We start from the raw sequence: 57,671 nt of genomic DNA, 5'->3' as shown, positions 1-57,671 counted from the left end.
AATACCGCCTTCTCCAGGTAGGCCGGATCGGCGGCCGGCTTGCCGTACCAATGCTCATATACATCCGGCTGAGGCAGGCGGAAGTCGCCCGACAGGTCGATGACCTTCAGTCCTTCCTCCAGCAGCTGGGGCGCCATCCGGCTCGCCACTCCGGCCGGAGCGGCCAGGAAGACGACATCCGCCTTGCTCTTGATCTCTTTGGGGTCTACGCCATCCAGAACCCCCGGGAAAATATCCGACAGATGCGGGTACCCGTCCGCAATCGGCGTTCCGGCGCTGGAAGAGGAAATGACCGAACTGACCTCCGCATACGGATGCGCCTGAAGCAGCCGGATCAGCTCAACGCCTCCGTAGCCGGTTGAGCCTACAATGGCAGCTCTTGTTTTTGTCCCCATCATCCAGCACTTCCCTTCCTCGCCCTGATTCCTGAGAGAGGCCGCCGCAGGCCTCTTATACCTGAATCATTATACGTTTATATTAATAATAATACAACCGGAAATATGACACTCCTTTCCTTCTAGAACCGGCTTCCGCCTTCCTTCAAGAGAGCAGAAAAAGACGCGGATAGATTCCGCGTCTTCTCGGCTTGAAGGTTCAGCTCCTTACGGACGGCAGCGGCGACAGCAGCAGGCAGAACGGAAGATTGCTTCCGGCGGCTGGAGAGATCCGGATCTCTACGGATTCCTCGCCTGCTCCCGTCCGGTAGAGAACGCTGTTCTGATCGGTTGCAGAGGCCGCTCCCAGATGGGAGAACGTGACGACCGAGCCGTTGACCAGCGCCGAGCCGCGGAACAGGCCTCCGCGCGGATTGAAGGTCAGCAGCGTATGGGGAGCCACGCGCTCCAGAACGATCTTGTACAGCACTCCGTAATTGCCGGAGTTCGTCGCCGGCGTCCCTTTGATGCCGTCATAGCCGGTCTGGAAGGGATCGGCATTATTGTCGGTCAGATAGATCCTGGCAGGGGTCGTCCCCACGACAGGCGCATAATCGAATATCCGGGTGGAATCTGCAAAGGTCCCTCTGACGATCGACTGGTTCGGATCCAGAAACGGCAGGCTGGGTAGAGCGGTCAGAGGATCCCGATCCGCTTTGACGACCAGAGAGGTGTACTTGACGGCGCTGTCGCTGGCCACTTCTCCCTGGAACGTGACGATATCGCCCTGGCTGAGGGCGTTCTGGCCTATCTCCTGGAACAGGAGGCGCGTTTCGCCCGGAGCCAGCACCAGCTCCCGCGCGGCAGAGCCGGATGCGATCGAAGCGAAGTAGCGCTGCAGCGACATCTGGCCCGCTATTTCGCCGTAAGGAGTCGGACCTGCCATTCCGGAGCTTTCGATGAAGAGCGTTGCCGGCCGAGGGTTCGGATTGCTTGCGAGCATGTAGATTTTCAGCTTGGGTCCCATTGTGTTTTTGTGGTGAAGCAGAATCCTTGCGGGGCCGTCGATGACGTCCTGGTACAGTACCCCTTCCTCCCGGATGGATTCCGGACCGGTAGAGCGGAAGAGCGTATAGGGCTCGGTATCGTATGTAAAAGGCAGCAGCTCCATGTTCTTCACGGACGTTCCGTCGATGGGAAAATTGGAGCCGACGGGCGTGAACAAGCGGTTGAACTCATCCTCGGCATACAGCGTTTCGTCCGTAATCAGGATTTCCTGCGAAAATGCGGCGGCAGCTCCATGCTTGTCGGTCACCGTCAGCGACACTGTCACTGGGCCGGGCCGGAAGTAAGCCGCCTGCTTCCCCGTCCACTGGCGGTCCGTGATGGCATTTTCTTCATCGGTGCTTTCGTCGGCAATGACGACCGGCTCTCCCATGCGGTACTCCTTCTTGTCGGTGCTGAACATCGCCACAGGAGGAATGTTGGGGCTTGTTACGGTTATGGAAAGGGTATAGGGCTTGCTCCATCTCCCCGCGGCATCCTGAACCTGATAGGTGACGGGATAAATGCCCGGCTCTGCGAACACCTCCTGGCGTCCTTCCCATTTTTCCTGCACGATCTGGAGATTGGACGGGGAAGAGGCTCGCGCCTTGTATTGAACCCGGGTTTCGCCGGCGATAATGTCGCCAGCTTGAACGGTAAACGATGCCGCCGGTTCGGCAGCCTGCTTGAGTGTGATCGTATGCGAGCGCTGATCGATTGTGTAAGGAATTTGCAGCGCGGCCGTAATCGAGGTGAGCGGCACCATGAAGACGCCTTTGTCCGTATAGGCCGCCCCTTTCATCAGCGTCCGGATGCCGTTGGCCGTATAATACTTGCTCTTGTTCGTGAAACGGGCCTCCAGCCCCGCCTTGCGGACGACGGTCTCCTTCTTGGCGGGGACGTACGCGACGCTGAAGCCGAGACGTTCCGCCAGCGAGCGCAGGCTTCCATAGGAGACTCCGGCTTTGACGGCGAGCGGCCTGGATGCCGTGTAGGCCTTGCTTCCCTGCTCCATGCGGGCGCTGTTCATGTACAGCAGCAGATCGCCGGACGGCGGGACGGGCATGCTTGGCGAGGCGTTGCTCGACGAGGCGTTGCTCGTTGGAGACTCGCTTGGCGGGGAAGCATCCGAGGATGGGCTCGGCAATGCCGCTCCCGGCGATAACTCGGCGGCAGCGGCCGGATCCGGCGCCGCGCTTGCCGCCGCTCCTTCGCTTGAAGGAGCGGTCGGCGGCGCTGCCTCCGACGTCCTCGATCCGTCGGCCGTTAAGCCGAGCTCGGACGCAGCTCCTGATGCTGCTGCATATGCTGCGGATGCCGCAGGCGTCTCGGCCGGAACCGGTACGGACGCGGCCAGCGCAAAGGCCAAGAACATCATTTTCCCTTTCAAATCCACAACTCCTTTGGTTTACTTGACGCCGATCACCAGGACGCCGGCCACGATAATGCCGCATCCGATCCATCTGTTCGGCGGAACGGCCTCCCCGAACAGCCGCCATGCCAGCAGGAGGCCGAGCACATAGGCCAGACTTTGCAGCGGATAAGCTGCGCTGAGGGGAAGCCTCGACAGCACGGCCAGCCACAGAACCGTGGCGATGCCGTAGAGGGCGATGCCCGCGAGGATAAGCGGAGACAACAGAACCTGAAGGAGATTGCCCGTTCCCAGCCCTCCGGCCCGATCCAGTCCGAGCTTCCAGATCGTCTGTCCCGCAACCAGACACAGGATGTTGAAGAGAAGCAGCAGGTAGGCCATCACGTCATCTCCTTTTGTGAAGGATGCTGCATAGCCCCTTCCAGCTCCTCCACCCGCCGCTCCAGCCGCCTGACCTGCTCCTGCCGGAGCGCGGCCGATTGGGTCAAGGTGATCGTTTTCTGGGTCAGGGCTGAGAGGGCCATCGTCATATGCAGAAGCAGGAACAGAACCCCCATGAGTCCGATGAAGTACAGCAAGGAAGGAGCGTACACGACATGAATCCGTTCCGCGAGGCCGTCGAGCAGTCCGGGAAACAGGGAGAGCGCCGTCATCCCCGTCCCCAGCAGCAGCCACAGCATGGCATACTGCTCCCGCAGCTTGCGCCTGCGGATGAGCAGCAGGATGGTGCATACAAAGCCTAGACTGACTGCAAAGCTGATCCAATAAAATTCAGTTCCCATATCCGATGCTCCAGTCGCGCTTCTTTTTCGTCTTGGTCATGAGCACGGCCAGGATGACCTTGGCCATGTAATAGGCCGACTTCATCGCCGATATGCTGGAGACGCCTCCCTGACGCTCCGACATGACGACCGGCACCTCGATGAAGGAGCCGCGGTGATTGTCCAGAAGCACAAGAGCCTCCACCTCCGGGTAGTCCACCGGATATTCCCGGGCGAATAAAGCAATGGCTCTGCGCCCGCAAAGACGGTACCCCGAGGTCGGATCGGTGATTCGCTGTCCCGTCAGAGCCGATGCCAGGCGGGCAAGCAGGGTGATGCCGAGCTTGCGGGCGAAGGTGGATTGGAAGCCTCTTCTCTCGATGAAACGGGAACCGACGACCATATCGGCTCCCCGCTCCTTCATCGCTTGCAGCAGAGCGGCCAGGTCGGCGGGGTTGTGCTGGCCATCGCCGTCGATTTGCGCCGCATAGGCATAACCGTTCTCCTCCGCGTAACGGTATCCCGACTGCACCGCCCCGCCGATGCCGAGGTTGCAGCCGAGATTCAGCACCGGCACGCCCTCCATCTCGGCTTGGCAGCCGGTGTCGTCCGCGGAGCCGTCGTTGACGACGACGATGTCGGCATAAGGGGCCAGCCGCCGGATGGACTCGATCGTGCCCCTGATCCCGGCAGCCTCGTTGTAGGCCGGGACGATGACCAGCACGTCCGCTTTCTTTTTGGACTCATGCGCCTGCCGTCTTTCCATCGTCAATCCCTCCTTTGCCATGCGGCTTGTTCATCCGATTGTCCTGCCAGCGGCGCAGGGCTTGGACGGCCATGACAGCCGCTGCGCTGTCGAACACGATAAAAAACGGCATCGCCGTAAAGTTGTACCGGTACTCCGGGACAAACAGCAGCCGGAGCGCCGACATCGCGGCGAGCAGGAGGGCAGGCAGCGCCGCGGGATGCCTCCAGCTGCGGCCGATCACCATCGCGGCGCCGGCCAGCACCCCGGCCCAGAGGATCGCCAGATGATAGACATACCGCATCGCAGCCGGCATGACGGGGTACAACGGAGTATGTCCGCTTCCATAGAACATCCGGCCGTAGGTGTACTTGAGCTTGCCGACGGTATACCACTTCACATAGGTCCATGCATGCTCCGTGAATCCGATGCGAAGCCGTTCCTTTGCTACCTCCATCTGCGTTTTGCCATGCCTGTCCACGAGTCCGTCCTCGTAGTTCTTGTCCGGATAGGTTCCGGCCGCGAACGGATTTACCTGGGTGGAGGCGACAACGAGCTCATGCAGCGCGACAGCATTGCGTACGACCCATGGAGCAAGCACGAGCGCCAGCCCGGCACCGCAGACGACGAATTGAAGCAGCGTCTGCTTCCACTTTCGGCTCCACAGCAGGAAGAGCAGGTGGACAAGGACGAACAGCGGCAAAAACTCCGGCCGAGTCAATACGGCGAGTCCAAGCGAAGCCCCGGCCAGCAGCATCGGCAGCTTCCGCTGTGTCCGGTAAGCGAGAAGCTGGACATAGACGTAAAGCACCAACAGAAAAGCGGCCAGCGTCTCCGTCAGGATGCCTCCCGTCGTCCAAATGAAGGCGGGGTACACGGCGCCCAGGAAGGCGGCCAGCAAGCCGGCCCATCTTCCTGCCAGCATCAAGCCGAGCCGGTACATAAGCACGAGCATCGCCGTGCTCAGCAGCGCTTGAATGCAGCGGATCCACGGATAAGGATCGTGAACGCGGTAGTCCACCGCCTTGTATACAGCCGCCATGAAGAGCGGATATCCCGGAGTAACCTGAGCATTGGACTCCCCGCTCTTGTAGGCGTAGATTCCCTTTTCCAGCAGCTGCCTGACCATGATGTCATAGTTGACCGTGTCGTGGCTGACCTTGTGGCTGACCGACAGCACGAAGTCCATTCGCAGGAAAGCCCCCAGGCCGACGACGGCCAGAAGCAGAAGGAGAACGATCTTTGGGCTGCTCTTCTTTTGATCCCGTTCAAAGGCGACGACTTTCATTTGATTCTGCTTCCCCTTTCCCTGGCTCGGCACTTGACCGAGCGACACTCTCGCGGTCGTTTCACCCATTATCGCTGGAAAGGCTTAATAATCTGTTGACCAGGTTTTTAACATTTTCTTAGAAATTTCGACGAGTTCCCTTAATGGAATCCGGGAAATAAAAAAACACTTTCCCTAGCGGGCGGAGAATCCGGTCGGATCCAGCCGCTGCTCGAAAAAGTGCTCGATATTGATTTCCTTCCCTTATCTGTGCCCGATTATTCCGAAATCTGTGCCCGATTACTCCGGATTGCTCCAGGTTGCTCTGGATTACTCCAGCTTGAACCCGCGTCCCAGCACCTCCGCCGTATGGCTGATGATGACAAAGGCTTCGGGATCGACCGTCTGCACGAGCCGCTTCAGCTCGGAAACCTCGTTCTGGCTGACGACGACCATCAGCACCGTGCGCGCATCCCCCGTGTAGCCACCATGCGCGTCCAGGCGCGTCAGCCCGCGGTCGAGATCATGCAGCACGGCGTCCGCCAGCTCTTCCGCGCGGGAACTGATGATGAACGCGACCTTGGATAGGGCGAGTCCCGTCTGCACGATGTCGATCGTCTTCGTCGTCACGAACAAGCCGATCAGCGCGTACAGCGCATTCTCCGGCGAGAGGAACAATCCCGCTGCAGCGATGACAAGGCCGTCCAGGCAAGCGACGGACAAGCCGAGCGTCAGCCCCGAGTACCGGTGCAGGATTTGAGCCGCGAGATCCGTGCCGCCCGTAGAGCCGCGTCCTTTGAACACCAGTCCGAGTCCAAGTCCGACGCCGATTCCTCCATAGATCGATCCCAGCAGCGGATTGTTCGTCGGAGCGCCCCAGTGCGCCGTCAGCAGAACGAATAGAGGCATGATTGCCGAGCCGAACAAAGTCTGCAGGGCGAAGCGGCGGCCCAGCAGCAGCAGTCCCGCGAAAAACAGCGGTATATTGAGCGCCCACTGCGTATATGCGGGCGTGATGCCGTATAAATGCTGGATAATGACCGATATCCCGGATACGCCTCCGGAAGCGACCCCGTTGGGGAGCAGGAAGCAGTTGAAGCTGATGGCGATGATAAACGCTCCTGCGAGCAGCAGCAGCGTATTTGTGACGGGATGATTGATGAGCGGTTTCGTCATGCGGCGGGTCTTGCGGCTCTTGCCGCGTTCCGCGCTTATCTGCTTTTCCCTCGATGACCCTTCGTTCCTGTTGCTCACGAGTTTTCCCCTCTCTAACTCCGCTGGCCGCGTGGAGAGTCCGGCTTCCCAGAAGCCGATTTCCCCTGCTCTGCCGCGGTAACGCAGAGCATGATTTCATTCCGCGCGAAAAAGAGTTCCACACTGTATCCAGTGTTGGAACTCTTCCGTGCTTCTATTCGCTGCGTGCCGAAGCGCCGTGCCTCGCTTGCCCTCAGGCTTCCGGCTGATGCCTGATCTGGTGGCGCAAATAGCCGTTGATGAAAGCATCGAGATCGCCGTCCATGACGGCGCCGACGTTGCCCGTCTCCACCGAGGTGCGATGGTCCTTGACCATGCTGTACGGATGGAAGACATAAGAGCGGATCTGGCTGCCCCAGGCGATATCCGACTGCTCCCCGCGAATCTCGGCCAAATGCTTCTGCTGCTCCTCGATCTTGCGCTCGTAGAGCTTGGAGCGGAGCATCTTCATCGCCTGCTCGCGGTTCTGGATCTGGGAGCGCTGCGTCTGGCAAGCCACGACGATCCCGCTCGGAAGGTGGGTGATCCGGATCGCGGATTCCGTCTTGTTGACGTGCTGGCCGCCGGCGCCGCTGGAGCGGTACGTGTCGACCTTGAGGTCTTCCGGACGGATCTCGATCTCGATATCATCCTCGATCTCCGGCATGACGTCGCAGGAGACGAAGGAGGTATGACGGCGGCCAGATGCGTCGAACGGGGAAATCCGCACGAGCCGGTGCACGCCTTTCTCCGCCTTCAGGTATCCGTACGCATTGTGGCCCTTGATGGAAATCGTGACGCTCTTGATGCCGGCTTCGTCGCCGGGCAAGTAATCCAGCAGCTCCACCTTGTAGCCGTGCTTCTCGGCCCAGCGCGTGTACATGCGGTACAGCATCTGGCCCCAGTCCTGGGACTCCGTGCCGCCGGCCCCCGGATGCAGCTCCAGAATCGCATCGAGCCTGTCATACGGCTGGTTGAGCAGCAGCTGCAGCTCGAAGTCGGCGATCTTGCCCATCAGGTCGGCCACGCCATCCGTCAGCTCGGCATCGAGAGATTCATCCTCTTCCTCGCCGGCCAGCTCCAGCAGCGTTTCCAGATCCTCCTGCTGGGAAGCGAGCCTGTCGTACAGCTCTACGACGGACTTGACCGCATTCATTTCGGCGATGACCTTCTGCGCCTTTTCGTTGTCGTCCCAGAAATCGGGAGCGGTCATCTTCTCTTCATAGTTGGCTATGATCTCTTGTTTGAGATCTAAGTCAAAGAGACCCCCTGAGAGCTTGGAGCCGCTTTGCCGCCTCGCGCAGGTCTTGCTTAACCGTTACGTCGATCATGACAATGCTTCACCTCAAATTTTCGTCTATTCATGACAGGAGCCGGGAGCGGGCGCGTACGACGCGTCTCTCCCGGCCTCTCATGCTGTTGGACTGCTGCCCGCCAGGCACAGTCATCCTGCCTTGCGGTTCACAGCCATCATGCGTTCCAGTCAGCCTGGACGCGCTGCCGACTCGGCTGTTTGCCGAGGCAGAGCCTGAACAGCTGCGGAGTTCCTTGCTTGCCGTGGCAGCGCCTGAGCAGCTGCACGCAGAGCCTGGGCAGTTGCGGAGTTCCTTACTTGCCGTGGCAGAGCTTGTATTTCTTGCCGCTGCCGCATGGGCAAGGATCGTTGCGGCCGATGCGCTCCTCGCGCTTGGCCGGACGCTGCTCGCGGCCTTCGCTGCTGCCGCCCATTTCCACGACCTGGCCCTTGACGACTTCCTGGCGCTCCAGGTTCTGCTCGACCTGGGCCTTCATGATGTATTTCGTAACTTCTTCCTGGATGGTGTCGATCATTTCCTTGAACATCTCGAAGCCTTCGAACTGGTACTCGCGAAGCGGGTCCGTGCCGCCGTAAGCGCGAAGATGGATGCCCTGGCGCAGCTGGTCCATGGCGTCGATATGATCCATCCACTTGCTGTCCACGGCGCGCAGCACGATGACCTTCTCGAATTCGCGCATCGTCTCGCTGCCCATGGCTTCCTCGCGCTCGTCGTAGAGCGCCGTCAGCTTGCCGAACAGGAATTCGGAAATCTCCTCCGGCTCCTTGCCCCACAGATCTTCCTTCGTGACGGCTCCCTCGTTGAGGAAGGTCGCTTCGGCATAATCCACGATGGCTTGAAGATCCCAGTTCTCCGGAACCTCTTCCTTCGGACAGTGGGCTTCGACGATGCGGTCGATGACCGGCTTGACCATATCCATGACGATATCGCGGATGTTGTCCGAGAACAGCACCTCGCGGCGCTGCTTGTAGATGATTTCGCGCTGCTGGTTCATGACGTCGTCATACTGCAGGACGACTTTGCGTGTGTCGAAGTTGTTGCCCTCGACGCGCTTCTGGGCGGATTCGATCGCCTTCGTGATGAGGCGGCTTTCGATCGGCTGGTCTTCCTCGAAGCCGAGACGCTCCATCATGCCCATGATATTCTCCGAGCCGAAGCGGCGCATCAGATCGTCTTCGAGCGACAGATAGAAGCTCGAGGAGCCCGGATCGCCTTGACGTCCCGCGCGTCCGCGCAGCTGATTGTCGATGCGGCGGCTCTCATGGCGCTCCGTGCCGATGATATGAAGGCCGCCGATGTCATGCACCGTATCGCCGAGCAGGATGTCCGTGCCGCGGCCGGCCATGTTCGTCGCGATCGTGACGGAGCCTGCTTGTCCGGCGCGGGAGATGATCTCCGCTTCCTCGGCGTGGTACTTGGCGTTGAGGACCTTATGCGTGATGCCGCGCTTCTTGAGCATTTCCGACAGCTTCTCGGAGTTCTCGATCGATACCGTGCCGACGAGCACCGGCTGGTTCTTGCCGTGCCGCTCCACGATCTCCTCTACGACCGCCTTGAACTTGCCCATCTCGGTCTTGTAGACCACGTCCGGGCTGTCTTGACGGATCATCGTACGGTTCGTCGGTACCTGCAGCACCTCGAGGCCGTAGATCTTCTTGAACTCCTCCTCCTCCGTCTTGGCCGTACCGGTCATGCCGGCCAGCTTGCGGTACATCCGGAAGTAGTTCTGGAACGTGATCGTCGCGAGCGTCATGCTCTCGTTCTGGACCTTGAGGTTTTCCTTCGCCTCGATGGCCTGGTGGAGTCCGTCGCTGTAGCGGCGTCCGGACATGATCCGGCCCGTGAACTCGTCGACGATGAGCACTTCTTCCTCTTGCACGACATAGTCTACGTCGCGCTTCATAATCGCATGAGCCTTGAGCGCCTGCTGGATATGATGGTTGAGCGTAACGTTCGCATGGTCGAACAGGTTCTCGACGCCGAACGCCTTCTCCGCCTTCTCCACGCCGGCTTCCGTCAGCATGACGGAACGCAGCTTGATGTCGACGGTGTAGTCTTCTTCATGCTTCAGGCGGCTGACGAACTTGTCCGCCGAATGGTACAGCTCCGTCGACTTGGCCGCTTGTCCCGAAATGATGAGCGGCGTACGGGCCTCATCGATGAGAATGGAGTCCACTTCGTCGATGATGGCGAAGTAGAGCGGCTTCTGAACCATTTGTTCTTTATAAAGGACCATGTTGTCGCGGAGATAGTCGAAGCCGAATTCGTTGTTCGTTCCGTATGTGATGTCGCAGGCATAGGCTTCCTGCTTCTCCTCATGGGAAAGGGAATGCAGGTTGCAGCCGACCGTCATGCCGAGAAACTCGTACAGCGGACGCATGATCTCGCTGTCGCGGGAGGCCAGATAATCATTGACGGTGACGACATGCACGCCTTTGCCGAGAAGGGCGTTCAAATAAACAGGCAATGTTCCGACCAGCGTTTTGCCCTCGCCTGTTTTCATCTCCGCGATCTTGCCTTCATGCAGCGCCATGCCGCCGATCAGCTGCACATCGAAATGCCGCATGCCGAGAACGCGCTTGCCCGCTTCGCGGACCGTCGCGTAAGCTTCCGGCAGCAGGTCGTCGAGCTCCTCGCCGTTCTCGAGGCGGTCGCGGAATTCCTGAGTCTTGGCCCGCAGCTGCTCGTCCGTCAATGCCGCAAACTCCGGCTCGATTCCATTTATCGCTTCGACCGTTCGCAAGAGCCGTTTTACTTCCCGCTCATTCGCGTCGCCGAAAATCTTCTTCACCAGTCCGAGCATGGTTTTCCCCTTTCGTAAACCCACTTTGCCTTAATTTTAACAGTTAGCCGACCCTGTAGCAATGAGAGGCAAATCATTTCCAATAAGTAATAGGGCTTCTTCTTCAATTAAGCGATAAAAAGCTTGTGTACTAAAACAACTGACATCGTTGCTGCGCAAAATAATCCGCAACCTATATACGCGCTTACCCGTCCTACAGTTGCCAGGCAACGGCTGGAATGGACGCAGAAAGCCCTCTCCGGCAAAGGAAAGGGCGTGGTTTGAATCGTTATTGGATGCTTCAACGGCCGGCTTCGAGCTGTCGGGTCAGCCCTGCTCGATCAGACCGTACTTGCCGTCATTGCGGCGGTAGACCACGTTCACTTCCTTGGTCTCGATGTTGGAGAAGACATAAAAGCTGTGTCCGACCATATCCATCTGGAGTATGGCTTCCTCCACATCCATCGGCTTCAGTTGGAATTTCTTCATTCGTACAACTTCAAGGTCGTCTTCAGGATCATGCAGCTGAACAGAGCTCACATCGTCCTCGCGGAACAGCGTCTTGATGCTTTCATTCTGCCGGAATTTGCGGTTGACCTTCGTTTTGTATTTCCGGATCTGGCGCTCCAGCTTGTCGACGACCGTATCCACCGAGGCGTACATGTCGGGGCTTTTCTCTTCGGCCCGGAGAATGACTCCCGTCATCGGAATCGTCACCTCGACGCCGTGGCGTCCCTTGTGGACAGCCATCGTCACATTGGAGTCTGTGTTGAGGGGGGCATCAAAATACTTTTCCAGTCGGTTCAACTTCTTCTCGACGTAATCGCGCATGGCGTCCGTCACCTGAATGTTTTGACCTCGAATGTTGTAGTTCATTGAGCACTCCTCCTTTTGCATGGTCCCATTATAACATGGGTTGCGCTTTCAAATCAAAAGACTTATTGACCAATTGTGAATATTCTGAATACTATATTTTTTATTGTTTTTCCGCGATTCTGATTCAAGGAATCATGGTTATTGCGATTAAATACCGATGAAAAAAATCTCCATCAGCCTTTCGTCCCTCCCTCTTTGAATTCGGCTATAGTGTCTTACTAACCGCTTTTATACGAAAAAAAATCATGAATCGCCGAAAAAGAAAGCACAAAAAAAAGAGGCCCTGCAATTGCAGAGCCCCGTACAGGCACTTGTCATTCTCGTCAATCATCTATGCATGGCCGATCGGCCGGATGATTACAGTTTGACTACGTTGGCAGCTTGTGGACCGCGAGCGCCTTCTACGATGTCGAACTCGACGGATTGGCCTTCTTCCAGGGTTTTGAAGCCCTCGGATTGGATTGCGGAGAAATGAACAAATACGTCGCCGCCTTGCTCAGTCTCGATGAATCCGTAGCCTTTTTCTGCATTGAACCATTTCACTTTACCTTGCATTCAGAACATTCCCTTCATCTTCAAATGCTGTGAGACGCCTTGTATGCATGGCCCACATTTTGACTATAGCACCGGATTAAAACAGTTGTCAATATGGGATGGAAGCGGATTCACGGGGGCTGCAGCAGGCTTTTCCGTCCGGCAGGGACGAATACTACCGAATCGGCTTTTATTCTGTCGAACTTTGCTGAAATGCAGGGAAAGATATTTACAAATTCACCGATTGCCGAGCAATTGCCTTTATTTTTTTCGGCATACTGCTATGTTGTACATGGCTTGCCCATCCTTGATCTCTCCATAGGATGCGATCTGTCCCGGACGCCATGCCTTATAGCTGACGGGCTTGCGATTCGGATCCAATTCTCTGGCTTGCCTCATCACCTTGGAGTAGTTGCCATCGTAATCATGGATAATCGTCTGCCCAAAGAGCTCGACCAGATCGAATTGCTTCAGCAGCTCCCCGAAAAACTCGCCGGAGCTGTACTCGTACTCATGGTAATGATTAAGCGGCTTCTCGTCGAAATAGCTGCCCGGGTTCGTAACCGATCGGTTCGGAGTCGAGACGATGAACAGTCCTTGATCCTTCAAGACCCGTGCCGCCTCCTTGATCCACACCGATCCGTGTCGGATATGCTCAATTGTTTCAAAGGAAACAACGACATCAAACTGTTCGTCTTCAACATCCAGATTGTTCACATCCCCTGCTCGGAAGGCGATATTCTCCCTCCCGTAGTCATGGGCAGCTTTTTGCACACTTACCTCGGATATGTCCATCCCGACCACCGCCGAAGCTCCCGCTTGCTGAAGCATCAAGGATCCATACCCTGCCCCGCACGCCGCATCCAATACCACTTTGCCTTCTGCGTAACGGCATGCCAGTTCATAACGCGCTACATGCTCCTGCAGCACATCGCTGAACTGCTCCTTGACGGCCTTGTTGATGACGAGGCGCTCACCCGTAAACTGGACATCATTCTGTTCTTGGGAGAGGATGCTAGGCTTCTGCCGGTTAATGCGGCTTTCCAAACGTACAATGGTTTCGTTGATCTCATCTGTTTTTTCCTGAAGATCCGATAGAAAAGACAGCGCTACCTCGTATTCTCCAACCTGTTCCAAAACCAGGGAGCTATTCATGAGGAGGTTTATGTCCCCAGGATAAAGCTTGATTCCTTCAGTCAGCAAGGAGAGAGTAAGTTCCAGGTCATTTGCTTCATAACATTGGACCACGGCTGCATTCAAATAATCCTGTCCGGATTCATTCCTTTTGAGGGCTTTTATGAATTCATTCAAACTTACTCGTCCCGATCGCAACGCTTCGATATCCGCTAGAATGAGTTCCATGCCAGCGGCACTTTCTTTATCAAAGTCCCCCATAGAAGTGTTCCTGGTGGCCAAATCACTTTGAAGGGCTTCAATCCAGCCTTGAATCTTCTCACTCGGCTCCGGAATCATTTCCAGATAATCCAAAGCCAACTCAGGCTGGTTCAGGAGATAAAATACAAGCCCCAGATTATTAAGTGTGGTCGGATGGGCCGGATCCAGTTCATAGGCACGGCTGAGAAGAGGGACAGCAGCCTGCTCATATCCATTTTCGATAAATGATAGTCCAATCATATTGAGTACCATTACGCATTCATCACTGTTTTCTTCCACGAATTCAACCAAAGATGCGGGATCGTGTTCTGCAGCAATCATGGCGTAATGGGAGGAGTCTTCGGAACCTTGGAGGATTTGTCTGATGCTGATCCGCCTTAAATCTTCTTTCCAGGCAGAAAGCAAAAATCTGCTGACTTGAAAGTCAGTAGGATGATTGCCTGTTAGAGCAGATAACACCTGAATGAACTGGTCATCATTCGATGGGATTGGAACGGCCATTTTGCTCAAGCGAATCGACTTCAGTCCCGCTTCTTCAAACAGCTTTACAGCTTCAGCAAACTTGAATGTAGAGGCTTTGACCCCTTCATTGGGGTCAAGCAAACCCCGAATAGTTTGGTAATGAAGTGCATTGGCGAATCGGCCGATGATTTGTCCGCTTGTATTCAAAACCCGCAAAGCCTGCTTCAGCACTTCCGGTGCTTCCTGCTGATGGAGATCATGGTGAAGAATGACGACATCGAAATAATCATCCGGGTATTGTGCCAAGGCTGTCACTGGATCTTCCATAAGTACTCTATCGAATCGGGACAAATTCTGTTCCGCAGACGGATCCGCTTCGATTCCGTGCAACTCTGCGTGTTTATAGATGTTTTTCAGTTGAAGGAGCGTTCCCCCGGCTTTGCAATTTATATCAAGGACACGCAATCGCTCCTTTTTAGAAAACCTAATTTCATTAACGGCCTCAAAATCGATGCCATAGGAGGTGTCGACATCATGGCCCCACTTTTTCTGAAATGCCTTGCGATTTCGATTCATCAGCTCGATATAAGCGGGACTATTTTCTTTCCAAGATACACTTCCATAATGATGAACAAAAGTATCCCTGCAGAGCATAAGTCGATAACCGGCTAGCCGAATTCGGTAGGAATAATCATTATCCTCGTAATTTCCAGGTGTAAAGATTTCATCCAGGAATCCGACTTCATCCAGGATCTCTCTCTTGAACAGATAGCAATATCCGATCAGCATCAGCCTTTCGTCCCACATCTCCGGATTGCTGACATTCATACGCTGAGCGAATAGCTGCATTTGCTCTATCGTTTCGTACTCAACCGGGATGGATTGATAATAGGAGCAGTTGTTTGTCACACAGCCGACAGCACCAATGGAATTATCGCTGTACAGGCATGTCAGCATATTAGAGAGCCAATTCGTGGTGACGACAACATCGTTGTTCAGCAGAAGAATCTGCTCCCCTGCAGACATTGAAATCCCTTGATTGCAGCCTTTAGGGAATCCGACGTTCTCTTCATTGAGCAGCAGTCGAATGTCTTCCTGTTCCGCCAACCATTCTCTGCTCCCATCCGTGGAGCCATTGTCCACAATGATTAATTCATAAGTATTTGGTTCGGTATAGCTACGAATGCTTTCAATGCATTGTTTTGTGTATTCCAATTGATTAAATGTCAACATGACTATACTAGTTTTCCCAACCATTTGAAATCCCCCTATTAACCACAACATTGATAGTTATATATCGACGGGGGTTGCTTCCGTCTCCTCCCTTTCTGCCGAAGCCGCCTCGCTTTCAGGGGAATAGCGCCTACAATCCGCGTATATCTCATTTTTTGCAGCCTGTCGATGGCATCCGGAGAAGCCTTCAATCGAACAAGAGTGGAAGGCAGCCCTTCAAGGAAGCGGCTCACTGAAGTCCGCCACCACGCCGCCAGGCTGAATGAGGCAGGACGCTCAAAGGGCTCTCCCGTCAAGCGGATATCCGACAGCTTGGACGTCCGAAAGCTTTTAACGGCATCTCCCTCGCTGGCCGCCAAATACCAGGCGCTCCCCTTCATGACGAGACCGAGCGGCATCAGGCAGCGCGGGGAGGCAGCCTGAGGGGCGTTCCGCGATTCATAATAAGCTTCGATCCGCTGTTCGGTCAGGACGGCTTCGAACAAGAGGGCGAGCTTCGGCTGCGGCTCCCGGCATTCATGCCAGCCTTCCGCATCGACATGAAGCTTGGAGGACAGGCTCGCGGCGACGGCAGGCTTGCCCGGCATCCCCGCCGCCCGCAGCTTGAGAAGCGCCGAGTCGAGCGCATCCGCCAGACCGAGGTCGCGGGCCGCCCGGCTGCCCGCCGACAGGAGGAGAGCTTTCCATTCCTCTCCGGTCATGCCGGTGGCATCCGTTCGGTACCCCTCCATCAGCCTCCAGCCGCCGGCGCTTCCCCGTTCGGATACGACTGGAATCCCCGCCGAGCCCAAGGCATCCATATCCCTTTGAATCGTTCTTTCGGACACCTCCAGCCTTCGGGCAAGCTCCCGCTGCGACAGCTTTCCTTCGGCCTGGAGCGTCAGCAGGATGGCAAGCAGCCGGTCTCCGCGCATGGAACAGACCTCCTACAATGGATGGTTCATCCTACAAGACAGAGGATGTCGTGTATGGCACTATATGATTATACCTGAACTTAGTGCCGCTGAGCGGCCCCTATTGAAAAGGAGAGATGGTTCATGACGCAGAACAAGCCGTTGAAGGACAAGATTGCCCTCGTAGCCGGAGGAACGAGGGGAGCCGGCCGCGGAATCGCGATGGCGCTCGGAGAAGCCGGTGCGACGGTATACGTGACAGGGCGGACGACGCGAATGTCCTCTTCCCCCATCGGACGCAAGGAGACGATCGAGGAAACCGCTGAAAGGGTTGAAAGCCGCGGCGGTATCGGGATTGCTGTCCGAGTCGACCATTCGGTGCCGGAGGAAGTGGAGGCGCTGATGAAGCGGATCGAAATGGCCCATGGACGTCTGGATATCCTCGTGAACGATATTTGGGGAGGAGAAAGGCTGACTCATTGGGGCAAGCCTTTCTGGGCGTCACCGCTGAAGGATGGGCTGGCGATGCAGCACGGAGTGCTCGACACCCATTACATGACGGCACATTACGCGATGCCTCTGCTCATCCGCAGCGAGTCCGGCCTCCTTGCGGAAATAACCGACGGCGTCGACTACAAGTATCGGGGCAATCTGCCCTATAGCTTGTCCAAGATATGGGGAATCCATATGGCTGCAGGGCTGTCCGAGGAGCTGAAGCCATATGGAATTTGCGCGGTTTCGTTGACCCCGGGATTTTTGCGCTCGGAGGAGATGCTGGCCCATTTCGGCGTGACGGAAGCGAACTGGAGAGACGCCGGCGAGAAGGATCCTAATTTTCTTCAATCGGAGACCCCGCTTTATGTAGGCAGGGCGCTGGCCTGTCTGGCGGCCGACCCCGGGAAGGGAAGCTTGTCCGGAAGGCATCTTAGCTCATGGGAGCTGTCGGAACGTTACGGATTTGTGGATGAGGACGGAACGCAGCCTCATTGGGGCCGGCACGAGCAAAAGCTGCTGAGTCAGCCGTAAAGGCAAAAAAAAAAGGAGCCGCGAAGGCTCTTTTTTTGCGCTATTGCCGGAAGGGGGAGCGATTTAACCCCGGGAAGGAGTTCAGCGTGAAGGATGAACGGACGGAATTGGTTTGGCCAGCGATTTCAAATCCGCCAGCTTGTAGCCCATGTACACGGCGAAGGTCGCCAGGCAGAGGCCTCCGAGCATATCGGTCAGCCAGTGGATGCCCATATAGAAGATGGTGAAAATAATGATTGCCGCCGTCACGCCGGTCAGCCAGGCCCAGCGCTTGATGCCGGAACGGGCTCCCAGCAAGGCAAGCGTCACGGAGATGGAAGTATGAAGGCTCGGGAAACAGTTGTCCAGGCCGGACAAGCCGCGGTATACCGTTTCAAAAGCCGGAAAAGCCTCCAGCATATAAAAATGAACGTTTGGATTATAGGCCCAAACTTCCTTGACGGGCATGAACAAATAAAAAGGAATCGCAATCAGGTAGTTGAGCATGATGGCGTAGCAGGTCGCGGAGAATTGCCGTCCGGTCTTGTCGCGGTACATGTAGACAGCGAGCGATGCGACCAGCAGCGACTGGAAGACGACAACGTAGAAAAAGGCCAGCACCGGCGTCAGCCATGCGGCATGGAACAGCTGCTGGAATCCTTCCACGAAGCCGCCTTCGAGCCGCTGGACAAATGGGGTGAAGTCGGTCTGATGCTTCATCTTGCTTTCGATGATCAGCTCGAGCTTGTTCATGAAGAGGATGGCGAGCAGCGAGCCGAACAGCAGCAAGTATCTGGGATTGACGGCTAGATTGCGGGCAAAGACGCCTGCGGCGCGCAGCGGATTGCGGCCGGTTCCGAAACTGATCAATACGGCGGACGTCAGCACCGTGTACAGCGTAATTTGATTCATGGATGTCAAGATTGCCACTATGGTTCCCCCTAAGCTTGCCCCTGATACACCGGAAGATGACAGTTCCAGATGTTTACCAGTTCGATTACCGAGAACAAGTATAGCATACCCGAGACAAGTTTACACAGGGGGTCATTTCCGCAGATTGACGCCGATCATGCCCCCGAATGCGCCTGCGAGAGCGACGATGAGGAAAAGGATGCCGGTTTTGGACGACATGCCTGCATCGGCTGCCAGAAAGCCGATCACGAGCACCAGAAGGCCGTAAACGAGACCGAGCAGGCCGCCATGGTACCAGCCTTTGGCTCCGCTGCGCTTGCCGGACGTGAAGCCTCCGCACAGGGAAGCGGTGCCGTGAATGCCAAGCGCCCAGGCCGGAAGCGAATCCTCGCTGAGATTTCCCGCGTACAGCATGAGCGACAGAAGCAGGGCTCCCAGAGCGAGCCATAAGCCGGAGTAAGCCAGCCCTCCTAGCATGGGGGAGCCGATACGCACTTTTTGCACATTTTTAATGGGGTTCATGCGGGAATCACCCTCCAGTGATGGTATGGTATTTAGTTCACCATATGGTCAAGCCGCCGGAATTAGTACAGCCCTGCCGATGGGAAGGACAAATCCTCGTTTCGCCTTTATTGCCAACATTTCATTGCGTCATGCTGTGCATGGCTGCGGACAGGGGGGGCGACAATACCATCTGACGCTTGATGATTGGGCCAAGGGGGGCGAAAGCATGGAATATGGGTCGCTGCTGCTGCGGACCGTCCTGATTTATTTTGTCGTGTTCCTGATCATGAGATTGATGGGAAAGCGGGAAATCGGCAAAATGAGCGTGTTCGACCTCGTCATCTCGTTCATGATTGCCGAAATTGCGGTTCTTGTCATCGAGGATACGAAACGGCCGGTTATCGAGGGCATCGTTCCGATGGCCGTGCTGATGATCATTCAGGTGCTGATCGCTTATATCGGCCTGAAAAACCGCAAGCTCCGGCTGCTGTTCGACGGCAAGCCCAGCGTCATTATCGCGGACGGCAAGCTCAATCAGAAGGAAATGAAGAAACAGCGCTACAACCTGGACGATCTCATGCTTCAGCTGAGGGAAAACCAGGTTGCGAGGGTGGCGGACGTGGAATTCGCGATTCTCGAGACGAGCGGCAAGCTGTCCGTCATCCCGAAGGAAAGCCAGTCCCCGTCTTCCGGCCAGAGCCAGCAAGGACAACAAGGCCAGCAGAACCAGCAAAGCGGGCAGCAGCAAAGCGGGCAGCAGCAAAGTCAACAGGGAAGCTCTTCCGGCGGAGAACAAAAACAGGGAAAGCATGGAAAGCAAGACAAGCAAGACAAGCAAGACAAGCAAGACAAGAACAATGAGCAGCAGGATTCATCGTCAAGCGACATAACGTTTCCTTCGGCTTATCGATTCGAAACGCTGCCGGTTCCGCTCATCATGGATGGCAGAGTCATGGATCATAATCTGGAGAAGCTGGAAAAAAACCGTCTCTGGCTGAAGCAGCAGCTTCGCAAAAGAGGGCTTACGGAGTGGAATCAGGTGTTCTTCTGCACGATCGACCACAAAGGCGAGCTGTTCGTCGATGAGAACCGCCGAAAAAAATAAAAAGCGGGCAGCTGCGATGCAGCTGCCTTTTCGCTTTGTCTCCATACATGCCGGCTTCACCCGAACCAGCGCCCGATGCCCGGTATTCGGGACAAGTCATGTCTGTCGACAATTCCCATGGCTCCCATCAAAAATAAATAAACCGCGGCGCCGGCTGCGCAAGAAACGATCAGATTGAGCCATTCGGCTGGCAGCGGCCCTCTGCTCATCAGCCACCTGCAGCAGGCTCCCATGATGATCATGGCGCTTCCGACCTTGATGAAGTCGGGCAGCTTCATGCGGTACCCGGCGCAGCGCATGACGCTGATGCCGTGGAGGGCAGTGACGAGGATGATGTTGACGACGATCGCGATGACAGCGCCATAGATTCCGAGCTCGGGACGAGATGCGAGCTCGACGATCAGATACAGCTTCACGCAAGCGCCTACGGTCGTATTGAACAGAGCCGTTCCGGGTTTGTCTAGCGCCTGCAGGGCTGCCTGGAGCGGTCCTTGCAAGTAGATGAAGATGCCGGCGGGAGCGAGCAGGGCAAGCAGCGGGGCGATTTCCCCGTGGTTGTACATCAGCCGGCACAGCGGCTCCGCGAGCAGTCCCATGACGACGACAAAGGGGGCGCCGCTGACGAGAGCGAGGCGGAGGGACTGATGGAGACGCTTGTGGATCGAGGCCATGTCTCCTCTGGCCGCTGCGGCCGACAGGGATGGAATCAGAGACACGGACAGGGAGTAGGTCAGAGCCGTCGGCAGCAGCAGCAGCGGAATGATCATCCCTTGAAGGGCGCCGTATTGCGCGGTGGCGGCACCGGTCGCGATGCCTGCGGCGGCGAGGCTGCGGGCGGTCAGAATCGATTCCAGCAGATAGGACAGGGAGCCGACCAGCCGGCTGCCGGTAACCGGGATGGAAAGGCGCAGCAGCTTTTTCAGCACGGGAACGCGGTCTTCGTTCTTGAAGTCTTGAGAAAAAGGTGGAGCGCCGGCAGGGGGGGCGGGAACTGCCGCAGCGGACTTTCCCTTGTCTCTGGCTGCATGCCAGAACAAGATCAGCAAGCCGGCGATCTCCCCGATGACGGTTCCCATCATCGCGCCTGCGGCTGCCCACTCGAGTCCGTACGGGAGCAGAAGGAAAGCCAGCAGCAATTGCCCGGCGATCCGCAGCACCGTCTCCACGACCTGGGACTGGGCGGTCGGGATCATGTTCTGCTTGCCTTGGAAATAGCCTCTGTATACGGACGATACCCCGATGATGAGAAGCATCGGCGCCATCATGACGAACGGCCGGTACACGCGGCTGTCGGTCAGGACGCGGGTCGTGATCCATTCGGCGCCGAGCAGCATCAGAGCCGTCATCGCGAGGGCAAGGACGATCGTCAGCAGCATGGCGGTGCGGAAAATCTGCTTGACGCGGTGGCCCTCCCCCTTGGAGTCGGCTTCCGCGATCCATTTGGCGACGGCCAGCGGGATGCCGCCTGTAATGAGAGTCAGCAGCACGCCGAGGAACGGGTAGCTGAGCTGGTAGATGCCGACCCCTTCGGCTCCGATGACGCGGGGAAGGGCGATGCGGGGGACGAAACCGAGAATCCGGTTGATGACGCCCGCCGCAAGCAGGATCATGGCTCCCTTGATAAAGGTTTGCTTGGTTGGTTTGTTCGGCTTCGTCATAGATTCCTTCCTCTTCCCTAACGGTGTTCATTGTGCCGGCCCGGCAGCGGGCGGGCACGTCCGTACAGCATGTTTATGCGGCATCCGGCACCCGGCATGTCTATGTTTTTTGGGAAGAAGCCGGATCGAGGCAGGAAAGCGGGCCTCTGCGTCGAATGAAATCAGTTCGACGGCTTGAGGCGGATAGTCAACAGGGGAGGCGAGTGGCCGCATGACGGAAAAGGAAATGAGCGAGGAGATCTTCGCCCTGTGCGAGAGCAAGGCGGAGGAGTTCCGCTGGATCGGTTACGAGCAGGTGACGGGGACCGATGTATGGGAATGCGTTCAAGCCCGGTATATCAAGTCGGGAGAGCCGCTGCTGCACAAGCTCGTAAATGACATCTTGTCCCTTAAGGCGACCCAGCTCATGAACCATCTGACGATGAGCGCGTGGAAAGAACCCTGATTTTGACAAGGGTTTCTTTTTTTTGACTCAAATTTCCGTCATCGTTATAATAGAAACGATTGTGAACTTAAGGAGGAACATCAGGAATTATGAAACGGATGCTAGCATTCCTGATCATTGTCGTCGTCAGTTTCGGCGTCATTGGTTGGACAAGCCCCGCCCTCTTGGATAAGACCCGGTTAGGTCTAGACCTCAAAGGCGGATTCGAAATCCTCTACCAGGCCAAGCCTTTGAACGAAGGCAGCAAAGTGACGCGCGAATCGTTGACGGAGACGGCAAAAAGCCTCGAGAAGCGCGTCAACAAAGACGGCGTGTCCGAGCCTGAAGTCACGACGGAAGGCACGGACCGCATCCGCATCCGCATCGCGGGCATGGACGAAGCCAAGGAAGCCAAGCTGCGCGAGGATCTCGTCAAGCCGGCGAACCTGACCTTCCGCAGCGCCATCGGCTGCGCCAAGGAGGCCGGCTACTGCAAGGTCGAATTGACCGGCAGCGACTTCAAGGAAGGCGGCGCATCGGTCCAGCGCGATGACTTCGGACGCTATCAGATCAACATCAAGCTCAAGGATGCCGCCCAGTTCGCCAAGGTGACGGCCGAGGTGGCCAAGCTGGCCGTGACCGGAAACAACCAGCTCGCCATTTATCTCGACGAGAACGAGCTTTCGGCTCCGGCCGTGTCCTCGACGATCAACAGCAGCGACGCCCAGATCACCGGGGGCTACACGCAAGAAGAAGCGATGAATATCCGCGACACGATCAACCTCGGCGCCCTGCCGCTGAAGCTCGAAGTGAAATACACGCAATCCGTAGGCGCCTCGCTCGGCAAGCAGTCGCTCGACGACACGATTTTCGCCGGTCTCGTCGGCACGATCTTCATCGTGCTCTTCATGCTCGTGTTCTATCGGGTGCCGGGCATCGCGGCCAGCGTATCCCTGATCATCTATACGTGGCTGCTGCTTGCGGCGCATATCGCGCTCAACGCGACGCTTACGCTTCCCGGCATCGCGGCCTTCATTCTCGGCATCGGCATCGCCGTCGACGCCAATATCCTGACGGCGGAGCGGATCAAGGAAGAGATGCGTTCCGGCAAGAGCCTGCTGAGCGCTTTCCGCGCCGGCTCCAAAACTTCCCTGCGCACGATCATCGACTCCCATGTCACGACGATCATCGCCGCCGGCGTTCTGTTCTTCATCGGTGTCGGATCCGTCAAAGGATTCGCCATCACGCTGCTTCTGAGCATCATCATCAGCCTGATCTCCAACGTAGTCGTTTCCCGCTACCTGCTCTGGCTGATGATCAAGAGCGGCAAATTCAACAAGCCGGGCTATTACGGCGTGAAGGAGAGTGAAATCCGTGCGCTCTAAGGAATCCCGGATCGATTTTGTCCATTACAGCAAGTATTTCTACATCTTCTCGATCGTCATCACGATCGCCGGCATCGTGGCGCTCGCGGCTCTGGGACTCAACTACGGCGTCGATTTCAAGTCGGGCTCCAGCGTGGACGTCAAGTCGACCAAGGACTTGTCCGCCCAGCGCCAGGAGATCGAATCCTATCTCCAGGCCGGAGAATTCGGCAAGCACAACGCGCCGACCTTCGGCGACAACCGGATGACGATCCGATTCGACGAAGTGCTCAGCCAGAGCAAGGAGGAGCAGCTCAAAACGGATCTTAAAGCGAAGTTCGATCCCGGCTCTTCGGTCGAGGTCAACACGGTCGATGTCGAGATCGCCCGCGAGCTGCAGTGGAACGCGCTGAAGGCGATGCTGCTGGCTTGCATCGGCATCATCATCTATATCGCCATCCGCTTTGAATGGCGCTTCGGCCTTGCGGCCGTCGTGGCTCTCGTCCACGATGCCTTCATCGTCATCAGCGTCTTCTCGATATTCCGCCTGGAAGTCAATCTGCCGTTCATCGTCGCGATTCTGACGATCATCGGCTACTCCATCAACGATACGATCGTCATCTTCGACCGGATCCGCGAAAACCTGCGATTCGCGAAGATCAAGACATTCAAGGACTATATCAAGGTCGTAAACGACAGCGTATGGCAGACGATGACGCGCTCCATCAACACGGCGCTTACGGTGCTGTTCGCCGCTTTGGCGCTGTTCATTTTCGGCAGCGAATCGATCCGCCTGTTCTCGCTGGCCATGCTGGTCGGTCTGTTCAGCGGAGCGTATTCCTCCATCTTCATCGCAAGCCCGCTGTGGCTGCTCATGAAGAAGAATTCCAAGTCGAAGCCGGCTTCCGCCGGCAATCCGGCAGCTTCATAACGGGAGGCTGAAGCCATGGCCGACAAGCTACCGCAATCCGGCCAAGCTGCGGCCGGCCGGCGGAGGGAGACCGGAGTCCATATCGGGCTCGCCGTCATCAAGGGAACGGCCGGTTCCCTCTTCGGCAGTTCCGTTCTGCTGTCCGATGCTTTCCGTTCCGCTTCGGACGCATGCTCCTCCTATGCGGCGCAAGCATCCGGCAAGGAGCACAGCCGCCGCAGCGGGGACAACGTGCAGCGTATGGGCAGGGAGCATACATTCGCTTATGTGTTCTCCATTTTTCTCATCGTCATCGGCCTGCAGATGGCCGTACTCGCTCTCAACCGCATGATGGAGCCGCTTGACGGCTATCCGCAGCTGCCGGCTGCCTTCGTCATTCCGATCTGCCTTGCCTTGCGGCTTCTGTTCGTAAGAGGCCCCATTCCCGGATGGGAATGGGCGGTCTCGCTGACGGCGGCCGCCGGAGCCGCCGGCGCTTGGGCCGGAGGCGAGAGCGGATGGACCTGGATGACTTATCTGGATCCTGCCGCATCGGTCCTCATCGGGGCTTTCATCGTCTACAAGGGCTATCTTCTTTTTCTTGGAACCGGCAAAAAGAAGGAACCGGCACCCGCAGACCATTCCGGTCTCGCCGAGGACATGACGGAGATCATCCAAAGAGTCGACGGCGTCGTGACGGTTGAAGCGGTCCAGCCGCATATGAGCGGAGGCAGGATATCCGCCGAAATCGTCATCAGCGTCAATCCGCGGATTTCCGTTCTCGAAGGGGCGGACATCGGGCGGCGGGTCAAGCAGCTGGTCCTCAAGCGGTTCATGCATATCCATGACGTCAAAATCTGCGTAGAGCCTTATAATCCCGGCTATCCGTACAAATCCAATCATGATCCCAATCAGGAGCATATGCCGACGCTGCTTCAGTAAGAGCCGGCTGGTCCGTCCTGGGCATAACGCTGCCGCCGCCTGCTGCGGGCTGATCCGGTCTTCCGGAACGGCCCGCAGCCGCAGAGGGCAGCGTTTCTCTGCTTGGATTTCGTTTTGAGAACCAGCCTGTGGCGGCAAGCGGCAGATATAAGCAGCAAGCTACACACCGAATGGCAAGGATGGAGGCGGGTACAACGTGATCGGGTCCAAAACCCGCTGGAACATAAGAAAGCTGAATGAAGAGGAAAACCAGGCCGCGCAATCGATTCAGGCTGCCCTTGGCCTGAATCCGCTGGCGGCGAGGCTGCTCGTCCAAAGAGGGTGCATGACGCCGGAAACGGCCCATGACTTCATGGGAGCGGGAATCGAGTCGATGCATGATCCCTATCTGCTCAAGGGAATGGAGGAAGCGGCCGCCCGCATCCGGAAGGCCGCGGCAGACGGGGAGAAAGTGCTGGTGTACGGAGATTACGATGCGGACGGGGTTTCCTCCACCGCCTTGATGATCCTTCTGATGCGCGAGCTGGGCATTCGCCATGACTATTATATTCCGCATCGTACCCGGGAAGGATATGGCATGAACATCCCGGCCGTGGACAAGGCTGCGAGAGAGGGATTCACGCTTATCGTCACGGTCGACAACGGAATCAGCGCCGTCGAGCCGATCGCGCATGCCCGCAAGCTGGGCTTGTCGGTCGTCGTTACGGATCATCACGAGCCTCCCGACGTTCTTCCCGATGCCGATGCCATCGTGAACCCCAAGCAGCCTGGCTGCGCTTATCCGTTCAAGGGACTGTGCGGCGCGGGAGTCGCATTCAAGCTCGCCCAGTGCCTGCTGGGCCGCATTCCCCTGGAATGGAGCGATATCGCCGCTCTGGGAACGATTGCGGACTTGATGCCATTGGCCGACGAGAACCGCATTATCGTTCGCTCCGGCCTGCATGTCATTCGAACTTCGCCTCGCCCCGGCTTCGCGGCTTTGGCCGAAGCGGGCGGCATCAAGACGGAGGCGGTCACGGCTTCCGATATCGGCTTCCAGATGGGGCCGAGAGTCAACGCCGCCGGCCGGCTCGATCATGCCGCTCCGGCCGTAGTCCTTCTTGTCACCGATAATCGGGAGGAAGCCGAGGAAATCGCCTCGAGCCTGGACGAGCTCAATATCGAGCGCCGCGAGGTTGTCGCCGATATCGCCAAGGAAGCCGAAGCCATGTGGCAGGAACGCTGCCGCCGGGCCGACGAGCAAGGCGCTCCCCGCCCCGGAGTGATCGTGCTCGCCGGTGCGGGCTGGAATCCCGGCGTTGTCGGCATCGTAGCTTCCAAGCTGCTGGAGAAGCATTACCGTCCGACCGTGCTGCTCGGACTTGACGAGCAATCGGGAATGTGCAAAGGATCGGCAAGGACGATTCCGGGTTATGATCTGTTCGAAGCTCTGAGTTCCTGCAAGGAACTGATGGAGCATTACGGAGGCCACGCGGCCGCAGCGGGCATGACGCTGCACCGCACCCGTCTGGACGAGCTGGAAGAAGCCCTTTGCGCGCAAGCGGAGCTTCAGCTGCGTTCGGAGGACTACATTCCGGTCTGCGACATCGATTTGGTCTGTCCCATCGAGGAGGCGTCGATCGAGACTGCCGGCGAGCTGGCGCTGCTTGAGCCTTACGGCAGCGGCAATCCGGTGCCGAAGCTGCTGATCAGCGTAGCGGGCATCGGCGATGTCCGCCTGCTCGGCAAGGAAAAGACGCATCTCAAGCTCGCTCTGAGCAGCGGCATCACCCCGGCGAAGCTGGACGCGATCGGATTCGGCATGGGCGAATTCGCCGATCCGCTCGCCGCTTCCTTGAGGGCGGACATCGTAGGGGAGCTGACGGTGAACGAATGGAACGGGAAGCGGAAGCCGCAGCTGATGATCCGCGATTTGAGGGTCAGAGAGCCGAGGGTGTACGACTTCCGAGGGACAAGGGATCCGGTCGGCCGCCTCGCCTCGATCATCGAGAGGCTCCGGCAGGAAAAGAGAACGGCCGTCATCGTGACGAGGGAAAGGCTTCATTTGTCCAGCGCTCTCGAGATCGCAGCAGGAAGCGAAGGAAGCGGCAATCCCGGATGGACTCATTGCCTTCCCGAAGAGGTTCCGGCAGGAGGCTTCTCCTGCCAGGAAATCATCCTTTATGGAAGTCCGTCATCCTGCATCAGGCTGGAGAAAGCTCTTCGGCTCAGCCATGGGCTGGAGGCGCTGCATCTGCTCTATCCGGCCGATCAGAAAGGCTCCGCGGATTGGCTGGAGCGGGCGGGCATGGGCAGGCTGTACGCCTGGATCCGCAAGCTGTCTCCGCTGCCTGCCGGGCAGGCGGGACGGAGGCTGGCCGAGGCTGCGGGCTGCCCGCCGGAGCGAGCCTCTCTGGCATTGGAAGTGTTTCATCAGCTGGGCTTCATCGAGCGGCGCGACGAGGGCTGGACAGCCGCCGAAGCCCCGGCCCGCAGGGACCTCTCGGAATCCGCGCTTTACTTGGAGGCGCTGGAAGAAGAGAAGATCATGTCCAGGCTCTTTTCCGCAACCGAAGACATCAAATCTTGGATAGCCGGCTTGCCGGCATCAAGCCATCATACCGAACTACCCGCATAGGGAATAAAAGGAGCTCGACAATCATGAACTTCAAAGAATATATCCGCGTTATCGAAGATTTTCCTCAGCCAGGCATCCGCTTCAAGGACATTACGACGCTGCTGAACAACGGCGAAGTATACCGTGCGGCGATCGATGAGCTCAAAAAAGCGGCCCACGGCAAAGAGATCGACCTGATCGCCGGTCCGGAGGCGCGCGGCTTCGTCGTCGGAGCTCCGCTTGCGATCGCTCTCGGAGTCGGCTTCGTGCCGATCCGCAAAAGCGGCAAGCTTCCGGGAGAGACCGTCGAGGCCGGTTATGATCTCGAATACGGCAAAGACACGCTCGCCGTCCACAAGGATGCCATCAAGCCGGGACAGCGCGTGCTTATCGCCGACGATCTGCTCGCCACCGGCGGTACGATCGCGACGACGATCAACCTCATCGAACAGCTCGGCGGCGAGGTGGTAGGAGCTTCGTTCCTGATCGAGCTCGGCTATTTGGACGGACGCGCCAAGCTTGGCGGATTGGACATCTTCTCCCTGATGAAATACTAAATGCTTCATGGGTAATTATTTCTCAGGAAATAATGACGGCCGGTCATCGGCCGTCTTTTTTTTGTCGATCTAGAGACATTTCCGCCAAATGAATAACAGAATAAGGAATTTGAACCATTGTTTATGGTGGACCTGTGTGCCGCGTTCGGAGGGAGGACCGTATCGCTTCAAGTTCAGTTGACGCAGCCCGTATTGTAGGGGCATAATAGGAGTTAAACTTATTTCATAGGTACTGGGACACGGTAGAAGTCGAACGATGACATTTGGATGGAAAGGGACGTTTCATGGGCATAGAGCAATTACTCGCTAAGGCGTCGACTTATATGAGGGACCAGGATCTGAACAGGATCCGGGAAGCCTATGAATTTGCCGACCAGGCCCATCACGGGCAGGTGCGCAAATCGGGAGAGCCCTATATTCTCCATCCGGTGGCCGTGGCGGAAATCCTGGTCAATATGGAGATGGACGTGACTTCCATCATAGCGGCGCTGCTGCATGACGTTGTGGAGGATACGACTGTCGAGGTGGAACAGGTCCGAGCGAGGTTCGGAGATACCTGCGCCATGCTGGTCGACGGCCTCACCAAGCTGGAAAAGATCAAATTCCGGTCCAAGGAAGAACAGCAGAACGAGAACTACCGCAAGATGTTCGTGGCGATGGCTCAGGACATCCGCGTCATTCTCATCAAGCTTGCGGACCGGCTTCATAATATGCGCACGCTGAAGTTCCAATCGGAGGAGGCGCAGCGCCGCATCGCCTACGAGACCCTGGAGATTTTCTGTCCGATCGCCCACAGGCTCGGCATCTCCGCGATCAAGTGGGAGATGGAGGATATCGCCCTGCGCTATCTCAATCCGCAGCAGTATTACCGGATCGCCAATTTGATGAAGAAAAAGCGTGCGGAGCGGGAGCAGTACATCGCTGTCGTCATCGGCCGGATCACGGAAAAGCTGGAGGAAATGGGCATCGACGGCGATATTTCGGGGCGCCCCAAGCATATTTACAGCATTTACCGCAAGATGACGATGCGCAACAAGCAGTTCAATGAAATCTATGATCTGATGGCGATCCGCATCATCGTGGACAACATCAAGGACTGCTACGCGACGCTCGGCATCATCCATACGCTGTGGAAGCCGATGCCGGGCCGCTTCAAGGACTATGTCGCGATGCCGAAGGCCAACATGTACCAATCGCTGCATACGACCGTCGTGGGACCGAACGGCGAGCCGACCGAGGTCCAGATCCGCACCTGGGAGATGCACCGCACGAGCGAGTACGGCGTCGCGGCCCACTGGGCCTATAAGGAAGGATCGGCGGGACCGAGCGGCAATATCGAGGACAAGATGGGCTGGTTCCGCGAAATTCTGGAGCTGCAGAACGAGGCCGAGGACGCCTCCGAGTTCATGGAGTCGCTCAAGATGGACTTCTTCTCGGATCTGGTGTTCGTGTTCACCCCCAAAGGCGAAGTGATCGAGCTGCCGGCCGGTTCCGTTCCGCTTGATTTTGCGTACCGGATCCATACGGAGGTCGGCAACCGGACGATCGGGGCCAAGGTGAACGGCCGGATCGTGCCGCTCGACCATAAGCTCAAGACCGGCGACATCGTGGAGATTCTGACCTCGAAGCATTCCTACGGCCCGAGCCAGGACTGGATCAAGATCACGAAATCCTCGCATGCCCGGACCAAGATCAAAGCCTGGTTCAAAAAAGAGCGGCGCGAGGAAAACGTCATCAAGGGCCGCGACATGCTGGAGCGCGAGCTGAAGCGGCTCGGCCTAGAGCCGTCCGCCTGGTTGGCCGAGGACAAGCTCATGGAGGCCGCGTCCAAGTTCAGCTTCCACGATGTCGAGGACATGATGTCCGCGATCGGCTTCGGCGGCATCACCGCCGCGCAGATCTGCACCAAGCTGACCGAGAAGATGCGGCGGGAAGCCGAAGCCGCGCAGCTGATCGAGCTTACGAACGAGCCGACCGAGGTGAAGTCTCCGGGGACCCGCAAGAAGGCGGCGACCGGCGGCGTGACCGTCAAAGGAATCGACAACCTGCTCGTCCGCTTCGCCCGCTGCTGCAATCCGGTTCCCGGCGATGAAATCGTAGGTTATATTACGCGCGGACGCGGAGTGTCCGTTCACCGGCAGGATTGCCCGAATCTTCCTGTCGAAGGCAAGGAGGACGACGCGGAGCGCGTCATCGAGGTCGAATGGGAAGAGTCGACGGAGTCGAACTACAGCGTCGATATCGAGATTACCGGCTACGACCATCGCGGCCTGCTCAACGAGGTTCTGCAGGCAGTCGCGGAGAGCAAGACGAATATTTCCGCCGTCACGGGACGCACGGGCAAGAACAAGATGGTCATCATCCATATGACCATCCTGATCCGCAACATCGAGCATTTGCAGTCTGTCGTGGACAAGATCAAGCGCGTCAAGGACATCTACTCGGTTCAGCGCATCATGCAATAGATAGAGGACGGTGGCCCATCGTGAAAGTCGTCGTTCAGCGCTGCTCCAGCGCATCGGTCTCTGTCGGGGGCGCAGTCGTCGGCAGCATCGGCCAGGGACTGATGCTGCTTGTCGGACTTACCCATGAGGACACCGAAGTCGATATCACCTGGATGGCGGACAAGGTCGCGAACCTGCGCATCTTCGAGGACGGGGACGGGAAAATGAACCTGAGCGTGCTCGACGCGGGCGGCGCCGTGCTTTCGGTGTCCCAGTTCACCCTGTACGGCGATTGCCGCAAGGGAAGGCGTCCCAACTTCATGTCCGCAGCCCGGCCGGAGCATGCCGAGCCGCTCTACGAAGCGTTCAACGGAGCGCTGCGCGCGCTGGGGCTGCAGGTGGAGACGGGCCGTTTCGGGGCCATGATGGATGTATCCCTCGTCAACGACGGTCCGGTTACGCTGATCGTGGACAGCCGCGATTAATCCCTGCTTCCCGGACTAACGAAGACGTTATGCGGCAACACTACTTACCGGAACCTCGACAGACGCTTCATAAGCGATTTGACGGCGAGAAAGGAAGTGGCCGCCATGCGGCAGGGACGCAAAATGCAGATGCTGAGCCGCGCTTCCAGCCGGATTCTCCAGGCGGACAGACGGGAAGCGCTGCTGCTGGACGATCTGGAGGACGATCTGGAGTTCGCGGAAGACTGGACTGGGGGCGGACCCGCTCCCAAAAAGGAAGATCGGGAAGATAGCTGACCTTTCATGCCGGCAGAAGCGATTTTGTCATCCAATTGTAATCTGGGCAACATCATCGCTTAACACAGCCGGGCTATACTGATCTCCGACCCCCTTTTTAATATGGCAAGACTTCAGAGCCCGCTTGCCGGGCTCTTTTTTTTTGTTCCTGCGAGGAGAGCGGCTTGACTTGATCCCTTTACAGCGGTAGAATGAATCTCAATTGAAACCAACCTTTGATGATGGGAAGAAGTACTCTGCGCGCACGTATCCAGAGAGGGACGCCGTTACGGCTGCAAGCGTCCTTATGGTGGCGGGAGGAATGACATCCCGGAGAACATCCGGCGAAGAAGGCTTTTGCGCGCATGACGGCGCAGCCTTTGCGTAGACGGCATGCGTGTGACGGGCGTTAACCGTTCTTTGAAGCGGATGGACCGGCCTTAGGCCTTTTGTCCGGAATCAGGGTGGCACCACGGGAGATCGAGCTCTCGTCCCTGACGACCTTACGGGGTCGTCAGCGGACGAGAGCTTTTTTTGTCGATGAACATAGGTTGGAATGCGATGATAGCGAGCAAAAGCAAGGAGGGGCGGTTATGGGATTTCAAAAAATGCCGGGAACGCAGGATCTGCTGCCCGGACAAGTCGAGAGATGGCAGTTCGTCGAAAGCAAGGCGAGGGAAATATGCCGCAGATTCAACTTTCGCGAAATTCGTACGCCGATGTTCGAGTCGACGGACTTGTTCCGGCGCGGCGTCGGGGAGACGACGGATATCGTCGAGAAGGAAATGTACACGTTCGAGGACCGCGGCGGGCGCAGCCTGACGCTGCGTCCGGAAGGAACGGCCGGCGTCGTGCGCGCTTATGTCGAGAACAAGATGTACGGCGAACCCGATCTGACGAAGCTGTATTACATCGGGCCGATGTTCCGCTATGAGCGCCAGCAGGCCGGACGTTACCGCCAGTTCCACCAATTCGGCGTGGAAGCGCTCGGGTCGGTCGATCCGGCGCTCGATGCGGAGGTCATCGCGCTTGGATATACCTTCTACACGGAGGTCGGCCTGAGAGACGTGCGCGTGGAGATCAACTCCGTCGGGACGCCCGAGGTGCGCGCGGCGTTCCGCGGCAAGCTGCTTGAGTTCCTGGAGCCCAAGCGCAGCGTTCTATGCAAGGACTGCCAGTCCCGCATGGACCGCAATCCGCTGCGGGTACTGGACTGCAAGCACGACCAGCATCACTTCGAAGGCGCTCCGTCGATTCTCGATAGCCTGGACGAAGCCAGCAGCCGGCATTTCGAAAAGGTGAAGCAGCATCTGAGCGATATGGACATCCCGTATGACATCAACTCCCGGCTCGTGCGCGGACTTGATTATTACACGAATACCGCCTTCGAGTTCAAGGCGGAGGGCATCGGCGCCATCGACACGATCGGCGGCGGAGGCCGCTACAACGGCCTCGTCGGCGAAATCGGCGGGCCGGACCAGCCCGGCGTCGGATTCGGCCTCGGAATCGAGCGCACCGTCATGATTCTGGAGCACCAGCAGGGCGGCGAGGCGGCCAAGCCGCGCATCGACGTGTATCTGGTCGCTCTCGGCGAAGCGGCGGAGCGTGAGACGGCCAAGCAGCTTCAGCTGCTTCGCCAAGCCGGCTTGTCCGCAGAACGCGACTATCAGGGACGCAAGATGAAGGCGCAGATGAAATCGGCCGACCGTTACGCCGCGCGTTATACGGCGATTCTGGGCGACGACGAGCTGGCGGCCGGCCAGATTTCCCTTAAGGAGATGGATACCGGCGAGCAGCGCATGGTTCCTCTCGCAAGCTTGGCTTCCGAAATCAAAGGCTGATCCGCATTCGGAATCCAACTGTCGACCGCATCCTTGAAAGTTCGGCCTTAGCCGCGGAATCGGAATTTCCAGCGATTTCAAGGCTACTCAAATAGAGCATGGGAACTCGTGCCAATCATCCGAAGGAGTGACAGAAATGAGCGAACAAGCTTATCAATGCGGCCGGCTGACCAAAGCCGACGTAGGCAAGACCGTGGAACTGAAAGGATGGGTGCAGCGCCGGCGCGACCTCGGCGGCGTGCTGTTCATCGACCTGCGCGACCGCACGGGCATCGTACAGATCGTCTTCAATCCGGCTTATTCGGGCGACGCGCTCGGCATCGCCGACCGCGCGCGCAGCGAGTATGTGCTCGCTGTGAAGGGAACCGTCGTTGAACGCGACGCGGAAACTCGCAATCCGAACCTGGCCACCGGCGAGATCGAAGTCCGCATCACCGAGATCGAGATTCTCAATGCCGCCAAAACGCCGCCGTTTCCGATCGAGGACGGCATCGAGGTCGACGAGCCTCTCCGCCTGAAGTACCGCTACCTGGACCTGCGCCGTCCGGAGATGCAGCGCACGCTGCTGCTCCGCTCCAAGGCGTCCAAAATCTTCCGCGACTTCCTCGACGGAGAGGAATTCGTCGAAGTGGAAACGCCGATCCTCACCAAGAGCACGCCGGAGGGAGCGCGCGACTATCTCGTGCCGAGCCGCGTGCATCCGGAGGAGTTCTACGCGCTGCCGCAATCGCCGCAGCTCTTCAAGCAGCTGCTCATGGTCGGCGGCGTCGAGCGCTACTACCAGATCGCCCGCTGCTTCCGCGATGAGGATCTTCGCGCCGACCGCCAGCCGGAATTCACCCAGGTCGACATCGAGACTTCCTTCCTGACGCAAGACCAGCTGCTCGCGATGATGGAGAAGCTGGCCCAGCGCCTGTTCAAGGAAACGGTAGGCGCCGACATAACTGCCCCGTTCCAGCGCATCACCTATGCGGATGCCATGGACAAATACGGCTCCGACAAGCCGGATCTGCGCTTCGGTCTGGAAATCGAAGATATTACGGACATCGTGAAGGACAGCGACGTGAAGGTGTTCGCGAGCGTAGCTGCTTCCGGCGGCGTCGTACGCGTCCTGAACGCCAAAGGCTGCGCAGGATGGAGCCGCAAGGAGCTTGACGACCTGCAGCCGTTCGCGGCCCGCTACGGCGGCAAGGGACTTGCCTGGATTACGGTGAAGGAAGGCGAATGGCGCGGTCCGATCGTGAAATTCCTCAAGCCGGAGGAGATTCAGGCGCTGACCGGGCGTCTCGGCGTTGAAGAAGGGGATCTGCTGATGTTCTCCGCCGACAAGAAAAAGGTCGCAGCCGACGTTCTCGGCAACCTGCGGCTGAAGGTCGGACGCCAGCTGAACCTGATCGACGACTCCGTCTTCAAGTTCGCCTGGGTCGTGGACTTCCCGCTGCTCGGCTGGGACGAGGAAGCGAAGCGTTATGTCGCCGAGCATCATCCGTTCACGCGTCCGAAGGATGAGGATCTGCATCTGATCGACACCGATCCCGGAGCGATCCGCGCTCAAGCCTACGATCTGGTGCTCAACGGATACGAGGTCGGCGGCGGTTCGATGCGGATCTACAAGCGGGATATCCAGGAGAAGATGTTCGCGGCGCTCGGCTTCAGCATGGAGGAGGCGCATGAGCAGTTCGGCTTCCTGCTGGACGCTTTCGAATACGGCACGCCTCCGCATGGCGGCATCGCTTTCGGCCTGGACCGCCTCATCATGCTGCTGGCCGGCCGCACCAACCTGCGCGAGACGATCGCCTTCCCGAAAACGGCGAGCGCGACCGACCTGCTGACGGCGGCTCCGTCTCCGGTGGATATCGCCCAGCTTCAGCAGCTGCATATCCGCACGGTTGCGAAAGCGGGCTCGAAGCCGGCTCCGGGAACGGCGCCGGCTCCAGCCCCGGCCGTTCAATCGTAGTCGAGGGACCCCTGCAAATTACAGGCATGGAAGCAGGCCGCACCGGAACCGGTGCGGTTTTGCCCTGCCTGAAAGGATAACGAAAAGGATAAAGGAGGAAATGCTCATGCTCAATCAATTTTCCCGAACGGAGCTTGCCTTCGGGCCTGAAGGCATCGAAGCCATGAAGCGGAGCACCGTCGCCGTGCTCGGCATCGGCGGCGTCGGCTCGATCGCGGCCGAAGCTCTGGCCCGTACCGGCGTCGGCCGGATCATCCTGATCGACAAGGATGTCGTGGACATCACCAATATCAACCGGCAGATCCACGCCTTGACGACGACGGTCGGCGAGCCGAAGGCGGATCTCATGCGGGACCGCATCAAGCTGATCAATCCCGAGTGCGACGTCGTCAGCCTGAGAATGTTCTATACCGAGGAGACGTACGAGAAGCTGTTCGAATACCCGCTCGATTATGTGCTCGACGCATCCGACACGATTTCCTACAAGGTCCACCTCATCAAGCAGTGCCTGGAGCGGAACATTCCGATCATCTCCAGCATGGGGGCTGCGAACAAGGTCGATCCGACCAAGTTTCAGGTGACGGATATTTCCAAGACCCATACGGATCCCGTCGCGCGCGTCGTCCGCCAGAAGCTGCGCCGCGAAGGCGTGAAGAAAGGGGTCCAGGTCGTCTTTTCGTCGGAAGAGCCTAAAAAGCCGCGCGAGGACGTCACCCAGCGGATCGTGCCGGACAACGCTCCGGAAATCCGCAAAGCCCAGCAGCCGCCTGCCAGCAATGCCTTCGTGCCGCCGGTAGCGGGACTGATCATGGTCAGCGTCGCCGTTCGGGAGCTGCTCGCCAAATCCGGAATTTCTCTGTAAGCTTTCCTGTTCAATAGACAAAGGCGGATCTCGATTAGAGGCCGCCTTTGTTTTATATCTATTCATAATATTACATATTAAGTTATGTATAGGGTAGATATACAATTGAAATGGCCTATTTTGCGTAATCTATATTGACATAAAGCTTCAAATTGGATACCATCATCTCTAATTAATCTACGGGATGGTGCATATCATGGTCACGACGAATCTGATGAGGCGTTTGCCGAAAATCGAATTGCACTGCCATCTCGACGGAAGCGTCAGGCCGGCGACAGCCGCGGAGATCGCCGAGGAGGAAGGAATCGAGCTGAGCTGCCGCGATTTGCGGGATTTGACGGACCGCATGACCGCGCCTCCTTCCTGCAGCAGTCTGGTGGAATATTTGGAGCGGTTCGAGCTTCCGCTGCTGCTGATGCAGTCGGCATCCTCGCTGTCGCGCATCGCATTCGAGGCCGCAGAGGATGCGGCTCTGGACAACGTCCGCTACCTGGAAGTGCGCTTCGCGCCGCATCTTCATACCCGCCGGGGGCTGACGGTCGAGGAGGTTATCGAGTCCGTCGGCTCCGGCCTTCGCGCCGCGGAGCAGAAATACGGCCACTGCGTGCGCATGATTCTGATCTGCATGCGGCATCATGGACAGATGGACAACGAGGAGATCGTGAGGGCCGCCGCGCGCTATTATGGGCAAGGAGTTGTCGGGGTCGATTTGGCCGGCGACGAGGCCGGCTATCCGAACGAGCTGCATGCGGAAGTATTCGAGCTGGCCGACCGCCTCGGGCTGCCGATCACGATCCATGCCGGCGAGGCGGCGGGGGCATGCAGCATCCGCTGCGCGGTCGAGAAGCTCCGGGCGCGCCGGATCGGACACGGGGTCAGGCTGCAGGAGGATGCCGAGGTGACGGAGCTCATCCGCGTCAAGGGAATTCCCCTCGAGCTGTGCGTCATCAGCAATGTGCAGACGAAGGCGGTATCCTGCATGGAGGCGCATCCGATCCGCAGCTACCTGGACAGCGGCCTGCTGGTGACGGTCAATACGGATAATCCGACCGTCTCGGGAACGAACCAGACGCGGGAGTACGAAAATCTGACTCGCCGGTTCCGCTTCTCCGCCGGAGATATCCGCAAGGTCGCCGGCCATGCGATCAATGCGGCTTTTGTCGACGAGGAGCGGAAGCGCCAGCTGCGGGAGCTGTTCGAGCGCGAATGGTCCGAGCTTGGGCTGGCGGCGGAGGCCTGAGATTGCCGAGGCCGAGCCATCCGCAACCGGAGGATTTCCAGGCGAAGGAATTGATTGCCAAAGACCTGAATGGGATTGAAACTGCAGGCGTGAAGGAAAGGCAATTCCGGTTTGAAAATGCAGGCGCGAAGGAAAGGCAATTACGGATTGAAAATGGGACAGACTTTGTGTCTGTCCTTTTTCTCGTGCGTCGGAGGTTCAGCTGTCGGCCGCGCAGGGGAATCCCGGCTTCGCCGTAATGCTCAGGAGAGGAACGGGCGGAGCCAGGTTCAGCTTCGGCTCAAGCGCGATGGATTTCATGGCGAACGTTTGTGCCCTATCCGCAGCTGTGATACACTTTTTCTAAAGGAATCCGGCTGTCCGGGAACCGGCTGCGGCCTTCCCGGACATCCCTCAGTCCAGCATAGTACAGGGGATGTTGCGAGATGGACTTATTTGATTATAAAGAAGAAAAGGAGCAGCCGCGGGCGCGGCTGCTTGCGGACCGCATGCGTCCGCGGACGCTGGACGAATATATCGGCCAAGAGGATGTCGTCGGCCCCGGAACGCTGCTGAGGCGCGCGATCGAAGGCGACCAGGTCAGCTCGCTGCTCCTGTTCGGCCCTCCGGGCAGCGGCAAAACGACGCTGGCGAACATCATTTCCAACCGTACCGAGGGGGAGTTCGTGAAGCTCAATGCCGTCGACGCGTCGGTCAAGGATGTGCGGGACGTCATCGAGCGGGCAAAGAGCGCCAAGTCCCTGTACGGGCGCAAGACGATTCTCTTTCTCGACGAGGTGCACCGCTTCAACTCTTCGCGCCAGGATGCGCTGCTTCCGGCGGTCGAGCAGGGAATCATCATCTTCATCGGGGCGACGACCGAGAACCCGTTCCATTCCGTCAATGGCGCCTTGCTGTCCCGCTCGACGCTGTTCCGTCTCCACGCGCTGGAGAGCAGGCATGCGCTGGAGGCGATGTCCCGGGCGATCGCGGACAAGGAGCGAGGGCTCGGATTCATGAAGCTGGATGTGGAGCACGAAGCTCTCGAGCATATCGCAGGCATGGCGGGAGGAGATATCCGCCGCGCGCTCAACGCCCTTGAGCTGGCGGCCGTGACAACCCCGTCGGAGCCGGACGGCACGGTCGTGGTCACGCTGGAGGTCGCCCAGGAATCGATCCGCAGCCGGGCGGTCCAAGCGGATGAATCGACCCAATACGACGTGCTGTCGGCTTTCCACAAAAGCATCCGGGGTTCGAGCGATGCGGCCTTGTTCTGGTTTCTGTACGCGGTGGAGAAGCTCGGGATGGACCCGATGGTGTTCATCCGCAGGCTGATCGTCGCTTGCAGCGAGGATATCGGACTTGCGAATCCGCAGGCGATGGTGCAGGCGGTGACGAGCATGGACGCCTATCACAAGATCGGCTGGCCGGAAGCCAAGTACAATGTGGCTCAGGCGATCCTTTTCGCTGTAGAGAGTCCCAAGTCCAACGCGGCCGCCATGGCGATATCCAGAGCGACGCAGAAGATCGAAGCGGTAGGAACGGCGGAGGTGCCGATGCACTTGAGGGATACCCACTACAAGGGCGCCGGGAAGCTCGGCCACGAAGGGTACAAATACCCGCATGATTTCCCCGGCCACTACGTCGTGCAGCAGTATTATCCGGATCGGCTGGCCGGCTCGTCCGTGTATGAAGCGACCCGCCAGGGCATGGAGGACAAGATCCGCCAGAACCAGGACCGGCGTCCCAAATAGACGGAGCGATATGTCCGGCAAGCGCCGTGCGGCCCGGTAAATTCAGGGCGGTTACAACGGAAAAGGAAAGATCGGAGGCACCGGTCCTTCCTTTTTTTTGTTTCTTGTGTTTTGAAACGAGAAAAAAAAGGCTATTCAAATAAAAAGGTTAGTGCTAAGATTTAAGCATAGGAACATTTGCGGAGATGGGTTCATATACAAGTAAGACAGGATCAAGATCGAATGGCTCTTTTTTTTTGGTTCAAAAGTTTCCCTAGGTCAACATATATGGATGGATACAAGTTTAGGAGGAGAGACATCATGAACGAGGAAAGCGCCCTGATCACTACCCGGGATAAAGGCTGGAACCGCGCATCCGGCAGGCCTTCGCTCGCTGAAGTGAACGGCTCCCTGAGCGTTCCGACGAAAGGCGGATGGTTCCGGAAGCTGCTCGCCTTTATGGGACCGGGATATCTGGTTGCCGTCGGATACATGGATCCCGGCAACTGGGCGACGGATCTGGCCGGAGGCTCGCTGTTCGGCTACACGCTGCTGTCGGTCGTCCTGCTGTCCAATCTTATCGCGATCCTGCTGCAAGCGCTGGCCGGCAAGCTCGGCATCGTCACCGGCAGGGATTTGGCGCAAGCCTGCCGCGACCATTACAGCAAGCCTGTATCCGTCGCGCTGTGGGTGCTGTGCGAGCTGGCGATCGCGGCTTGCGATCTGGCGGAGCTGATCGGCACCGCCATCGCCCTCAATCTTTTATTCGGCATGCCGCTCCTGTGGGGCGTCATCCTGACGGCATTCGACGTCATCATCGTCCTGATGCTGCAGAACAAAGGCTTCCGCTACATGGAGGCGCTCGTCATCACGCTGATCGGCACGATCGGCCTCTGCTTCCTGATCGAGCTGTTGTGGGCGCAGCCGGTCATGGCCGATGTCATGAAGGGCTTCATCCCCCGGGCGGAAATCGTCTCCAATCCGGCCATGCTCTATATCGCGATCGGCATCCTCGGAGCAACCGTCATGCCGCATAATCTGTATCTGCATTCTTCCATCGTCCAGACGAGGAAATTCGAGCAGACTCCGCTCGGCAAGCGCGAAGCGATCCGCTACGCGACCTGGGATTCGACGATCGCCCTTTTTCTGGCCCTGTTCATCAATGCGGCCATCCTCATCGTAGCCGGAGCGGTCTTCCATACTTCCGGCCATACCGATATCGCGGATATCGGCGATGCGTACCATCTGCTGACGCCTCTCATGGGCGGGGCGCTCGCCAGCATCCTGTTCGGCGTCGCTCTGCTGGCGGCCGGACAGAACTCGACCTTGACGGGAACGCTGGCCGGACAGATCGTCATGGAAGGCTTTCTGAACATCCGCATGAAGGCTTGGCTGCGGAGGCTGATCACCCGTCTCATCGCAGTCGTGCCGGCCGTCATCGTGACCTTCATGTACGGGGAGAAAGGGACGACCGACCTGCTCATTTTCAGCCAGGTGGTGCTGAGCTTCCAACTGAGCTTTGCCGTATTCCCGCTCGTGCTGTTCACGGGAGACCGCAAGAAGATGGGCGAGTTCGCCAACAAGCCGGCAACCAAAGTTCTGGCTTGGACGTGCGGCTGCCTGATCGCCGTGCTCAACCTGTACCTGCTCGGCGCTACGATCTACAGCTGGATTTGAACGGAGATTCCAGGATAGGCAGGACTCTTCGCCGGACCACGGCGGAAGGGTCCTTTTTTCTTCTTCTTGCTTGTCCCAAACGAGCTTCAACTGTCATATGGGGCTTCTGAGAGCCATAGTAATGGAAATAATCAGACAAATCGTCCTCATGCCGCCGATAACGGACTTATCGTGAGCCGCAGGCGGTTTGACCGGGAATGCCGTCATGGACTACAGTACTTCTTAATAGATTTGATGCCGGGGAGGTGCGCCTGTCCTTGAGCTTGCCGAACATCGGCGCCGGGAGACAGGCAAATGAGTGAGTGACGACCCGTTACCGCTGAGTCTAAGCATTATCGTGGTTCTTGTATTGGTTTTCCTGAACGGTTTTTTCGTGGCGGCCGAATTCGCCATGGTGAAAGTCCGCGGCAGCCGGATCGGCTCCCTTGTCTCGGAGGGCAACGGCAGAGCCCGTTTCGCGATGCGCCTGACGGACAATCTCGATGCTTTCCTTTCGGCTTGCCAGCTCGGCATCACGCTTGCCTCCCTCGGTCTCGGGTGGGTCGGGGAGCCTGCCGTCGCCCGCCTGCTGGAGCCGCTTTTTTCCCGCTTCGGAATCGACGGCCTCGCCTTGAACACCGTCTCCTTCATCATCGCCTTCACCTTGATCACGCTGCTGCATATCGTCCTCGGCGAGCTGGCTCCCAAGACGATCGCCATCCGCAAGGCGGAGCAGGTGACGCTGTTGACGGCCGCTCCGCTCGTCCTGTTCCATCGGATCATGTACCCCTTTATCTGGGCGCTGAACGGCATGGCGAACCTGCTGCTGAAGTGGATCGGCATCGAGCCTGCTTCGGAGCATGAATCCGCCCATACGGAGGAAGAGATCCGCATCCTCATGAAGGAAAGCCACAAAAGCGGGCTGATCGACAACACCGAGCTGACTCTGGTCGACAACATCTTCGATTTTGCGGACACGCATGCCCATGAGATCATGATCCCCCGCACGGAGATGATCTGCCTTTCCATCCAAGCCCCCTTTCCCGAGAACAGGGACATCGCCCTGGAGCAGATGCATACCAGGTATCCCGTCTGCGACGGGGACAAGGACAACATCATCGGATTCGTCCATATCAAGGATCTGCTCAAGGCGGGTCCCGACCTTCACGATCTGCGGCAGATTCTGCGGCCCATGACGACGGTTCCGGAATCGATGCAGATCAGCTCGCTGCTGAAGCTGATGCAGAAGCGCAGAACTCAGATCGCGATTCTGATCGACGAGTACGGAGGCACTTCCGGCCTTGTGACGCTGGAGGACATCATGGAGGAGATCGTCGGAGAAATCCAGGATGAATTCGATGAGGAGAGGCCCGATGTCGAGCAGACGGGGGAGGCCGCCTATTCGCTCAGCGGGCTCATGCAGCTCGAAGAGGTCGCCGCCCGCTTCGGGCTGGAGCTGGACTCGGAGGATTACGATACGCTCGGCGGCTGGCTTTATTCCCGGATCGAGATTCCGCCGACGCGGGGACAGAGAGTCGCCATGTCGGATGAGGCTGAGTTCGTCATCGAGGAAACCGACCATTTGCGCATTTCCAGAGTGGCTCTCCGGATGCTGAGGCCCGCGGGAGCGGAAGAAGAGGCCGCTGCCGCGAAGCGTCAGACAGCTGCCAGCTCCGAGCCGAATGCCGGAGCGACCTGGCCTTCCTGAATAAGCAACGATGCGAAAAAGCCCTGCAGTGCCGGATAACCGGCGCTGCAGGGCTTTTTTGGAGGCTGCGGATCAGCGGGCGGCAACGCCTTCCGGATAATCCGCCTCTCGGACGAGATGCACCTTGTCGATCGTGCCTCCGCCGAGGCAGGTGTCGCCGTCATAGAACACGACGGCTTGGCCTGGAGTGACCGCCTTCTGCGGTTCGTCGAAGACGACCTCCGCCGTCCCGTCGGCCGACAGCCTCAGCGTCACGCCTTGGTCGCGCTGGCGGTAGCGGAATTTGGCTGCGCAGCGGATCTCGCCGGCCGGCAGCTCGGGCGCGATCCAGTTGATGCCGCTTGCGGTTAGCGACGAGGAATAGAGGCGTGGATGCGATTCGCCCTGAACGACGTACAGGATATTGGATTCAAGATCCTTGTCGGCGACGAACCAAGGCTCTCCGTTGCCGGAGCCGCCGATGCCTAGTCCTTGGCGCTGACCAAGCGTGTAGTACATGAGTCCGTCATGGCGTCCTTTGGTCTCGCCGCTGCGCAGGTCGACCATCGGTCCGGGCTGCGCGGGAAGATAGCCGCTCAGGAACTGCTTGAAGTTCCGTTCGCCGATGAAGCAGACGCCGGTGCTGTCCTTTTTGCGGGCGGTCGCGAGGCCGTGCTCCTCGGCGATGCGGCGGACTTCCGGCTTCGGCAGATCGCCGATCGGGAACATCGCCGATGCCAGCTGTTCCTGGCTGAGCTGATGCAGGAAGTAGGTCTGGTCCTTGTTGGAATCGACTCCCCGCAGCAGACGGGTGACGCCGTTCCCGTCGCGCTCGACGCGGGCGTAATGGCCCGTGGCGAGATAATCCGCTCCGAGCGATTTGGCCTTGGCGAGGAATTCCCCGAACTTGATCTCGCGGTTGCACATCACGTCCGGGTTGGGCGTGCGGCCCCGGCGATACTCGTCCAGGAAATAGCTGAACACCTTGTCGAAATATTGGCGTTCAAAGTTCACCGTATAATAAGGGATTCCGATCTGCTCGCAGACCTTCCGCACATCCTCGGCGTCCTCGTCCGCGCTGCAGACGCCGTTTTCGTCGGTCTCGTCCCAATTTTTCATGAAAATGCCGATGACGTCGTATCCCTGCTGCTTGAGCAGCAGAGCCGTAACCGAGGAGTCGACTCCTCCGGACATGCCGACGACGACGCGTGCTCCCGTTTGTGCCATTTATCTCCACCACCTTGACAATCTTGCTCTTTCCCTGCTAATCTGACAACTTGTGTTCCATCCACTCAGGGCAAGGGGAGCGTAAAGCCCATTGTAGCATATTTCCTGCCCGCTTATCATGCATTCTGCGCGTATTTTAGCGGACGAATGGGGTGGAATATGTTAACATAGCAGTTAAATGGGAATACCTTGAATTAATCCACGCAGCCGTGAACCTGCAGAATAGAGATCGAGAGGCCGGAGGCCGCGGAGAAGACGGTGCTTTCCAGGCCCGTACTTTGGCAAATATCGCCTTGGACCGCATTTCAGAGGGCTAGAACGCGATATTAACGGCCATCCTGCCTCGAAGGTTAGTCTTCAACATCTGTCAAACAGGGAAAGAGGTGCAGCCTTGAAAATTTCAACCAAAGGCCGTTACGGCTTGACGATTATGATGGAGCTCGCCGCCAAATTCGGCGAAGGTCCGATTTCATTGAAGAGCATCGCGGAGAAGAACTCCCTCTCCGAGCATTATCTGGAGCAGCTGATCGCGCCGCTGCGCAACGCCGGGCTGGTCAAGAGCATCCGCGGAGCCTACGGCGGCTATATTCTGTCCAAGGATCCCGAGACGATCACCGCAGGCGACGTCATCCGCATCCTGGAGGGACCGATCTCGCCCGTCGACTTCACGGAGGAGGACGATCCGGCCAAGCGCAACCTGTGGCTGCGCATCCGCGACAGCATCGCGGAGGTGCTGGATTCCACGACGCTCCAGGATCTGATCCAGTATACGGAGAAGAGCGAGAACGACAGCTATATGTTCTATATCTGACCGGGAGAGAGGCCAATGGAACGCATCTATTACGACCATGCGGCGACGACCCCGCTGCATCCGCTTGCCGCTGAAGCGATGCTGGCCGTCATGCAGGGCCCGCCGGGCAATGCCTCCAGCATCCACAGCTTCGGCAGGGAGGCGCGGCGCCTCGTCAATGCTTCCCGCGAAGCCATCGCGGCTACGCTGGGCTGCAAGCCCGCCGAGATCGTCTTCACCTCCGGCGGCACGGAAGCCGACAATATGGCTGTCCGCGGCGTCATGGAGGCTCAGGCCGCGGCAGGCAGGCGCCATCTGATCACAAGCCGGGTGGAGCATCATGCCGTGCTCAGGGAATGCGAGCGCCTGGAGCGGACAGGCATCGAGGTGACGTATCTGCCCGTTGACGAATTCGGCCTCGTATCCGTGAACGACCTGAAGGAAGCGCTGCGGCCGGATACCGGACTCGTGAGCATCATCTATGCGAACAACGAGACGGGCACGGTGCAGCCGATCGCCGAGCTAGCCGCATTGGCGGGCGCGGCAGGCGTGCCTTTCCATACCGATGCGGTGCAAGCCTACGGCAAGCTGCCGATTGATCTGGCGGTCCTTCCCGTCCAGCTCCTCTCCGTCACGGCCCACAAGATCAACGGGCCGCATGGAGCGGGCGCCTTGTTCGTTCGCCAAGGAACCCTCATGCATCCGCTTCTCGTAGGCGGCTCGCAAGAGAAGAAGCGCCGCGGCGGCACGGAGAATCTGGCCGGCATCGCCGGGTTCGCCAAGGCCGCGAAGCTGGCTGCGGAGAAGCTGGAATCGGATGCGCTTCGTCTCGACGATCTTCGCCGGCAATGGATTTCTTTCATGGACGAGGCGGCCGAAGGGGGAGTCGTCGTCAACGGGCATGAGGAGAAGCGGGTGCCGGGAATCGTCAATCTGAGCTTTCCCGGCTTGGACAACGAAGCGCTGCTCATGAATCTCGACCTGGCGGGAATCGCCGCTTCGGCGGGCTCCGCCTGCACGGCTGGAGCGCTGGAGCCTTCCCATGTGCTGCAGGCGATGGGGCTTCCCCGGGAGCGTCTGCAGACCGCGATTAGATTCAGCTTCGGATTGGGCAATACTAAGGAGGAAATGGCGCTGGCCGCACGAAAGGTTGAAACTTTTCTGCGCCGTAATCGTAATTCTTCTTAGGAGGCGGATGCCGCATGGCGACTCCGGCCGTTCCCGTGATGAAGCTTCAGCATATCATCGGACTGCCTGTCCTGATCTCCCATACCGGCCGTATGGCCGGACGCATCAAGGATGCCTGGTTTGACGAGCATTGGAAGCTGAAGGGATTCGTCCTGGACGGCTGGTGCTGGAAGCCGCGTACCGTTCGGACCGTTCTCTGGGACGAGGTGCTGACCTGCGGTGAAGACTGCGTCTTCATCCGGGGCAGGGAATCCGTCCGCACGGCGAAAGTGTCCATCGCGCAGCGTTCATTCCTGAACGGATGCGTGAGGCTGAAGGATCTTCCGGTCGTCACGGCAGGCGGCAGCCAGCTTGGACGAGTGTCCGATGTTTATATCGACCCGTTCTTGGGTACACAGTTAGTAGGTTTTGAACTGACGGACGGTTTTGTCTCCGATCTCATGGATGGACGGAGATGGCTGAGAGCGCCCCGGGATTCCGACGTCTTCTTGCTTGGCGAAGATGCGATCATCGTCCCGACGATGGATGAGAGTTCCCTGGAGCGCGTCGCAGCTTCCGATCCGTACATGTAGGGAGAAATGACCAATGACATTGAAATGCCCCAACTGCAATTCCCGAGATATCGGCAAAATCGGCTCGCATCAGTTCTATTGCTGGAGCTGCTACATCGAGCTGACGGTGAACGGCGACAAGATGAGCGTCTACCAGGTGGAGGAAGACGGCACGCTGAGCTCGCTCGACGATCTGTTCTTCGAAGAGGATATCGCCTCCTCGGAGCTTCACGCCAACTGACGGCTGTCCAACCGGAATCCACGCCCCTGAGCGCTTTGCGCATCAGGGGCTTTTGCATTTAGGCGGCTTTCGGGAACTGCCCCAAGCTTGGAGCGGAATGCCTCGTTTCCCGCAGACGCCGGAATACGGACTGCCGACACGAGTGCAAGGTCAGGCGCGCATCCAGCCTGGGGCCGCGGAGCCGCCAAGCGGCTTGCTTGGCTGAGCGGGAAAGGTATGGAAGGCGGCAGAAGGACATATACTGTAACGACCTGCCGGGGAAGACAGGCCCTTTAGGCATCGCTCCCGGCCCGAGCAAGGCGCCAGGGGAGGACGGCAACATGGACAAGCTGAGGCAGAACCGCGTCCTGATGACGCTCATATACATCATTCTGGGGCTGCTGGCCCTGTTTTTGCTGCTTCTCATCAAGCCGATGCTGATGGATGCGTACCGGTTCGTCCGCGCGGTGCTGACCCCTTTCCTCATCGCGATGGTCATCTCGTACGTGCTTCATCCCGTCGTCAGCCTGCTCAGCGCCAGGCGGGTGCCGCGAACGATCGCCGTCCTGCTCATCTACGCCGTGTTCTGCACCGCTCTGACCGTCATCCTGATGAATCTCATCCCGATGGTGGCCGGCCAGGTGCAGGAGCTCGGAGAGCATGCGCCTGAGCTTACGATGAGAGCCAAAGGCATGATGGAGGATTTCAACAACACCTCCTTCCTGCCGGACAGCCTGCGCAGCGGCATCGAGCGCGCGCTGGTCACGATGGAGAAGAAGCTGACCGAGACGACCGCCGATTTTCTGAACAATATCGGCTCGATGCTGAATGTCGTTTTCCTGGCGTTCATCATTCCGTTTCTCGTTTTTTATATTCTGAAGGACTTCGACGTGATGGAGCGGACCGTCGTTACCTACATGCCCAAAGCGCACCGCAAACATCTGGTCCGGATGTTCAAGGACATCGACGAGGCGCTTGGAAGCTACATCCGCGGGCAGTTTCTCGTATGCGTCATCGTCGGGCTGCTGGCCTATGCCGGCTATCTGATCATCGGAATGCCCTATGCGCTGCTGCTGGCCTCGATTGTCGCCGTAACCAACATCATTCCGTATCTGGGCCCGTTCATCGGAGCGGCGCCGGCGCTGCTCATGGCATCCACCGTTTCGGTGAAAATGATGCTGCTCGTCGTCGTCGTCAACACGCTGTGCCAAATTCTGGAGGGCAACGTCATCTCTCCCCAGGTCGTGGGCAGGACGCTCCACATGCACCCGCTGTCGATTATTTTCGCCCTGCTGGTCGGAGGGGAGCTTGCCGGCATCGTCGGCATGATTTTGGCCGTTCCCGTCTTCGCTGCGCTGAAGGTCATCCTCCAGCATTTGTTCGCTTATTACATCCGGCGGCGCACCGTCTGAATCGAGGGGCGTCAATTTGACAAAAGGCTGTTTTTTTCTTATAATGCATGGCATATAGGTCTATTTTCAGCTTCCATACACACAGCGTTGATGAGATAACAAGTAAGCCGCAGCCCGGCATTCAGAGAGAGGATTCCTTCCGGCCTTGCGCCGGTCGGCTGCAAGAATCCCCGTGCCGAAGAGCGTGCCGAAGCTGGTCTCGGAGCGTGGATGAACTCCACCGGCAGCGGATCCGTTATCTTCCGCATCGAGGAGATTGCCCCCTTCGGTAGCCCAAGCGGCGGCTGGAGAGCGGCAGTAACCAGGGTGGTACCGCGATATGAATCGTCCCTGTCGGCTGACAGGGGCGTTTTTTTACGTTTTTTCAGGCTTATCGACAAGCAAGACGAGTAGACCAAAATCCCTAGTGGAAGGCTGGAATTTTCCATGAAAGCTGCAGAAATCCGTTCCAAATGGCTGAAATTCTTTGAAAGCAAAGGCCACAAGGTCGAGCCGAGCGCTTCGCTCGTGCCGCATAACGATCCTTCCCTGCTGTGGATCAACGCGGGCATCGCTCCGCTCAAGCCTTACCTTGACGGACGCCAGATTCCGGACAATCCGCGCATCACGAACGCGCAGAAATGCATCCGTACGAACGATATCGAGAATGTCGGCAAAACCCGCCGCCACCATACGTTCTTCGAGATGCTCGGCAACTTCTCGATCGGCGACTACTTCAAGGACGAGGTCATCGTCTGGGCGTGGGAATTCCTGACCTCCAAGGAATGGATCGGCTTCGATCCGGAGCGTCTGTCGGTGACGGTCCATCCGGAGGATGAGGAAGCGTTCAAGCTCTGGAACGAAACCGTCGGACTGCCTGCCGAGCGCATCATCAAGCTGGAAGGAAACTTCTGGGAGATCGGCGAGGGGCCATGCGGACCTTGCACGGAGATCTTCTACGACCGCGGCGAGAAATACGGCAGCGATCCGTCCGATCCCGAGCTTTACCCCGGCGGCGAGAACGAGCGCTACCTGGAGGTTTGGAACCTCGTGTTCACCCAGTACAACCTGAACAAGGACGGCAGCTACACGCCGCTGCCGAACAAGAACATCGATACCGGAGCCGGGCTGGAGCGCTTCGCTTCCATCCTTCAGGATGTCGACTCCAACTTCGACACCGACCTGTTCGTGCCGATCATCGAGAAGGCCTGCTCCATCGCCGGCGTCAAATACAAGGAAAAAGAAGATACGGACGTTGCCCTCAAGGTCATCGCCGACCATGTCCGCACCGTCGTCTTCGCAGCCGGAGACGGCGTGCTGCCGTCCAATGAAGGACGCGGCTACGTCATCCGCCGCCTGCTCCGCCGCGCGGTGCGCTACGGCAAGTCGCTCGGCGTGGACCAGCCGTTCCTGTACCGCCTGACGGAGACGGTCGGCGACGTCATGGGCGTCTATTATCCGGAGATCGAGGCCAAGCGCGAATTCATCGAGAAGGTCATCCGCGGCGAGGAGGAGCAGTTCCACCGCACGCTCGACAGCGGCCTCGGCCTGCTCGGTCAGCTCGTGGAAGCGGCCAAAAAGGACGGACGCGCCGAAATCGGCGGCGAGGATGCCTTCAAGCTGTACGACACGTACGGCTTCCCGTTCGACCTTACGGAAGACTTTGCAGCCGAGAACGGCCTGTCGGTCGATCGTGGCGGCTTCGACCAGGCGATGGACGCCCAGCGCCAGCGCGCTCGCGCCGCGCGTCATGAAACGGGCGGAATGAGCGTTCAGGGCGGCGCTCTGTCCGAGTTCACCGAGCCGAGCAGCTTCATCGGCTACGACAGCCTGTCCGCTGAAGCGGTCGTGACGGGCATCTTCGTGGACGGAGAGACGGCGGACATCGCCGGCGAAGGCAGCCGCGTGCTGGTCGTTCTCGACCGCACGCCGTTTTACGCCGAAAGCGGCGGCCAGATCGGAGACAAGGGAATCATCAGCGCTCCGGGAATGAAGCTTGAGGTGGAGGATGTCACCAAAGCTCCTCACGGCCAATCGGTCCATCATGCCCTCGTCGTAGAGGGAACGCTCCATAAGGGCGCCAAGGTCCAGGCCGAAGTATCCGGAACGTCGCGCGGCGATACGGTGAAAAACCATACCGCGACCCATCTTCTGCACAAAGCGCTCAAAGACGTGCTCGGCGGCCATGTCAACCAGGCGGGCTCGCTGGTCGAGCCGGAGCGTCTGCGCTTCGACTTCTCCCATATCGGCTCCATTTCCGCGGAAGAGCTGGCCGATATCGAGCGCCGCGTCAACGAGCAGATCTGGAAGGGAACGGACGTCGTCATCGAAAGCAAGCCGATCGCCGAAGCGAAGGCGATGGGCGCGATGGCTCTCTTCGGAGAGAAATACGGCGACGTCGTGCGCGTCGTCCAGGTCGGCGACTACAGCCTCGAGCTGTGCGGCGGCTGCCATGTAGAGAACACGTCCCGGATCGGGCTGTTCAAGATCACCGGCGAGACGGGCATCGGCTCCGGCGTGCGCCGGATCGAGGCGGTCACCGGCCGGTTCGCCTACGCGTATACGGAAGGCCGGCTGGAGCTGCTGGAGCAGGCGGCCGGGCTCGTGAAGGCCGGCGTATCCGAGCTGCCGCGGCGCATCGAGGCGCTGCTCGGCCAGGTGCGCGAGCTGCAGCGGGACAACGAGTCGCTTCAAAGCAAGCTGTCCCGCATCGAGGCAGGCTCGCTGGAGAGCAAGGCCGTATCGGTCGGCGGCGTGACTGTGCTGGCCGCTCAGGTCAGCGCTCCGTCCATGGATGCGCTGCGCGGCATCGCCGACGAGCTGAAGCTCAAGCTGCCGGAAGCGGTCATCGCGCTCGGCGCGGCGGCCGAAGGCAAGGTCAATCTGGTCGTATCCGTGTCTCAGGATCTCGTGAAAAAGGGCTTCCATGCGGGCAAGCTCATCAAGGAAGCGGCGGCTGTATGCGGCGGCGGAGGCGGCGGAAGGCCCGATATGGCTCAAGCCGGCGGCAAGGATCCTTCCAAGCTGGAGGAAGCGCTCAAACTTGTCGAAGAACTGGTTCTCGCGCAGTCAAATGTGATATAGTAAGGATGTATCTCAAGCGGAGCCGGCTGTTCTGTCGAAGGACGGCCGGCGCTTGCGCAGGGAAGTAGAGAATTTCATTTAATTCTATACGACTCCGAAGAGCCTCCTGAGCGGGGGCGAGAGGAAAGCGAGGTGCTGGCGGTGAGCTCCATGGACAAGACAATGAAGTTTGACGTGGTTGCGGACGGTCCTGAGGCTTCCTCGAAGGATATCCTGCTGACGGTGTACGACGCGCTGGTGGACAAGGACTACAATCCGATCAACCAGATCGTCGGGTATCTCCTGTCCGGAGATCCCGCTTACATCCCGAGGCACAACAACGCAAGAAGCCTGATCCGCAAGAAGGAACGAGACGAGCTCATTGAGGAATTGGTGCGCTCCTATCTGGCCAATCACCGCTGATTGAACGGCAGGCTGGCGACTGGAGAGGGTAGCGGCAGATGAGATTGATGGGCTTGGATTACGGCGACCGCCGAATCGGCGTTGCCCTCAGCGACCCGATGGGCTGGACTGCCCAGGGGCTCGAAGTGGTGCAGCGCAGGGACGGCAGCGAGATGCAGCGTCTCGCCGCGCTTGCGGCTGAGCACGAAGTGGTTGGAATCGTTGTCGGGCTGCCCAAGAACATGAACGGCAGCATCGGTCCGCGTGGCGAAATTTGCATCGCATTTGCCGAGGAATTGGGGCAAGTACTGAACTTACCTGTACACCTATGGGACGAAAGACTTACGACGGTATCCGCAGAGCGGACGCTCATCGAGGCGGATGTCAGCCGCAAGAAACGAAAGCAGGTCGTGGATAAGATGGCGGCCGCGCTTATTTTGCAAAACTATCTCGACTCTAAGATGAAAAGGTGAGGGTAACGATGGCAAATGACGACATGCAGTACGAAGAGCCGGAAATCATCTATATTCCGGACGAAGACGGCAACGAAGAGGAATTCGAGGTAATCATGAAGTTCGAGGTTGACGGCTCGGACCAGAAATATATGATGGTCGTTCCCCTGAACTCCGAAGGCGGAGAAGAGGATGAAGAGGACGAGGTGTACGCCTTCCGTTACGAGGAGGATGGCGACGATCTCAAGCTGTACACGATCGAAGACGAAGAAGAGTGGAGCATGGTAGAGGAAACGTTCAATACCCTGCTCGGCGAACTGGAGGAAGAACAAGGTTAATGAGCACATCGCAGCCGGAGCGCATCACGCTCCTTAAAGAATCTTTCGGCCGGGAAGTTCTGCTCGTCGACGACAGCGGGCAGGAAATTCCTTATACGGTCCAAGCGGAATTCAGCCTCGGCGACCGCAGCTATGCGGCTCTCCAATCTCCTGCCCTGCGCAAGGAGGGCGAAGTGGAGATGTTCCTGATCGTGCTTGGCGAGGATGGAACTCCAGAGCTGGAGACGATCGAGGATGACGAAGAGTGGGAGCTTGCGGCCGAATCCTATGACGCCCTGCTTTTCGAAGGGTCGGACAACGAGGAATAGCAGTTGACGCAGGGGCGGCTGACACCGCCCCTTTTGGTTGTGTCATGAAAGCGCCGATGAAAGCGGAGTGCCGGCGACACTTGCGAAGCGGGGGACAGGGATAGAGATGCGGAACGAAGAAATGAGCGGCATGCCGGGCGGGCAGCCGTCCGGGCCGGCGAGAAGCCGGATTACGCTTTGGGTAGTACTTACGCTGCTTACCCTGCTGCTCGTGACGGCTGCAGGAATCGCAGGATATATATGGAACGGCCTGCGGCCTGCGGCTGCGGGCGATATGAAGCAAGTGCAGATCGCCCGGGGCATGTCGCCGTTTCAGGTGGCCGACCTTCTGGAGCGCGAAGGCATTATTCGGAATGCCTTCATTTTCAAATATTACCTGAAATTCAAGGAACAGGGCGGCAGCTTCCAGGCTGGAACCTATGAGCTCGCGCCGGGCATGGAGCATGAAGCGATCATCCAGAAGCTGAACAGCGGCTCCACGGTGAAGGAAGCGGTCATCCGGTTCACGATTCCGGAAGGCTATACGCTGCTGCAGATTGCGGACAAGCTGTCGAAGGAAGGCATCATCGACAAGAACCGCTTCCTTGAACGGGCCGATTCCAGTAGTACCTGGGGCGACGCCGAAGCCGTCAAGACGATTCCGGAGGATTCCCGGATCCGCCATCGTCTGGAAGGCTATTTGTTCCCGGATACGTACGAGCTCAAGAAGGGCAGCACCGAGGAGGATATCCTCACCCGCATGGTGGAGGAGACCGATCGCAAGCTTGCCGAGCTGCCTGACCTCGACGAGACGCTGCAGGAGCGGGGAATGTCGCTGCATGAGCTGCTTACCGTCGCCTCTCTGGTCGAGCGCGAGGTCGTCGTCGACGCGGAGCGGGCTGCCGTCGCCGGCGTCATCTACAACCGTCTGGCCAAGCCGATGCGGCTGCAGATCGACGCCACCGTGCAATACTTGCTGGACAAGCCCAAGGAAAGGCTCTACGAGAAGGATCTCGAGGTCGAGAGCCCCTACAACACGTACCGGAGCGACGGCCTGCCGCCGGGACCGATCAGCAGTCCGAGCTTGAAGTCCATCGAAGCTGCGCTGCATCCGGAGAAGAACGAATACTACTATTATGTGACGAAGAAGGACGGCAGCAGCCGTCACCTGTTCGCCGTCACCTACGAGCAGCATCTGAACAACATCAAGCAAAGCGAGAAGTAAAAGGCAAGGAGGAACGACGCAACTTGAATACCAAACCGGAACTATTGACAACAGCTGCTTCCTTGGGCGAGCTCCGCAAGCTCATGGAAGCCGGAGCGGATGCGTTCATTATCGGAGAATCCAAATACGGAGCGAGGCTGCCGGGCGAATTCGGACTTCAGGAGATGGCCGAGGCCGTCGAGGCGGCGCATGGCTTCGTCCGCCCCGTGCGGATCTATGCCGCCGTCAACAACCTGATGGACAATGCGGCCGCAGACTCATTGCCGGAGTATCTCGGCTCTCTGGCGCAAATCGGCGTGGATGCGATCGTCTTCGGCGATCCGTCCGTTCTCGTGACCGCGCGCGAGGCGGCACCGGGCGTGGCGCTGCACTGGAACGCCGAGATGACCTCGACAAGCTACGCCCAAGCCGATTACTGGGGCCGCAGGGGAGCGTCGCGCATCGTGCTCGCGCGCGAGCTGAACATGGAGCAGATCATCGAGATCAAGCAGCGGACCTCTCTGGATGTTCAGGTGCAGGTGCATGGCATGACGAACATCTACCATTCCAAGCGCTCTCTGGTCGACAGCTATATGGGCCATCTCGGCAAGGAGCCTTCGGAGCTTGACAGCCGTCTCGGCCAAGGGCTCTATCTGATGGAGGAGGAGCGCAGGGACGAGCGCTATCCGATCTACCAGGATGCCCATGGGACTTACATGATGAGCTCCGATGACGTCTGCATGATCGAGAACCTGCATGAGCTGATGGAAGCGGGAATCGACAGCCTGCGGGTCGAAGGCTTGATGAAAACGACGGCGTACAACGAGACCGTCATCCGCGCTTACCGGGCAGCGATCGACGCCTATGCGGCCGACCCGGCCGGCTACGAGTTCAAGGAAGAATGGCTGGACGCCATCCGCGCGCTTCAGGATCCCAGCCGGGAGCTGAGCTACGGCTTCTTCTTCAAAGAGCAAGTCTATTAATCCAAGCAAGCAGGAGGTGAATACATCATGTCTATGACTTCAATTAAACCCCTTCTCAAAGGAAAAAGGCATCGCCTGGACAGGCCCGAGCTGCTGGCTCCGGCCGGCAACCTGGAGAAGCTCAAGTTCGCCGTCCATTACGGCGCCGACGCCGTTTATATCGGTGGACAGAAGTACGGGCTCCGCTCGGGAGCGGACAACTTCAGCTTCGAGGAAATGCGCGAAGGCGTCGAATTTGCCGCCCGTTACGGAGCGAAGGTATTCGTCGCGACCAATATCTATGCCCACAACGAAGATATTGAAGGCCTGGAGGACTATTTGCGCGGACTCGAAGCGGCCGGCATAGCCGCGATCATCGCGGCTGATCCCGCCATCGTCGAGACCGCCCAGCGGGTCGCGCCTGGACTGGAAGTCCATCTCAGCACCCAGCAGTCGGTGCTCAACTGGCGTACGGTCAAGTTCTGGAAGGACGAAGGGCTGCCGCGAGTCGTGCTTGCGCGGGAGACGAGCCTCGAGGAAATCGCGGAGATGAAAGCCCATGTCGACATCGAGATCGAGGCGTTCATCCACGGCGCGATGTGCTCCTCGTTCTCGGGCCGCTGCGTGCTCTCCAACCACTTCACCGACCGGGATTCCAACCGCGGCGGCTGCTGCCAGTCCTGCCGGTGGAAGTACGATCTGTACGTGGACGGCGATTCCGTCAACACCGAGCAGGACAGCCAGTTCACGATGGGCTCCAAGGATCTGTGCATGATCTCGCATCTGCCGGAGCTTATCGAGGTCGGGGTGGACAGCTTCAAGATCGAGGGCCGGATGAAAAGCCTTCATTATGTGGCTACCGTCGTCAACGCTTACCGCCAAGCCATCGACGCTTACTTTGCCGATCCCGAAGGGTATGAGCTGAAGCCGGAATGGGTGGATGAGATCAACAAGTCCGCCAACCGGCCGCTCAATACGGGCTTCTTCTTCGATACGCCGGGTACGGAAGACCATATTTACGAGCCGGAGCAAAAAGCCGCTCCGTACGACTTCGCCGGCGTTGTCCTCTCCTATGACGAGGCGACAGGCGAGGCGGTCATTCAGCAGCGCAACCATTTCAAGCCCGGAACCGAGGTGGAGTTCTTCGGGCCGGGAGGTACCTTCTTCAAACAGACGGTCGAGGAGATCCGCGACTTGGAAGGACAGCTGCTCGATGCCGCGCGGCATCCGCTGCAGCAGGTGCGGATCCGGACGGCTCAGCCTGTCCATCCGATGGATATGATGCGCAAGCGCATCCGCTAAAGCAATCGGCAAAAGCCTTCCATGAGCGTTTGGCGCCTGCGGCTGCCAATCTTTTCCGCAACATGGTTAAACGATATGAATTTAATCCCCCACTGGCCTCGGCTGGCGGGGGATTTTTTTGACATAAAAAACATAGTGCTCGAGTACAACCATAGTCCGAAAGACCCTCTGAAAGGCATGGTAAGGAGATCCTACCGCTCGTTCCGCAAAGAGGTAAACATGGATTGTTTTCTTCCATATAGTTGATGCCAGAAGTCATCGAGTGAAGGTCGGCCACGTGATGCGGCGAACTGCTTGTTTGTGCCAAACGTCGCGGTCCTTTTTGCGGGAGCTTCGAATTCAGTCAGATCGTAAGCAAATCCATTGATGCCTGTTACTGGTTCAGGAGGTCCGTGAAGAAATCGAATATCTGCTTCTGCGGCAGAGTCTCAGGGAGAGCTCTGCTTCGCGGCTTATACAGGAGGCGGAAACGGTCTGCTTATGCGTTGAGACGGGTCCAAGACATTCTTGCGGATGGCAACAAAATCGGCTCGAATCATGAGAGATTGCGCCATGAAAAGGATAAAGGAGAAGCTAAAGAAGACTGAAAAGGCAATTTTAGTTTCATGTTGTTTTTTTGACAAAACGTCATTCCTTTCCATTGCGATTCAAATATCTTCCATAAACTGACTATTCTATTCTCAAATTTTGATTATTCAAGAGCTTAAAACGAATCGAATCGATCGATAAGCATTGTAAAGAAAATATTTATCTGACATGAGACTAAAGACCCGTGCCCAGCATTCCGATAAGGATAAGAAAGAGATTGCGACCACAGGATGGTGAACGGTGATGGGGAATCGTTTGGCACAATGGAAAGAAAAGCGGAAAAACAAGGACAACGCCAACAGCGGCGACACAGGCGGTGAACAAGCCGCAGCAAAGGCCGGGAGAACCGGCAGGCTCTCCTTGAACATCGTAAGATCGGTCGGATTAAAGCTCTTTCTTACTTTTTTTGCAGGCATTTTGGCATGCGTGCTGCTCATGGGGTATTTCTCCTACCAAATTTCAAAGAGCGTCATCGAGAGCAAGGTGTCGGAATCCTCGCAGGCGACGCTCAAGCAGCTCTCGGACAAGCTTGATCTCGTCTTCGACAAATTCAATGATTTCTCGCTGCAGTTCGTCGCGGACGTTACGCTGCAGAACATGATCGGCTCTACGATGTACGCCTCGGATGACAGCGCCCGGACCAATGCGGAGCGCGAGCTGAACAACAAGCTTCAGAGCATGGTGCTCGGCACATCGGGAGTGGAGAACCTCAATCTGATTCCGGTCAGCTCCAAGCTGAGCGAGCGGGTTCTTGGAACGGGCAAGCTGGAGCTGGAGAAGGTTCAACAGGCTGCCTGGTATCAGGAAGCGCTGAAAGACCTCAATCAAGGCGTCTGGATCCCCACACAGCCGACAGGATTCCAGAATGGGGGAAATCCGACGCTGGGGTTGGCGCGTGCGCTCCGAGAGCCCGGGGGGACGGATCCGATCTATGTCGTGCTCATCGAGATCCAGGACCGGGCCATCCAGGACCAGCTACAGGGCGCCCAGCTTGGCGAAGGCGGCACGGTATCGATCCTCGACAGCCAGGACGGAATTCTGCTGGATGCTTCCGGCAGGGATATGATCGGAGGTAAGTCGGCGGTAGCCTTCAGCACCCAAGCCAAGGACGGCGATTCAGGCATGTTCGTCACAGACGAGAGCGGAACGAAGTCGCTTGCGATCTACAACCGATTCAAGTCCAACCCATGGATGGCGGCGGGAACGATACCGGTGGGGGAGCTGGTGAAGGACGCGCGGAAAATCTACAATCTGACCGTCTAGACCGGCGAATAAACGAGCAGCAGATCCGCTCCGGCCAGCC

Annotated in this window: 50 protein-coding genes (1 of these 50 running past the window's edge); 32 read left to right on the top strand and 18 right to left on the bottom strand. The window is 58.2% G+C overall.

Annotated elements, in window-relative coordinates:
• From argC to BN871_RS07225, 13 genes are all read right to left on the bottom strand, one after another.
• A protein-coding gene (gene argC / locus BN871_RS07285) for an N-acetyl-gamma-glutamyl-phosphate reductase (protein ID WP_048745199.1) crosses the window boundary here: on the bottom strand, window positions 1-395 show its 5' end (the start). Its footprint begins 655 nt before the window's first position; 395 of the gene's 1,050 nt are visible here — the first part of the coding sequence; its start codon is at window positions 393-395; its stop codon lies off the left edge, out of view.
• 199 nt (window positions 396-594) lie between these two features.
• Window positions 595-2,808: a stalk domain-containing protein gene (locus tag BN871_RS07280; RefSeq protein ID WP_048745184.1), complete on the bottom strand. Its 2,214-nt coding sequence runs from the start codon at window positions 2,806-2,808 to the stop codon at window positions 595-597.
• 18 nt (window positions 2,809-2,826) lie between these two features.
• A complete protein-coding gene (locus tag BN871_RS07275; RefSeq protein WP_048745183.1) occupies window positions 2,827-3,171 on the bottom strand; it encodes an EamA family transporter in 345 nt (114 codons plus the stop codon).
• Window positions 3,171-3,572 carry a DUF2304 domain-containing protein gene (locus BN871_RS07270; protein WP_048745182.1) on the bottom strand — a complete coding sequence of 134 codons (402 nt, stop codon included), beginning with the start codon at window positions 3,570-3,572 and terminating at the stop codon, window positions 3,171-3,173. Before BN871_RS07270 ends, BN871_RS07275 begins: the two co-directional genes overlap by 1 nt.
• Window positions 3,562-4,317, bottom strand: coding sequence for a glycosyltransferase family 2 protein (locus BN871_RS07265; RefSeq protein WP_048745181.1), 756 nt, complete (start codon window positions 4,315-4,317; stop codon window positions 3,562-3,564). The genes BN871_RS07270 and BN871_RS07265 overlap by 11 nt, the downstream gene beginning before the upstream one ends.
• Entirely contained in the window at window positions 4,295-5,584 is a 1,290-nt protein-coding gene (locus tag BN871_RS07260; RefSeq protein ID WP_048745180.1) for a glycosyltransferase family 39 protein, read from the bottom strand. Before BN871_RS07260 ends, BN871_RS07265 begins: the two co-directional genes overlap by 23 nt.
• Window positions 5,585-5,893: 309 nt before the next feature.
• Window positions 5,894-6,739 (bottom strand): YitT family protein, encoded by an 846-nt coding sequence (locus BN871_RS07255; RefSeq protein WP_048745198.1) that lies wholly within the window; start codon window positions 6,737-6,739, stop codon window positions 5,894-5,896.
• Between the two features lie 271 nt (window positions 6,740-7,010).
• Window positions 7,011-8,127, bottom strand: a protein-coding gene (gene prfB / locus BN871_RS07250) for a peptide chain release factor 2 (protein ID WP_198158021.1) whose coding sequence is annotated in 2 segments (ribosomal slippage) — window positions 7,011-8,054 and window positions 8,056-8,127 — 1,116 coding nt in all. Because the reading frame shifts where the segments join, the coding sequence is not laid out codon by codon here.
• A gap of 277 nt (window positions 8,128-8,404) precedes the next feature.
• Entirely contained in the window at window positions 8,405-10,915 is a 2,511-nt protein-coding gene (gene secA, locus BN871_RS07245; protein ID WP_048745178.1) for a preprotein translocase subunit SecA, read from the bottom strand.
• A 306-nt stretch (window positions 10,916-11,221) separates the two neighbouring features.
• On the bottom strand, window positions 11,222-11,770 hold the full coding sequence (gene hpf, locus BN871_RS07240) for a ribosome hibernation-promoting factor, HPF/YfiA family (protein ID WP_048745177.1): 549 nt from the start codon (window positions 11,768-11,770) through the stop codon (window positions 11,222-11,224).
• A 357-nt stretch (window positions 11,771-12,127) separates the two neighbouring features.
• Window positions 12,128-12,325, bottom strand: coding sequence for a cold-shock protein (locus BN871_RS07235; RefSeq protein WP_028599014.1), 198 nt, complete (start codon window positions 12,323-12,325; stop codon window positions 12,128-12,130).
• Window positions 12,326-12,565: 240 nt separating this feature from the next.
• A complete protein-coding gene (locus BN871_RS07230) occupies window positions 12,566-15,418 on the bottom strand; it encodes a methyltransferase domain-containing protein (protein WP_048745176.1) in 2,853 nt (950 codons plus the stop codon).
• Between the two features lie 14 nt (window positions 15,419-15,432).
• A complete protein-coding gene (locus BN871_RS07225; RefSeq protein ID WP_048745175.1) occupies window positions 15,433-16,308 on the bottom strand; it encodes a YafY family protein in 876 nt (291 codons plus the stop codon).
• Between the two features lie 123 nt (window positions 16,309-16,431).
• On the opposite strand from BN871_RS07225, the gene BN871_RS07220 reads away from it, so the two are divergent.
• Window positions 16,432-17,313 carry an SDR family oxidoreductase gene (locus tag BN871_RS07220; protein WP_048745174.1) on the top strand — a complete coding sequence of 294 codons (882 nt, stop codon included), beginning with the start codon at window positions 16,432-16,434 and terminating at the stop codon, window positions 17,311-17,313.
• A gap of 81 nt (window positions 17,314-17,394) precedes the next feature.
• Here the strand turns inward: BN871_RS07220 and BN871_RS07215 are convergent, their stop codons facing one another.
• Window positions 17,395-18,222: a phosphatase PAP2 family protein gene (locus tag BN871_RS07215; RefSeq protein WP_048745173.1), complete on the bottom strand. Its 828-nt coding sequence runs from the start codon at window positions 18,220-18,222 to the stop codon at window positions 17,395-17,397.
• A gap of 114 nt (window positions 18,223-18,336) precedes the next feature.
• Window positions 18,337-18,726 carry a TIGR04086 family membrane protein gene (locus BN871_RS07210; protein ID WP_048745172.1) on the bottom strand — a complete coding sequence of 130 codons (390 nt, stop codon included), beginning with the start codon at window positions 18,724-18,726 and terminating at the stop codon, window positions 18,337-18,339.
• A gap of 208 nt (window positions 18,727-18,934) precedes the next feature.
• On the opposite strand from BN871_RS07210, the gene BN871_RS07205 reads away from it, so the two are divergent.
• Window positions 18,935-19,813 (top strand): DUF421 domain-containing protein, encoded by an 879-nt coding sequence (locus BN871_RS07205; protein ID WP_048745171.1) that lies wholly within the window; start codon window positions 18,935-18,937, stop codon window positions 19,811-19,813.
• A gap of 56 nt (window positions 19,814-19,869) precedes the next feature.
• Here BN871_RS07205 and spoVB read toward each other — a convergent pair whose 3' ends face one another.
• Window positions 19,870-21,471 (bottom strand): stage V sporulation protein B, encoded by a 1,602-nt coding sequence (gene spoVB, locus BN871_RS07200; protein WP_021879612.1) that lies wholly within the window; start codon window positions 21,469-21,471, stop codon window positions 19,870-19,872.
• A gap of 211 nt (window positions 21,472-21,682) precedes the next feature.
• On the opposite strand from spoVB, the gene BN871_RS07195 reads away from it, so the two are divergent.
• The 16 genes from BN871_RS07195 (at window position 21,683) to BN871_RS07120 (ending at window position 42,424) form a co-directional block, all read left to right on the top strand.
• Window positions 21,683-21,916: a post-transcriptional regulator gene (locus BN871_RS07195; protein ID WP_021879611.1), complete on the top strand. Its 234-nt coding sequence runs from the start codon at window positions 21,683-21,685 to the stop codon at window positions 21,914-21,916.
• A gap of 89 nt (window positions 21,917-22,005) precedes the next feature.
• Complete coding sequence (gene secD, locus BN871_RS07190; RefSeq protein ID WP_048745170.1) at window positions 22,006-23,280, top strand: protein translocase subunit SecD; 1,275 nt, start codon at window positions 22,006-22,008, stop codon at window positions 23,278-23,280.
• Window positions 23,270-24,190, top strand: coding sequence for a protein translocase subunit SecF (gene secF / locus BN871_RS07185; RefSeq protein WP_048745169.1), 921 nt, complete (start codon window positions 23,270-23,272; stop codon window positions 24,188-24,190). The genes secD and secF overlap by 11 nt, the downstream gene beginning before the upstream one ends.
• Window positions 24,191-24,205: 15 nt before the next feature.
• Window positions 24,206-25,111 (top strand): cation diffusion facilitator family transporter, encoded by a 906-nt coding sequence (locus tag BN871_RS07180; RefSeq protein WP_048745168.1) that lies wholly within the window; start codon window positions 24,206-24,208, stop codon window positions 25,109-25,111.
• 196 nt (window positions 25,112-25,307) lie between these two features.
• Entirely contained in the window at window positions 25,308-27,728 is a 2,421-nt protein-coding gene (gene recJ / locus BN871_RS07175; RefSeq protein ID WP_021879607.1) for a single-stranded-DNA-specific exonuclease RecJ, read from the top strand.
• Window positions 27,729-27,751: 23 nt separating this feature from the next.
• The gene (locus tag BN871_RS07170) at window positions 27,752-28,264 is read left to right on the top strand and encodes an adenine phosphoribosyltransferase (protein WP_021879606.1); all 513 of its coding nucleotides are present in this window, start codon (window positions 27,752-27,754) and stop codon (window positions 28,262-28,264) included.
• 284 nt (window positions 28,265-28,548) lie between these two features.
• The gene (locus BN871_RS07165; RefSeq protein WP_048745167.1) at window positions 28,549-30,729 is read left to right on the top strand and encodes a bifunctional (p)ppGpp synthetase/guanosine-3',5'-bis(diphosphate) 3'-pyrophosphohydrolase; all 2,181 of its coding nucleotides are present in this window, start codon (window positions 28,549-28,551) and stop codon (window positions 30,727-30,729) included.
• A gap of 20 nt (window positions 30,730-30,749) precedes the next feature.
• The gene (gene dtd, locus BN871_RS07160) at window positions 30,750-31,193 is read left to right on the top strand and encodes a D-aminoacyl-tRNA deacylase (RefSeq protein ID WP_048745166.1); all 444 of its coding nucleotides are present in this window, start codon (window positions 30,750-30,752) and stop codon (window positions 31,191-31,193) included.
• 105 nt (window positions 31,194-31,298) lie between these two features.
• A complete protein-coding gene (locus BN871_RS27540; RefSeq protein WP_021878654.1) occupies window positions 31,299-31,469 on the top strand; it encodes a hypothetical protein in 171 nt (56 codons plus the stop codon).
• A gap of 572 nt (window positions 31,470-32,041) precedes the next feature.
• Window positions 32,042-33,289 (top strand): histidine--tRNA ligase, encoded by a 1,248-nt coding sequence (gene hisS / locus BN871_RS07155; protein ID WP_048745165.1) that lies wholly within the window; start codon window positions 32,042-32,044, stop codon window positions 33,287-33,289.
• Between the two features lie 136 nt (window positions 33,290-33,425).
• Window positions 33,426-35,246, top strand: coding sequence for an aspartate--tRNA ligase (gene aspS, locus BN871_RS07150; protein ID WP_048745164.1), 1,821 nt, complete (start codon window positions 33,426-33,428; stop codon window positions 35,244-35,246).
• Between the two features lie 106 nt (window positions 35,247-35,352).
• Entirely contained in the window at window positions 35,353-36,108 is a 756-nt protein-coding gene (locus BN871_RS07145) for a ThiF family adenylyltransferase (protein ID WP_048745163.1), read from the top strand.
• Between the two features lie 196 nt (window positions 36,109-36,304).
• A complete protein-coding gene (add, locus tag BN871_RS07140; RefSeq protein ID WP_048745162.1) occupies window positions 36,305-37,348 on the top strand; it encodes an adenosine deaminase in 1,044 nt (347 codons plus the stop codon).
• 425 nt (window positions 37,349-37,773) lie between these two features.
• Window positions 37,774-39,081: a replication-associated recombination protein A gene (locus BN871_RS07130; protein ID WP_021878649.1), complete on the top strand. Its 1,308-nt coding sequence runs from the start codon at window positions 37,774-37,776 to the stop codon at window positions 39,079-39,081.
• A 300-nt stretch (window positions 39,082-39,381) separates the two neighbouring features.
• On the top strand, window positions 39,382-40,737 hold the full coding sequence (locus BN871_RS07125) for an Nramp family divalent metal transporter (RefSeq protein WP_083436296.1): 1,356 nt from the start codon (window positions 39,382-39,384) through the stop codon (window positions 40,735-40,737).
• A gap of 298 nt (window positions 40,738-41,035) precedes the next feature.
• Window positions 41,036-42,424, top strand: a complete 1,389-nt coding sequence (locus tag BN871_RS07120; RefSeq protein WP_048745160.1) for a hemolysin family protein — start codon at window positions 41,036-41,038, stop codon at window positions 42,422-42,424.
• A gap of 72 nt (window positions 42,425-42,496) precedes the next feature.
• On the opposite strand, the gene mnmA is transcribed toward BN871_RS07120, so the two are convergent.
• The gene (gene mnmA / locus BN871_RS07115; RefSeq protein WP_021878645.1) at window positions 42,497-43,630 is read right to left on the bottom strand and encodes a tRNA 2-thiouridine(34) synthase MnmA; all 1,134 of its coding nucleotides are present in this window, start codon (window positions 43,628-43,630) and stop codon (window positions 42,497-42,499) included.
• A 391-nt stretch (window positions 43,631-44,021) separates the two neighbouring features.
• On the opposite strand from mnmA, the gene cymR reads away from it, so the two are divergent.
• The 13 genes from cymR (at window position 44,022) to BN871_RS07050 (ending at window position 55,780) form a co-directional block, all read left to right on the top strand.
• Window positions 44,022-44,441, top strand: coding sequence for a cysteine metabolism transcriptional regulator CymR (cymR, locus tag BN871_RS07110; protein ID WP_048745159.1), 420 nt, complete (start codon window positions 44,022-44,024; stop codon window positions 44,439-44,441).
• A gap of 15 nt (window positions 44,442-44,456) precedes the next feature.
• Window positions 44,457-45,608, top strand: coding sequence for a cysteine desulfurase family protein (locus tag BN871_RS07105; RefSeq protein WP_021878643.1), 1,152 nt, complete (start codon window positions 44,457-44,459; stop codon window positions 45,606-45,608).
• Between the two features lie 14 nt (window positions 45,609-45,622).
• Window positions 45,623-46,180, top strand: a complete 558-nt coding sequence (locus BN871_RS07100; protein WP_021878642.1) for a PRC-barrel domain-containing protein — start codon at window positions 45,623-45,625, stop codon at window positions 46,178-46,180.
• A gap of 13 nt (window positions 46,181-46,193) precedes the next feature.
• On the top strand, window positions 46,194-46,400 hold the full coding sequence (locus BN871_RS07095; protein WP_021878641.1) for a hypothetical protein: 207 nt from the start codon (window positions 46,194-46,196) through the stop codon (window positions 46,398-46,400).
• A gap of 320 nt (window positions 46,401-46,720) precedes the next feature.
• Window positions 46,721-47,791 carry an AI-2E family transporter gene (locus BN871_RS07090; RefSeq protein WP_048745158.1) on the top strand — a complete coding sequence of 357 codons (1,071 nt, stop codon included), beginning with the start codon at window positions 46,721-46,723 and terminating at the stop codon, window positions 47,789-47,791.
• A gap of 426 nt (window positions 47,792-48,217) precedes the next feature.
• Window positions 48,218-50,854 (top strand): alanine--tRNA ligase, encoded by a 2,637-nt coding sequence (alaS, locus tag BN871_RS07085; RefSeq protein WP_048745157.1) that lies wholly within the window; start codon window positions 48,218-48,220, stop codon window positions 50,852-50,854.
• A 141-nt stretch (window positions 50,855-50,995) separates the two neighbouring features.
• Window positions 50,996-51,256 (top strand): IreB family regulatory phosphoprotein, encoded by a 261-nt coding sequence (locus BN871_RS07080; protein WP_048745194.1) that lies wholly within the window; start codon window positions 50,996-50,998, stop codon window positions 51,254-51,256.
• 38 nt (window positions 51,257-51,294) lie between these two features.
• A complete protein-coding gene (ruvX, locus tag BN871_RS07075; RefSeq protein ID WP_021878637.1) occupies window positions 51,295-51,708 on the top strand; it encodes a Holliday junction resolvase RuvX in 414 nt (137 codons plus the stop codon).
• An 8-nt stretch (window positions 51,709-51,716) separates the two neighbouring features.
• The gene (locus tag BN871_RS07070) at window positions 51,717-52,025 is read left to right on the top strand and encodes a DUF1292 domain-containing protein (protein ID WP_048745156.1); all 309 of its coding nucleotides are present in this window, start codon (window positions 51,717-51,719) and stop codon (window positions 52,023-52,025) included.
• Complete coding sequence (locus BN871_RS07065) at window positions 52,025-52,333, top strand: DUF1292 domain-containing protein (RefSeq protein WP_048745155.1); 309 nt, start codon at window positions 52,025-52,027, stop codon at window positions 52,331-52,333. The genes BN871_RS07070 and BN871_RS07065 overlap by 1 nt, the downstream gene beginning before the upstream one ends.
• Window positions 52,334-52,463: 130 nt before the next feature.
• Window positions 52,464-53,537 carry an endolytic transglycosylase MltG gene (gene mltG / locus BN871_RS07060; RefSeq protein ID WP_048745193.1) on the top strand — a complete coding sequence of 358 codons (1,074 nt, stop codon included), beginning with the start codon at window positions 52,464-52,466 and terminating at the stop codon, window positions 53,535-53,537.
• A gap of 23 nt (window positions 53,538-53,560) precedes the next feature.
• The gene (locus BN871_RS07055) at window positions 53,561-54,499 is read left to right on the top strand and encodes a peptidase U32 family protein (protein ID WP_048745154.1); all 939 of its coding nucleotides are present in this window, start codon (window positions 53,561-53,563) and stop codon (window positions 54,497-54,499) included.
• Between the two features lie 27 nt (window positions 54,500-54,526).
• The gene (locus tag BN871_RS07050; RefSeq protein ID WP_373864515.1) at window positions 54,527-55,780 is read left to right on the top strand and encodes a U32 family peptidase; all 1,254 of its coding nucleotides are present in this window, start codon (window positions 54,527-54,529) and stop codon (window positions 55,778-55,780) included.
• A 695-nt stretch (window positions 55,781-56,475) separates the two neighbouring features.
• On the opposite strand, the gene BN871_RS28265 is transcribed toward BN871_RS07050, so the two are convergent.
• Window positions 56,476-56,805, bottom strand: a complete 330-nt coding sequence (locus tag BN871_RS28265) for a hypothetical protein (RefSeq protein ID WP_164762951.1) — start codon at window positions 56,803-56,805, stop codon at window positions 56,476-56,478.
• Between BN871_RS28265 and BN871_RS07045 the strand changes: the two genes are divergently transcribed.
• Window positions 56,795-57,631: a cache domain-containing protein gene (locus tag BN871_RS07045; RefSeq protein WP_198158020.1), complete on the top strand. Its 837-nt coding sequence runs from the start codon at window positions 56,795-56,797 to the stop codon at window positions 57,629-57,631. The genes BN871_RS28265 and BN871_RS07045 overlap by 11 nt on opposite strands.
• Window positions 57,632-57,671 lie beyond the last annotated feature (40 nt).

This window comes from Paenibacillus sp. P22 (assembly GCF_000469945.2).
Classification (GTDB): Bacteria; Bacillota; Bacilli; order Paenibacillales; family Paenibacillaceae; genus Paenibacillus_O; species Paenibacillus_O humicus.
Note: the sequence above shows the minus strand (reverse complement) of the source record. Positions and strands in the feature narration are given on the sequence as shown.

Bases quoted from the DNA above. Each gene is read 5' to 3' on its own strand.
- BN871_RS07275 (WP_048745183.1), bottom strand. From the start codon at position 3,171: ATGGCCTACCTGCTGCTTCTCTTCAACATCCTGTGTCTGGTTGCGGGA.
- BN871_RS07270 (WP_048745182.1), bottom strand. From the start codon at position 3,572: ATGGGAACTGAATTTTATTGGATCAGCTTTGCAGTCAGTCTAGGCTTT.
- BN871_RS07265 (WP_048745181.1), bottom strand. From the start codon at position 4,317: ATGGAAAGACGGCAGGCGCATGAGTCCAAAAAGAAAGCGGACGTGCTG.
- BN871_RS07260 (WP_048745180.1), bottom strand. From the start codon at position 5,584: ATGAAAGTCGTCGCCTTTGAACGGGATCAAAAGAAGAGCAGCCCAAAG.
- BN871_RS07255 (WP_048745198.1), bottom strand. From the start codon at position 6,739: ATGACGAAACCGCTCATCAATCATCCCGTCACAAATACGCTGCTGCTG.
- secA (WP_048745178.1), bottom strand. From the start codon at position 10,915: ATGCTCGGACTGGTGAAGAAGATTTTCGGCGACGCGAATGAGCGGGAA.
- hpf (WP_048745177.1), bottom strand. From the start codon at position 11,770: ATGAACTACAACATTCGAGGTCAAAACATTCAGGTGACGGACGCCATG.
- BN871_RS07235 (WP_028599014.1), bottom strand. From the start codon at position 12,325: ATGCAAGGTAAAGTGAAATGGTTCAATGCAGAAAAAGGCTACGGATTC.
- BN871_RS07230 (WP_048745176.1), bottom strand. From the start codon at position 15,418: ATGGTTGGGAAAACTAGTATAGTCATGTTGACATTTAATCAATTGGAA.
- BN871_RS07225 (WP_048745175.1), bottom strand. From the start codon at position 16,308: ATGCGCGGAGACCGGCTGCTTGCCATCCTGCTGACGCTCCAGGCCGAA.
- BN871_RS07220 (WP_048745174.1), top strand. From the start codon at position 16,432: ATGACGCAGAACAAGCCGTTGAAGGACAAGATTGCCCTCGTAGCCGGA.
- BN871_RS07210 (WP_048745172.1), bottom strand. From the start codon at position 18,726: ATGAACCCCATTAAAAATGTGCAAAAAGTGCGTATCGGCTCCCCCATG.
- BN871_RS07205 (WP_048745171.1), top strand. From the start codon at position 18,935: ATGGAATATGGGTCGCTGCTGCTGCGGACCGTCCTGATTTATTTTGTC.
- spoVB (WP_021879612.1), bottom strand. From the start codon at position 21,471: ATGACGAAGCCGAACAAACCAACCAAGCAAACCTTTATCAAGGGAGCC.
- BN871_RS07195 (WP_021879611.1), top strand. From the start codon at position 21,683: ATGACGGAAAAGGAAATGAGCGAGGAGATCTTCGCCCTGTGCGAGAGC.
- secD (WP_048745170.1), top strand. From the start codon at position 22,006: ATGAAACGGATGCTAGCATTCCTGATCATTGTCGTCGTCAGTTTCGGC.
- BN871_RS07180 (WP_048745168.1), top strand. From the start codon at position 24,206: ATGGCCGACAAGCTACCGCAATCCGGCCAAGCTGCGGCCGGCCGGCGG.
- BN871_RS07170 (WP_021879606.1), top strand. From the start codon at position 27,752: ATGAACTTCAAAGAATATATCCGCGTTATCGAAGATTTTCCTCAGCCA.
- BN871_RS07165 (WP_048745167.1), top strand. From the start codon at position 28,549: ATGGGCATAGAGCAATTACTCGCTAAGGCGTCGACTTATATGAGGGAC.
- BN871_RS27540 (WP_021878654.1), top strand. From the start codon at position 31,299: ATGCGGCAGGGACGCAAAATGCAGATGCTGAGCCGCGCTTCCAGCCGG.
- hisS (WP_048745165.1), top strand. From the start codon at position 32,042: ATGGGATTTCAAAAAATGCCGGGAACGCAGGATCTGCTGCCCGGACAA.
- aspS (WP_048745164.1), top strand. From the start codon at position 33,426: ATGAGCGAACAAGCTTATCAATGCGGCCGGCTGACCAAAGCCGACGTA.
- BN871_RS07145 (WP_048745163.1), top strand. From the start codon at position 35,353: ATGCTCAATCAATTTTCCCGAACGGAGCTTGCCTTCGGGCCTGAAGGC.
- add (WP_048745162.1), top strand. From the start codon at position 36,305: ATGGTCACGACGAATCTGATGAGGCGTTTGCCGAAAATCGAATTGCAC.
- BN871_RS07130 (WP_021878649.1), top strand. From the start codon at position 37,774: ATGGACTTATTTGATTATAAAGAAGAAAAGGAGCAGCCGCGGGCGCGG.
- BN871_RS07125 (WP_083436296.1), top strand. From the start codon at position 39,382: ATGAACGAGGAAAGCGCCCTGATCACTACCCGGGATAAAGGCTGGAAC.
- mnmA (WP_021878645.1), bottom strand. From the start codon at position 43,630: ATGGCACAAACGGGAGCACGCGTCGTCGTCGGCATGTCCGGAGGAGTC.
- BN871_RS07105 (WP_021878643.1), top strand. From the start codon at position 44,457: ATGGAACGCATCTATTACGACCATGCGGCGACGACCCCGCTGCATCCG.
- BN871_RS07100 (WP_021878642.1), top strand. From the start codon at position 45,623: ATGGCGACTCCGGCCGTTCCCGTGATGAAGCTTCAGCATATCATCGGA.
- BN871_RS07095 (WP_021878641.1), top strand. From the start codon at position 46,194: ATGACATTGAAATGCCCCAACTGCAATTCCCGAGATATCGGCAAAATC.
- BN871_RS07090 (WP_048745158.1), top strand. From the start codon at position 46,721: ATGGACAAGCTGAGGCAGAACCGCGTCCTGATGACGCTCATATACATC.
- alaS (WP_048745157.1), top strand. From the start codon at position 48,218: ATGAAAGCTGCAGAAATCCGTTCCAAATGGCTGAAATTCTTTGAAAGC.
- ruvX (WP_021878637.1), top strand. From the start codon at position 51,295: ATGAGATTGATGGGCTTGGATTACGGCGACCGCCGAATCGGCGTTGCC.
- BN871_RS07070 (WP_048745156.1), top strand. From the start codon at position 51,717: ATGGCAAATGACGACATGCAGTACGAAGAGCCGGAAATCATCTATATT.
- BN871_RS07065 (WP_048745155.1), top strand. From the start codon at position 52,025: ATGAGCACATCGCAGCCGGAGCGCATCACGCTCCTTAAAGAATCTTTC.
- mltG (WP_048745193.1), top strand. From the start codon at position 52,464: ATGCCGGGCGGGCAGCCGTCCGGGCCGGCGAGAAGCCGGATTACGCTT.
- BN871_RS07050 (WP_373864515.1), top strand. From the start codon at position 54,527: ATGTCTATGACTTCAATTAAACCCCTTCTCAAAGGAAAAAGGCATCGC.
- BN871_RS28265 (WP_164762951.1), bottom strand. From the start codon at position 56,805: ATGAGCAGCACGCATGCCAAAATGCCTGCAAAAAAAGTAAGAAAGAGC.